We start from the raw sequence: 57,671 nt of genomic DNA on the forward strand, positions 1-57,671 counted from the left end.
CGTAGCCACGCTACAGGCTGGAATGATGTTTCGGTTAAAGAAAACCTTTTGGTTGCAGGCCACGTTATAGGCGAGGCAGCACTGCTTTTCGCTAAAATAGAAGATGAGGCCATACAGGCACAGGTAGATAAACTGGAGGCTACAAAAACAGCTAATGCTGCTGCGAATAAAGTAGCTGCTCCGCAAAAAGACCTGATCCAGTATGATGACTTTGCGAAGATGGACATTCGTACCGGGACTATTTTAGAAGCTGAAAAAATGCCGAAAGCTAATAAGCTGCTTATTCTTAAGGTAGATACGGGCATTGATGTGCGCACCATAGTATCGGGCATTGCCGAAAGCTTTAAGCCGGAAGACATTATTGGCAAACGCGTTACAGTACTGGTTAACCTTGCCCGCGCAACCTGCGTGGTGTAGAAAGCCAGGGTATGATACTTATGACTCAAAGCCCTGACGGCAAACTGGTATTTGTTAACCCGGATACTGAGAGCGTTGATAACGGGGAGATGATTAGTTAGTCAAAGGTCTATAAAGTCATAAAGTCGAAGGAACATAACGCTGTGTAGTGAATAATTCCTGGATTTTTAAATATACAGCCTCCGGAAACGGAGGCTTTTTTATGACTTATTGCGTGTGGCTATTCGCTCCAATTATGTACCTTCATTTACTTATTACAAGGCATGATATTTGATTATCAAGCAATGCCTTTATTTAACTTTTGGCAAAACCGCTATGATCATCAAAAAACTACTTACCGGCCTTATAATCCTTTGCTGCCTGCAAACTGCTTTTAGCCAGGTAGTACTGTCTACCCATAACCTGGAAATGAAAAAATCTGGCATTTACCATGATGCCATGGCCGCACCCGAAGCCAAAAACCACGGCCTGGTGGTTTTTGCCGCTGATAAAGAAACCGTAACTGCCCTGCGCTATACCCGTGTGCTTTATTATAACGACAGTCTTGCTGCACCACGCCCCGGCGTAAACGATTATGATATGCTTGCCGGATACAGCTATGATGAAAACGAACATCCCTCTGCATACTGGGCAAGTGTCGACTTTACTAAAATTGCAGAGCAGCGTTTTAATTTTGATACCGGAGATGTAACCGATTATACGTTTGACATGGTGTATAAAGACGAAAACATCCTGATAACCTTTAGCGGTAGCAATTCGTTTTACATCATTACAAAAGCAAACAAGGGTTCTAAACTGTATGTGTATGTTTTTAACGGGGGTAAATACCTTAAACACGCGTTGGATTTTTCGGGGTATGAATTTAAAAATGCCAAAGATTCACATGCTACCCTTAGCAGCCTTTTAGACGAATATGGCATCCAAAAAATGGAAAATCCTGACTTTAATCCGCTTGCCGTTACTGCAGGAAAGATAAAGCTATACCTTAATGATGGCGCTATACAACTCAGTTTAGACCATAATACCGGGTTTACACAACTTTTTACCATAAGTGGCACAAACTTCTCCATATCTGAAACAAAAGTGCCGCAAAAGGCACTGGAAGACGGCAAATCAAATTCGTTTGTACATAATGATAAGCTGTACCAGGTGGTACTCGACAAAAAAGAACTGTCTTTAACAGCAACCGACCTTGAATCAGGAACAGAATTAAACACCTACAGGGTAAGTGCTGATGAGAACATCGCTTTTAAAAACTCAGACCTGCTGGAACAAACAGACAATAAAGGAGCAAAAATATATAAGAACACCCAGAAGTTTCTGCGCAAAGCGGCATGGGGACTTCCTGCTGTATCTGTATACAAAACTCCCGAAGATGTATTAGTTGTTACCGGTGCTATAAGGCGATCAACTCCTGCAGGAGAGGTTATACTGGGTAGTGTAGCCACCATTGGAATGGTAGCTACAGGTACGGGAGTAGATGGATTCGGGATGTTTAATGACCATACACAGTCTATTTACTTCGAAAGCCTTTTTGACGAAAACTTTACTCATAAACCCTTGCCACAGCAGCGCCTTGCCGCCGATTATATAGGCCGCTATATGTACGAACACCGAAAAGAAATATCTTTCCAGACCGTATTTTCTTATGACTACTACATGGTGCTGGGCTATTATGATATTAAAGCCAAAACGTATGTGCTTGTAAAATTTCAGGACGATTTTGTGCGATAGCCTGCCCTCCGTTTGTCTATTGTGGCGTATCTTTGCAGCTTTAATTTTACACTCTGCACATGCCCGTTAAATTAGACCTCAGCACCTGGCCCCGTAAAGAACATTTTGAATTTTTCAGCGCGTTTGAAGAGCCCTTCTTTGGGGTTGTCGCCGCTGTAGACTGTACAAAAGCTTATGCTACAGCAAAACAAAAAGGAATCCCTTTCTTTTTATATTACCTCCATAAAACACTGGCAGCCGTAAACAGTATAGAGGCTTTCAGGTACCGTAAAAAAGATGGTGATGTTTGGGTTTATGATAGTGTAGATGTATCGTCAACCGTAATGCGCGATGACAATACGTTTGGTTTTTCGTTTATGTCTTACCATGCCGACATAGAAACTTTTGTTGCTGAAGCTAAGATTGAGATTGAACGTGTTCGTAACACTCCCGGGCTTATAACCCGCACGTTTGATATGGATAATATCATCCATTTCTCGGCACTACCCTGGGTAAATTTCACCTCATTATCTCATGCCCGGAGTTATACTTTTCCGGACAGCTGCCCTAAGATATCGATAGGTAAAATGATGATTGCCGAAGATGGCACACGCACCTTTCAGGTATCTGTACACGTGCACCACGGCCTTATGGACGGCTACCACGTAGGCCTGTTTTTTGATGCTTTGCAAAGAGAACTGGATATATAACCTTTAACTCGTAATCCTACCACGAAGGGCACAAAGCTTTTCACGGGTTCACAAAGCTTTATGTAATGATTGCCTTGAATAATAAAAAGGCATAACCTAATCGTTATTTACAATAAGCTTATAGCCTTTGCCGTGGATGCTTACAATTTGTATGGCGGGTTCTGCCTTTAGTTTTTTACGCAGTTTAGATATAAACATATCCAGACTACGGCCCACAATAACACCCTCATCTTCCCACACCTCTTTTTGCAGGCGTTCACGCGGTACCTCAACATTAATGTTAGCCGCAAAGATATCCAGCACCCGGCTTTCTTTTCCGGTCAGGGGTTGGCACTCATCTTTAACAATAAGCTTTTGCAGCCCCGGATAATATTGCACTTTGCCTATCAGCACGCATTCTTTTTTCAAAGACAAGTTATCTGCTGTCTGTTGCTTTTGCTTACCGGAAAAACGTTGCCAGCCCACAAATAAGAAAAGAGGCAGCAGGCCAGCCGCCAGCCAGGCTCTATCTGAACGCTGCCTTAGCTTTACCGATACATAATAACACTTCTCTGGCAATGCACGTCCCAGGCACGGAGGCAGTTCCTTATTTTTTAAGGGCATGGTGTAGGCATACTGTATGGCATTATCACCACAACTATTAACCGTTACCGTATAGTTGTTAGGCAACAGCCCTGCACGTTCTTCAGCCATAGTAATGGCTACCAGCGCGTCGGGTTTAATAGCTATCGGCTTTTCAAAATATATCTCAAATTCATTTTCATAGACCTTTTTTACAGGCAATACTCTCGATGTACTGTCATTGCTGGCCAATAGCAGCTTGTGCCCTATCCGCCGGAGGGAAACAATTTGTTCTGTTTCGGGTACTGTTTTATTACGCCCAGTTACAAAAGCAGAGAGCGAAACCACCGCACAGCCCAGCAGGATGTATACATATTTAACCATGGGTTAAAAATAACAATTTACACCATGCGAATATCGCCGAAATCCAGATTTTACATTTGTTTACAATCATTTTACAGGCTTTTACCTCGCTTGTTTTCAGCCTGCTATAGTTTTGCTGAAAATCAATAAAACGTATGAATAATAAAATTTTTACATCAGCCCCACTTTGGGCAAACGGCATTGTTATTATCAGGGTATTTACCGGGATGCTCATTATTATGTATGGCAAAGAGATTTTTGAGGAAGGTGTAATGAACGATTACACGCACTTTTTAAGCGATGTAGGCTTTCCTGCCCCGGGGTTTATGGCACACTTTGCCAAGGTTACCGAAATTGTGGGTGGCGTAATGCTTATCCTGGGTTTGTTTACACGGCTGGTAACAGTGCCGCTCATGATCATTATGATGGTAGTTATCCGTTATATGGCCGGCGGCAGCTTTTTTAACGGCGGTACGGCTTCAGATTTCTTTTTACTGTTCCTGCTGTTCTTTTTAATGGGGTCTGGTAAATACAGCCTCGACTATCTGCTGTTTGACCGAAAAAAGGCAATCGAAACCGCATAAAAAAGCCACAGATCATACCGGTGCACAAAAACCCCTGTGTGCCTTATGGTATGATCTGCGGAAAAATTAACTGAACTAAAAATAGAATTAACCCTGTTGTAGGTTTAAATAAGGTTTATGATAAAAAGAAAGGTGTTTACAATAACACTCGTCCAAAAAAGATTGAATGTAATTTTTGGAGACAGCTGAGACAACAGTGCCCCATTATAGCTTACGCAAAGTACCACCGCAATAAACAGCTGCACCATTTGTATGGGTGCGTTGCCGTTCATTAAAATTGTCATGGCAGCAAGGCCGCCCACACAGCTTTGTACCATTACACCAAGGGTTGAAAAACCAAGGAATCCGCGTGTATAATTCTGTAAAAAATATTGATAAGTGCTCATAACCAATTGCTTTTAAATTATGAGTCAAAATTACAGCATCACAGCAGCTAATAACATGATATTAATCATGTTAGCACAACTATTTTTGATGTATTTAATTCCTGCCGTTCTCTTGTGGGTAGAGTTCAAATACCGGGTCGCTCTGCCAGTACTCTTTAGTATCGGCATCCATTATGGTAAGTGGCCCTTTAAAGGCAGCACCGGTATCTACATTCCAGATATTGGCTTTTTGTACGGGTACGGTAAGCCCAATGCGTGTTACAGGTGTATGTCCTATAAACACCTCTCTGTAATGGTTAAACCGTTTAGGATACAGCGCATCATCCGGCTTTAGGGCGGGGTTAAGCGCCAGTGCGGTTTCCCACAGGGTACGATCCCAGTAAAACATCCTGGGAAAATACTCATGGTGAATACCATTGATATTGGTAAAGCCCGCGTGTACAAACAGGCGGTTACTATCATCCAGATGGTAATCTTTAAGGCTTTCTAAAAACAGTAAGTGCAGCTGTTTTTTATCTTTATCTAAAGCGGTGTAACGCTCCATTGTAATGCGTCCGCCGTGGTTAAACCACTGTTCGCTATACTGCCCGGTTTGCAGCCATTGCATTAGCAGGTCGTCATGGTTACCACGAATGTACAGGCAGCTGTGTGTAGCTTTCAGGGCAATAAGATAGTCTATCAGTTCAGGGCTCTGGCTCCAGCCGTCTACATAATCGCCTAAAAATATCAGGTGATCCTGGGGTGTTGCCCCGCTGCGTTGCAATATTTGTTCAAGTGCTTTAAGGCTTCCGTGAATGTCGCCAATTACAAGGGTTCTGCCCATAGCAATTTTTTTAAGATGGTGTATTAAGTGCAAACGTAAATTTAGTACTTTGCAGTAAAGTTTTATGCTATACTTTTATTAAAAAACCAAACACATTAAAACCAATTAAAAACCAGCACGTTATGACTAAAAAATTACTATTACTGCTTGGCCTAATTTCATTTTCAGGCTTTGCATCGTTACCTGTAAACATTTATGATGGGGTTTTGGCTAATAGCACTCCTAATGATGTAGCAGCATCCTGCCCAGCCCCCCTAAACCTTGCCGTGACTAATATAACGCTTACCAGTGCTGTACTAAGCTGGACAGACACAGGCATGGCTACTGCCTGGGAAGTTCTTATAGTACCGCAGGGTAGCCCCGCCAGCGGGCCAGGAACACTATCTGTATCAAACCCCTATGTGGTAACAGGCCTTACGCCGGGTACGTGCTATAGTTTCTATGTACGTGCCGTTTGCGATGCCACTACTGCAAGTGCCTACTCAGGGCCTTTTAATTTTTGTATAGAGGAAAATATCCTGAGCGGAATCGTAAGGTATGAGACCAATGGCGATGGTGTATGTAACACACAGGATAACGTATTGCCTTTTGCACAACTGGAGGTGTTCTTTAATAATATTTTTGCCTTTACAACCTATGCCGATGCAAACGGGCGTTATAGAGCAACAATATCTCCGGAACAAACCGTAGTTTCGGTACATCCGGTGCTTCCGGCAGGTTTTCCTGATACAACTGTTCCGGCAACGGAAGTAATATTTACCGGTATGGGCCAGGAACGCTCTATAGGTATTTGCCTGCCGGCTCCTAACGAGATCATTAACGACCTGGCGATAGCGGTAACCCCCATAGGACAGGCGAAACCGGGTTTTGATGCCCAGTATAAAGTAGTTGTAACAAACTTGGGAGCAAATAGCTTTTCTGCTGCTGAGGCAACACTTATTTTTGACACTACCCGCCTTACGCTTGTAAGCGCATCTGTACCATATACTATTACGGGTAATGACATAAGCCTGCAACCCCGGGATATTGCCCCTTTTGGTGTTTTAGAAGCCACGCTTATCTTTAATCTTATGCAACCTCCGGTAAACAACGGAGAAGATATATTATCGTTTCATGGCTATCTGGTTCCGCCCGCCGGAGAGGACACAGATCATCTCGCAAATAATTACGCAACCCTTTTTCAGACCATTGTAAATTCTTACGACCCTAACAACGTGGTGGTAAGCGAAGGCTCGCTGGTACCACTGGAAGAGGAAGCACGAAATGGCAGTTACCTGCATTATACCATCAATTTTCAGAATACCGGTACCGCAGCAGCTACTAATGTACGTATAACCAACACTATCGACGCACTACTTGATGCCGACAGCTTTTTGCCTATTGCGTCGAGCCACACCTATACTGTAACACGAAATGAAAATGCACTGGAATTTAAATTTGATGATATCGACCTGCCGGACAGCACTACCAATGAGCCCGCAAGCCACGGATGGGTATCGTTCAGGGTTAAGCCAAAAGCTACCATTGCAGAGAACGATATTGCTTACAGTACCGCAAACATATTTTTTGATTATAACCCCGCCATTGTAACGAATACCGCCGAGGTAAAATTTTACTCTGTACTGGCCACAGACGGCTTTACATCTAAAAACATACAACTATATCCTAACCCGGTAAACGATGTGCTTAATATAAGCCTGACTGATGGCATCTTACAATCGGTTACGGTATACGACCTTAACGGCAGGCTATGCCTAACGTCTGGTAATGCAGCGGTTATAGATACGCACCAGCTTACCTCTGGGCTTTATATGGCAAAAGTAGTTACCAATAAAGGCACCGGGAATTATAAGTTAATAAAGAGATAATAACAAGGCGGCACGTAAGTGTCGCTTTTAGATTGTAATTATGAAAGCAATAGTTTCCATCTTGTTTCTTTTCAGTTTTTATTACTGCAATAGTCAGGGTATTGATATTAACTTACTAAGTGCTCCCGCAAAAGATGTTTATAAAGAAATTGCACGTATAGAAGCGCATTTGAAAGATAGTAAAACCAATAAAACTATTGAAAGATGGCCTGCGGATATGCTGGCTGAATTGTCTGGGCATAGTGCAAAATTTGTTGATGGCGATTATTTCGGAGCAATTTATGAGGTAAATGAAGAAGACATCACATATTGGAAAGAGTGGTTCAATACGAACCGGGATAAATTTTCATATTATAATGCAGCTGACATCAGTGAGAAAATATTAAAAACATCATCTATAATACAACTGGAATATGAACAGGGTTTGTTCCGCTATTCGGTTTCAGAAAGCGAGATGGAAAGGTATAAGGAAATTTCACTAAAAATGAAAACACCTTAAATTAATTATTAGGGCACACTTGCATGCTCTGGTTAAAAATAAATAACTAGCGGTACCCAGGTGCCGCTTTTTTTATACAATGAATTTTAAAGTAAAAAGCAGGAGGGCAAAAGCGATTACTACAATGAGATGTATGATTGCTGAAGGTTTGTTTGTCTTATCATTGCCTACTTTTACTGCATTATAGATGCAAAGAAACAGGCTGAAAACAGGCAGTAGAAATATAAGCATAATGCCTAAGCCAGGATTGCAGGGCCCTGAAGGGTAGAGATAGGCTAAGTAGTTAATAAGGCCGAAGGCTACCAAATAGAATAACAATGTTTGACCCGTTTTTCGAATGGTTTTATTTTGCAAAATAGTAGTTATCATAAGATCAATTAGTAGCCCTGTTGTACTTCATTTTCCGTAAAATCCGCATTGCCTCTTTAAAAGATACATACACGGCAGGATCTTTAAATGCTTTTAGAAGGGGCTTGGTATCTGCCAGTTTTTGCTTGGCATAGGTAAAGCCGTTCAGGTGGCATATCATCAGGGTACTGGGCAGGTTTTGCAGTTCCTTTTGTTCCCTTTCAGTAAGTTGTGTGCCTTTGTGCAGTTTGCTTATCAGCGCCAGTTGCGCATTATAGATATGGTGCATCATCTTACGATTGTACTGCGGCGGCTCAAACAACAGCTGCGACTCTATTTTGTAATTGCCATTTTCCTGAAAACGGATGCTTACCTGCTCCAGCGGATAATAACTGGTTTTGTCATTCAGCCCCAGTGCTACATATTCGGTAATGCTAAAGGTATCGTCGTTAAAGTCGATACTCACCTCATCTAAGGCAGAATAAAACAGTTTTACCTGCTCGTTTATCAGTTCGATGTCTACACGGCTAAAATACGTGCGCCCTTTTACGGTCTTTTTATGTCCCGCCCAGCACACAATAAACAATTCTTTAAACACCTTGTAACGGGCAGTCATATCTTTATGGCGGTTGTTTATAAAGTCGATAACCCCTTCCAGCGTATGCTCTATACTGTTTCGGGAACCATTCTCTATATCTCCTACAGCAAGTTCATTGGCTGGGTTAGGCGTTACATCGTATCCGTCTACGGGAATTGAATTACTACCCCGGCGAATAAAAATGGCACCTGCGGTTATGGTGTACACGTTCTTTTTAAAGTAAGATGTATGCCCACTCGGGCTTATGGTAACCAGCCCCACCACACGGTCTTTACCCAAATGCGGAAACGGTACGTTTTCATACTGTATGCGGGGAGGGTGAACCAAAAAAGCATTCACAAGATTTTGTATGCGGGAGTCATCGTAGAAGTCGGTTCCTGTAATTTCGTTATCACCATCTTCAACACCTACAACTATATAACTGTTGTTTGTAGGATTACTGTTACTCAGGGCGCAAATATGCTTTACAAACTTGGCCTTACCCTCTTTTGTATGCAGGTTTAGCTGGCGCTTTTTATCATAAAAGCTGCTCTCGTCGTTATGGGCGAGCAGGTTTTTTATGAGTAGGCGTTTGTTTAGCATGAGAGTTTAGAATTTAGATTTCAGAATAAGCTTCACTCAAATCCTGCAATCCTTCAACAATTACTTATTTTGAAACTTCAGCATTTATAAATGCTTCTTTACAAATCTATTAAAATATAAACGCAATTGAAAGCCGTAACAATATCTTAAACTACAAAACTGAGCGGGTATTTTAGTATTTTTGGAAATAATGAAACACTACCACTATATTTTTGCGGGTTCTGGCCTGGCAGCACTCATGACGGTTTATAAAATGGCTGTTTCGGGCAAGTTTGCCGATAAGCACATCCTGGTTATTGACCCAGATACCAAGCAGGCCAACGACCGTACCTGGTGCTACTGGGAAAAAGGCAGTGGTAACTGGGATGCCATTGTACACCGCAAATGGAATACCGCGCTTTTTGCCAATGAGCAATTTAAACGAAAGCTCAACTTTGATGGTTACCAGTACAAAATGGTGCGGGGTAAAGATTTCTACAACTTTGTTTTTGATGAGATTAGTAAGCATCCGAATATTAACATTGTACGCCAGAAAGTTTCTGCTTTTAAAGACCTTGATACCTATGTAGAAGTAAAAGCTGACAACCAGGAATATACCTGCGATACATTTTTCAACAGTATTTATTGCACCGCCCTGCCTGCTGCCCAAAGCAATTATCCGGTATTGCATCAGCATTTTATTGGCTGGCACATAAAGACTGACACACCTGCTTTTGATGCAGCCGTGCCTACATTTATGGATTTCAGCATACCACAGCGTGGCAATACCCGCTTTATGTATGTACTGCCGTTTAGCCCAACTGAGGCCATTGTAGAATACACACTCTTTAGCAAAGACCTGCTTCCGGAAGCAGAATATGAAACTGCAATTAAGGATTATCTGACCGAGAAAGGTATTAGTAGTTACGAAATTGTGGATAAAGAACGCGGCAGCATCCCCATGACGTCTTACAAGTTTTGGGAAAGCAATACCCGGAATATAATAAACATCGGCTCTGCCGGAGGGTGGACAAAAGCCAGCACAGGCTACACTTTTCGCAACAGCGATAAACGCTCCGGACAGCTTATTGATACCTTGCTAAAGGGAACAGATTTTACGATATATCGTAAAAAATCAAAATTCTGGTTCTACGATTTGCTGCTGCTCGACATCCTGGCACGCACGAATGAAAAGGGCAGCAGCATATTTTCGGCAATGTTTCGAAAAGGCGATGCCGCACCCATCTTCAAATTTTTAGATGAGGAAACTTCGCTGGCTGAAGATCTCAGCGTAATTTGGCGTTGCCCGAAAGGATTGTTTATAAAGGCACTGCTGAAAAGATTATTTTAAATTATAAATTTTGAGTTTTAAATTATTGCCATGCGGACTCTGAGGCTAAGCGGCTCAAAAGCCCAGCGGCTGAGTAACTTTAAAAACTTTCAACTTTACAACTTTTGACTTAAATCTATCTGTAATAAAAATTGATACATTTATATTTTTAAATCTAAAATAACTATCTTTGCAGCATCAACTTTAATTAGTATTGTTATGTATCCTGAAGAACTGGTAAGACCAATGCGTGCTGAGCTTTCAGACGCTGGTTTTAAAGAAATATTTAGCGCTGAAGATGTTAAGAACGAAATAACTAAAGAGGGTACTACCCTTGTAGTCGTTAATTCTGTTTGTGGCTGTGCAGCGCGCAACGCCCGTCCGGGTGCAAAAATGAGCCTTGCTAACGGTAAAACACCAGATAACCTTATAACGGTATTTGCAGGTGTAGATAAAGAAGCAGTAGACGAAGCAAGGGGCCTAATGTTCCCTTTCCCTCCGTCATCACCTAGTATGGCACTTTTCAAAAACGGTGAGCTTGTACACATGTTAGAGCGTCACCACATTGAAGGCCGTCCTGCAGATATGATTGCAGAGAACCTTAAAGATGCTTACGACGAGTTTTGCTAAGAAACATTTGTTACAAAAAGATACTTAACCACGCCCTTAGGCGTGGTTTCTTTTTTGTCTTAAAGCCTAAAGTTATAAGGTAATAAAACGTAGGATGCGACCCGGTAATCTTTAAATTTACCAATCTCAAAATATTCAAATCCTCCTTCTCTATGCCTGCATACTAATTATTTTTAGAAATCCGAAAAAAGGTACTACTTTTACGCGAATTTTTAAAAAGGTATGCAAAAAATACTGTCTTACCCTTTATCGGCACTTTTTTACCTGGCTTTTGGCCTGTGTCTTGTCATATTCCACCCCATACAGTGGATATGCTTTAACGTGTTTGGCTACCAGGCACATAAAAAAAGTGTTGATGCCCTTAACTCGCTACTCGTAAAATGCCTGCTAATACTGGGCTCTCCGGTAAAATTCATTGGCCGCGAAAAACTACCTCAAGGGGTGCCTATCATTATTGTGGCAAACCACCAGAGCATGTATGACATACCGCCTATCATTTGGTTTATGCGCAAGGTGCACCCTAAATTCATCAGCAAGAAAGAACTGGGCAAAGGCATTCCAAGCGTATCATATAACCTGCGCCACGGCGGCAACGTGCTTATAGACCGTAAAGACCCTAAACAGGCACTACCTGCCATTATGGGTATTGCTAAATACATACAACAACATAACCGTTCGGCCGTTATATTTCCAGAGGGCACCCGCAGCAAAACCGGTGAGCCTAAGAAGTTTAGTGAAAACGGTCTTAAAATACTATGTAAATTTGCCCCTTCGGCGTATATTGTACCTGTGAGTATAAACAACTCCTGGAAGGTGGTACGCTTTGGGTCGTTCCCTCTGGGGTTGGGCAACCGGTTAACATTTACAATTCAGGAACCTTTTGCAATAAAAAATATTCCTTTTGAAGAAGTAATGACAAGAGCAGAAAATGCAGTAGTACAAGGAATAAAAAATTAAGTAATATCATGTCTATAAAAAACATTCGCCTGGAGGTAATGCAGTTCCTTGAAAAGAACATTGATGCCTTTGTAGAGGAATACCTTATCCCGGTGGAAAAAATATGGCAGCCTACCGATTTGCTGCCCGATTCGCAAAACGAAAGCTTTTTTGAAGAAGTTAAGGAGTTGCGCGAAATAGCCAAAGACCTGCCTTATGATTTTTGGGTAGTGCTTGTAGGCGATACCATTACAGAGGAGGCGCTGCCTACTTATGAGTCCTGGCTTATGGACGTTGAGGGCGTAAACCAGATTGATAACGGCGGTAATGGCTGGAGCAAGTGGGTGCGCAACTGGACGGGTGAAGAAAACCGCCACGGCGATCTTTTAAACAAATACCTGTACCTGAGCGGACGTGTAAACATGCGCGAGGTAGAAATGACTACACAGCACCTTATAAACGACGGTTTTGACATTGGTACAGACCGCGACCCTTATAAAAACTTTGTGTACACAAGTTTTCAGGAGCTGGCTACTTATGTATCGCACAACCGTGTGTCGCAGCTTGCAAAACAGTATGGCGATAAAAAACTAAGCAAAATGTGCCGCCTTGTGGCAGGAGACGAAATGCGCCACCACATGGCTTACAGCGAGTTTGTAAACCGCATTTTTGAAGTAGACCCAAGCGAAATGATGCTGGCGTTTCAGTACATGATGAAGCAAAAAATTGTAATGCCGGCACACTTTCTTCGTGAAAGCGGACAGCACATAAGCACCGCGTTTGAACAGTTTTCTGACTCTGCGCAACGCATAGGCGTTTATACCGCAGCCGATTATGTAGATATTTTGCGCAAGCTTATTGAAAAATGGCAAATTGATAAAAAAACAGGCCTTACGGCAGAAGCCGAGAAAGCCCGCGACTTTCTTATGAAATTACCGGACAGGATGGCGCGCATTAGCGAAAGGCTTGTAATACCACAGGAAAGCCACATTTTTAAATGGGTACAGCCTGCACTTATAAAATAGCACTATCTAAAAGGATAGCACAAAAACGGACAGTAAATTACTTGTCCGTTTTTTTATATAGTATCTTTGCGCAACACACCCCTAACCCCTTAGTGCAAACGTTTGGGATAGTATGAGTGAGGTGTACTAGTGAAGCTAAGGCATTAAACTTCGTTGCGTTAAGCAAAATATAAGTTGAGGCGTTAAAAAAGATTTGCTGTTTGAGCGAAGCGAGTTCAAATCTTTTAGCTGAGGCTTATGTTTTGTAGCATAAGAAGTTAGAGCCTTGAATTTTTGGTTCTTTTGTTTCAAGACAAAAGAACATTAACCGACTGCGGGAGAGTAAATTGAAATAGAAAAAATATTAGACACAAAATAATATGAAAATAGAAATTTGGAGCGACGTTATGTGTCCATTCTGCTACATCGGCAAACGCAGGTTTGAAGTAGCAATGGCACAGTTTGGCAAAGGCCAGGATATAGAAATAGAATGGAAGAGCTTTTTACTAAATCCTGAAATGCAGACTGACCCGTCTAAGAACATTCACCAGTTTTTGTCTGAACATAAAGGCATATCTGTAGAAGAAGCTAAAAGCATGAACGACCAGGTAGCCCACATGGCAGCTAACTCAGGCTTAAAGTTTGATTTTGACAAAGCCATCCCGGCTAATAGTTTTAATGCCCACCGTTTTTTACACTACACCAAAATATACGGCAAGCAAAACGAAGCTGAGGAACTGCTTTTTAAAGCCTACTTTACTGAAGGTAAAAATATAGATGATGCCAATACCCTAACCGAAATGGCCGTTACCCTGGGTCTTGATACGGAAGAACTGGCTAAAGACATGAGCAGCGATGCATTCTTTCAGGATGTAGTAATGGATGTACAGGAAGCCCGCGAAATAGGCGTGCGTGGTGTACCGTTCTTTGTGTTCGACCGCAAGTATGCTGTATCGGGAGCACAGGAAATAGAAGTATTTACCCAAACCCTCGAAAAATCTTTTGAAGAATGGGAAGCTGCTGCAAAACCTGTAAAACTTGACATTATAGAAGGTGACAGCTGCGGTGTAGACGGTAATTGCTAATAAGCCCCCCAATAAAAAGTTTGATATTAAATTTTACCACAAAGTCCACTAAGATTTTCACCAGGTGCACAATGAGATAACCGCCTTTGGCGGAAGACACAAAGCTTTGTGTTCCTTGCATAGCTGCAATATACATCTCTCTAGCTTAGTGCTCGCCGTGAAAATCTTAGTGGACTTTGTGGTAAAAATTTTAGGTAATATAAACATCGGTCTTACAGACATTATTTATCCCTATTTGAGACATTCTGACTTTCGACTTTAAAAACGTTAAGACTTACTTACTGTCTTTAATAATCAAAACCGGTATCTGTACTTTATGCCTCACGGCATCAACCGTAGTACCAAACACCAGGTCTTTAAACAGGCTATGCCCGTGTGCGCCCAATATCAGTATATCAAAAGTACCGTTATCATTAACCACTTTTGGAATCTGTTTTTTAGGGCTGCCAAAGCTTAGCTTGGTGGCAATGGTGTAGCCACTCTCTTCCAGGCTTTGCTTATAACGGGTAAGGTACTCCATATCAGTACTGGTTTCATAATCTTCAGCCAGGTCCCCATGTAGCATGGCACCCACCGTTTCTACAATATGTATCAGCGTATAACGTGCTTCCTTACCGCCCAGTTGTATCGCGCTGGAGAGTGTTTTTTCGTCTGTACGGCTAAAATCGAGTGCCACGGCTATATTACGGTACATCTGCTTTTCAGGCAGGTCTTTTATTGCCGCAGGTGTAAGGTGGGGCACAATACTGGCTACTGCCCTACCCTTAAGCACAAACGGCTCTATGGTAATGTACAACAGTAATACGGCAGCTAATACAGCTAACGGCACTACAAACACCCAGATATAAATAGGGTTGTCAGAATTTACGACCCACCCGTGTATCTCATCGTAGACCAGTTTCGCATTTAGAGACACTATGGTAAGCGCAATGGCCCACGCCCCTATCTTGGTCGCGATGCCTATCGTAAACTCCTTCATGCGGCTCCTATCGCTTACAAAGTGTATCAGCGGTATTACAGCAAAGCCCAGTTGCAGGCTCAGCACCACCTGGCTTAGTACCAAAAGGTCGCCTGTAGAATCTTCGCCAAAATAAAGTATAGTAATAAAAGCGGGGGCAATGGCAATAACACGTGTTACAATACGCCTTACCCACGGCTGTATGCGCAGGCTCAGGTAGCCCTCCATAACAATTTGCCCGGCAAGCGTACCCGTTATAGTACTGCTTTGCCCTGCGGCAATAAGTGCCAGTGCAAAAAGTATCGCTGCCCAGTTACCCAGCATAGGTTCCAGCAGTTTATGCGCATCCTGAATGTCAGCTACCTCATGCAGGCCATTCGTAAAGAACGTCGCAGCTGCGAGAATAAGTATGGCAGCATTCACAAAAAAGGCAAGGTTAAGCGCAATGATCGAGTCGATAAAATTATAGCGTATGGCCTGCTTAATGCCTTTAAAGCTGCGGTCAAACTTACGCGTTTGTACCAATGATGAGTGCAGGTACAAGTTATGTGGCATTACCGTAGCACCTATAATACCTATGGCTATGTATAATGCAGCGGTGTTAGGGATAGAAGGTACAAGACCTTTTACCACTTCTGCTCCATCGGGGTTTGCAAAAAACATTTCTGCCAGAAACGAAAGACCTATGATACTGATAAGCCCTATGATAAAGGCTTCCATCTTTTTGATACCCTTGTTCATAAGAAACAGCAGCAAGAAGGTATCAAACATGGTAATACCCACACCCCACAGCAGTGGCAGCTTAAAGAGCAAATTAAGCCCTATTGCCATACCCAGCACCTCAGCAAGGTCGCAGGCGGCAATAGCCACTTCGGCAAAGCCGTAGAGAATGTAGTTGATCCATTTTGGATACGTTTCACGCGATGCCTGTGCCAGGTCGCGACGGGTAACAATACCCAGGCGGGCACTCAGGCTTTGCAGCAACAGCGCCATAAGGTTACTCATAAGCAGTACCCAAAGCAAACTGTAGCCAAACTGGCTGCCCCCGGCAATATCTGTAGCCCAGTTACCAGGATCCATATAGCCCACACTTATCATGTATGCGGGACCAAAGAAAGCGAGTATTTTTTTCCAGCCTGTAGCGTTTTCACCTACCGATACCGACTCGTGCACCTCTTCAAGCGAATGGGAGTTTTTGTGTTCCATAGGCAACTATTAAACGGGTTTTACAAAAAGGTTAGCCGCTATTTTATGAGACACGGTAAGTGCCCTGTCTTTAATGCGGATACTGATGGAATGGTCAAAATCTTCGCGCCCTGTCACTTCTATAGAAGAGCCTAGGGCGATTTGTTGTTTGTCTAAGTATTGCAGGAACGGTGCCGAACTATCCTTTACGCCTACGCATATAACAGTTTTGCCCGGTACAATTTCAGATAACAGTTTTTTATCAATAGCTACTACATTACCATCACGGTCAGGTATTGGGTCGCCGTGCGGGTCTTCGCTCGGATAACCAAGAAATTCGTCAAGGCGGTTAATAAGCTTGTCAGATTTTATATGCTCCAGCTGTTCGGCCACGTCGTGTACTTCATCCCAACTGAAATTAAGGGTATCTACAAGAAATACCTCCCAAAGGCGGTGTTTGCGCACAATCATCAATGCTGCACGGGTTCCGGCATCGGTAAGCAATACTCCCTGGTATTTTTTATATTCGGCAAGGCCTTTGTCAGCCAGTTTTTGCACCATATCGGTAACCGACGATGGTTTGCTTTCCATAGCGCCGGCAATAGCATTAGTGCTTACACCTTTTTCAGAAGTTTGCGAAAGGTGGTAAATTACCTTTAGGTAATTCTCTTCAGAATGTGTCATTTACAAGATCAATAACAACAAATGTACTAAAAAGAATGATTGCTTAAAAATAATTTTTAGCCTTAACTAAATTTTAAGTGCCCGCAAAAAAAACAGCCCTAAAGCTGTTTGTCTTTTATCTCGCGAATGTCTTCATTTGGTATCCAGCCTACACTGTCGTCGGCCAGTTTTATCTTCTTCCAGTTGTCTACGGTTTCGAGTACGTTTACCTTGGTTCCTTCATGCAACACAAAGGCATCCTGGGCTGCTGTTCTTGGCTCTGCCTTTACAGTTACTACCTCCGGATACACAATGGCGTAGTTTTCTTTTTCTTTTTGCGATTTTACATATACTGCCGATATTACACTTACCACAATCCCAAAAAGCGCCACGAACATGCCCACAAAAAAGATGCGTTTTAGCAGCGTAGTGCCCGCCAGATAATATCCTAAAAACAGCAGCAGAAAAAATACAGCAAATGATACCGCTACCCATGCCCATGTATTATAATGGTACGCACCTGTTGCGTTATAAAGCATTTTAGAAAAGCCCACCCTTGGCGTGGACTTGATATCGTCTATGGTCATTTTTTGGGCGAATGCCAGGTTAACCTCAGCATCCTTATTACCGGGATCCAGCAAAAGCGATTTCTCAAAGTTGTAAATGGCAGGTGCTGTCTTATCCATTTTATAATAGGCATTGCCAAGGTTAAAATACACCTCCGCCGATTCTTTACCTTGTTTCAGGATGCCTTCATACTGCGCAGCCGCACCGGCATAATCGCCTTTTTTGTACAGCGCATTACCCTGCTCAAAATTTTGGGCAAAGGCAATCTGTGCTATAAAAAATACTATGTATGCTAAATTTTTCATTTGAACTATATCTTCACAAGACTGTCCCAAACTGCTTTTATAAGCATTTTGTCATCCTGACGAAGGAAGGATCTCTAGTATCAAATAACTGAGATTCTTCACTCCATTGCATTACGTTCAGAATGACAATTTTGAGACAGCCTAATCGCTATCTTAATACTTTGTACTCACTACTCTAATTAACTACGACATTTGCTTTTCCAGGCTCGTTACCACACTCACGGCGCTTTCATAATCCTGTTGCATGGCGGTACCTGATGCCGGGGCATAACGTGCAAACTCGCAGCTATCCATAATACGGGTAAAATCGTTTACCGTTTCCTGGGTGGCATTGCGCGAAAGCAGCAACTCATTAATATTTTCGCGGCTCAGTTCGCTGGTTTCAATACGCAGCTTGGCTTTAAGAAAGTTGTGCAACGCTTTTTCAAGCGCAAGGTAAAACGGCTCCTTGTTGCCCAGTTGCTTTTTAGCTTCGCCAAGGTATTTCTTAGCCAGTTTACTGTTTGTACGTATCTTGTTGCCTTCCACATCACTGTCGTAAGCCTCTTTTTTCTTTTTAACCAATACAATAAGCGGTATGCACAGGAACGGCGCAAACAGCAGCGTATAGAATAGCGTTGACCCAAAAAAGTCTTCGCTTCCTGTTTTTCTTAATGATGTTCCCGTTGCTATATAGCGAAACTGCTCGCCCGGACTAAGCTTTTCTTTTCCGCCGGCCGGCTTGTTCTCGGCAGTGGCAGCGCTTGCCGGAACATTAAGCACATCGATCATGATGTCTTTACTGGTTACCGTTTTATACTTGCCCGAAGCCAGGTCAAACCACGAGAATGAAAGCCCTTTTACAGGATACTTACCCTTAGCATTTGGCACCAGCGTATATACATCGCTTATGCTGCCATTCATGCCTGTAAGCGGGGTTTTTACATCTTCCTTATGCTCTGGGTCATACATTTCTAATGCTGACGGCACTACCGGTTTTGGCAGGCTGAAGAGTTTAAGATTGCCTTTTCCGCTTACACTTACCGTAAGCTGTATCGATTCGCCGTTAGTAATGGTAGTTTTACTTGGCGTAACTTTAAAGTCGAAATTACCCACTGCACCACTAAAGTCATCCGGCTTACCGGCTTCCGGCAATGGCTTTACATTAATGTACTTCCTGCCCGATGAAGCTGTGGTTTTTGCTTCTTTTAAACCCATACGGCCAAAGAAATCCCTGCGCCCATCCGGTATCTGCACGTTAAGTTCTTCTACAAGAGGCTCAAGCTCCAGCCTTCCGCTTTTTTGCGGGTACAGCACAGCACGGCGCAACACCACCATACGATATGGCTTACCATTATAAGTAGCGTTCTCAACCTTCATATTACGGGGGTCTACAGGCTCTATCTGGCTCCAGAAGTCGTTGTATTTAGGGCTTTCTTTTTCGCCGAAAGACACCACGCTGCTATTAGGGCTTACATAAAGCTTATACACAACATTAACAGGCTGATTTACATAAATGTTTGTATTTTGTATTTCTGCTACAATATGAATACCATCGTTAGGATTGGTCGTAACAGGTTCAGGTTCCTGCGGCTGATTTTGACCGAATGGGTCAAACGGATCGTAACGGTGCGGTTGTTGCTGCGGATTAGGATTAGCCACAGCATCGCCCACCGTAATTTTTACAGGAGATGTTTTATAAACGGTTCCTGCAATTTCTATGGTAGCCTGCCCCACGGTAAAAGTACCCTTAGCAGTTGGTGTAAGCACATAAGTGTAGCTTTTGCTAAAGCTGCGCACCCCATTTATCCAGGAATTGCTGATGCTTTGTCCCGGCCCGCTGACTTTAAAGCCCTGAAATGTGGGCGGTACAAAGTTATCACCGTCCTGGTTCATCCTGAATTCTAAGCGCAGGTTCTCATTCACACCTATTTTGGTGCGGCTGGGTACTGCCTTAAACTCTACCTGCGCCTGCAGGCCTTGTAGCATTAAAAAGAATATTATCGCTAAATACTTTCTCATTGTTTCAATTTACGTAACCTGAATCAATATTCATTTATCCAAATTAGTAGCCCGTGGGCAATTTTTGTTACCAGTCTTTTTCAGCACGTCTTGGCTGGCCTTTCACTTGTTTTGCATTTACCTTATCCTGAACCTTTTTCTCTTCGTTGTTCATGGCATCAAGCAGGCGGTCCATCTGGTCTTTGTTAGGGCTGCCACCTTGTGGCTTGGCATCGGCATTATCTTTCTTGTCTTTGCCGTCGCCGTCTTTCTTATCCTTATTGTCGCCCTTATCTTTGTTATTATCTTCTTTATCCTTGCCTTTGTCTTTGTCCTGATCCTTTTTATCCTTACCATCGCCTTTATTAGGATCCTGGTTTTTATTGTCCTTATTCTGGTCTTTATTTTTGTCCTTGTTATCTTTATTGTCGTTCTTTTGCGGCGGCGGTGGCGGATTTTTCTGCAACATATCCTTAGCCAGCGCATAGTTGTAACGCGTTTCTTCGTCGGCAGGGTTATTGCGCAGCGCATTTTTGTAAGCCTCTACCGCTTCCTGGTAATTTTTAAGCTGCATCATAGCATTGCCAAGGTTATGGAATGCCTTGTGCTTTTCGGGCTTACTCTTTGCATTTTGTATTGCCCTTGAGTAGGCTACGAGCGATTCTCCCGGTTTCTTTTGCCTGTAAATGGCATTGCCCAGGTTATAAGACGAAACTGCCTTACCCGGCTCATTACTACCCGATATGCGGTACTGCTCTTCGGCAGCTGCGTAGTCTTTATCGTCAAAATCTTTATTGCCCTGCGGGAGGTTCTTATCTTTTACCGGTTTATTTTCCTGCGAAAAAGCCAGTAAGGCACCCAGCATAAGGCATACCGTAAATACTTTTTTCATTATTCTTTTTCGTTAAACAGGTTAAGTCGTGTTATCCACGATGTTTTGCGATCCAGCATAAACACATCAAGGAACAGCAGTAAAAATGCCGAACCTAAAAACCACTGAAACTGCGATTCATACAACGCCACTTCTTTCGATTCAAATTCCTTTTTCTCGATATTATCCAGCGCTTTTTTTACGTATTCGCTAACCTCTTTAGTGGTACCGCCATATACATAACCACCTTTAGTGCGCTGTGCAATGGTTTTAAGCGCATCGGGATACAGCTTTGTAATAACCGTTTCGCCCTGTTGGTCTTTTTTATATTCCTGTATGCGTCCGTTTACTTTTATCGGGATAGGGCCACCCTTCTCAGTACCCACACCTACAGTAATTAGTTTAATACCTTTTTTCTGCGCTTCTGCCGCCGCCTCTTCACTGCCTTCGCCGTGGTCTTCACCATCAGAAACCAGTATTACGAGCTTGCTCGTTTGCGGATCATCAAAATAGGTAGAAGCCAGCTCCAGCGCATCGCTTATGGCAGTACCCTGGCTCGAAACCATATCGGTATTCATGTTTTGAAGAAACATCTTCGCTACGCTATAATCTGTAGTTATCGGCAGTACAGGATATGCGCTGCCGGCATAACCAATGATGCCTATCCTGTCGGTACCTAAACTATTAATGATTTGCGACACGATCTGCTTGGCTTTATCGAGCCTGCTTGGAGCTACATCTTCGGCAAGCATACTTTTACTAACGTCTATGGCAAACACAATATCCACACCCTCACGTTTTACGGTTTCGGTACGGGTACCTATTTTTGGGTTTACCAATGCCAGTATAACACCGGCAAGGCCAAGTGCCACAACCGCCAGTTTAAGGGCAGGCTTAAACACAGAGCTTTGCGCACTAAGTTTACGCACCAGTTCAGGATTGCCAAATTCGCGCTGTTTTTTACGTTTCCACCATAAATTAAAGAGAAACAGCAGCACCAGCAGTGGTATTACCGCCAGGATGTATAAATATTTTGGTTCGTCTAACTCGTACATAATTATATAAAGCTTCTGTAAAGTGTTTTACGCGCTACGGCCTCAGCAAGCAACAACCCTAAGGCTGCCCATACCCACGGGCGGAATTTTTCGTCGTAATTATAAAACTTCTGTTCTTCTATCTCAGTCTTTTCCAGTTTATTGATCTGGTCGTAAATGGATTTCAGTTTGCTGTTACTTGTAGCCCTAAAATACGTACCATCAGTCTTCTTGGCAATCTCTTTCATCAGGTTTTCGTCAATCTCCACCGGCATCATCTGGTAGTTAAAGCTGCCATCCGGGTTTATAGAGTACGGAAACAACGCTTTACCATTTGTACCCAGGCCAATGGTGTACACTTTAATGCCATACTCCTTAGCCATATCTGCCGCCATACGCGGGTCTATAAAACCAGAATTGTTTACACCATCGGTAAGCAATATAATAATACGGCTCTTGGCTTTACTCTCCTTAAGGCGGTTAATTGCTGTGGCAAGGCCTACACCTATACCGGTACCATCCTGTAGCACTCCGGCATCATACTTAATCGACTTTATGGCCTGCTTTACCAGTTCTTTATCGCTGGTAACGGGTGCTTTGGTATAACTCTCTGCGGCATATACCACAAGGCCTATACGGTCGTTAGGGCGGTTGTCTACAAAATCTTCTGCTACGTTCTTAAGTGCTTCAAGGCGGTTTGGCTTAAGATCTTTTGCAAGCATACTGCCCGAAACGTCTACTGCCATAACTATGTCTATACCTTGCGTGGTGCGGGTTTTACTATCTACATCTACACTGCGCGGGCGGGCAAGTGCCACAATAATAAAGCCCAGCGCCAGCAGCCTGAAGGCAAACAATACCGGTTTTAATTTGCCCAGTAATGATGGTGTTGCCTTAAACCCGTTTACCGAACTGATGGTAAGCGATGCGGTTTGTTTTTTGCGCTTCCAGATATACCAGCCAATAGCCAGCGGAAGCAGCGCGAACAGCCAAAAGAAACCGGGATTTAAAAAAGTTACTTCTTTCATATTATTGGTTCTGTTCCTGCTCCTTTTCCTGTTCTTGGTTTTGGGTCAGGTTTCTTAATTCTATCGAGTTCTTTACACGTTCCAGCAGTTGCGGTGCATATTCGTCGCCTTCGGTATATCCTATGGTTACCTGCTGCACGCCCTGCTGCTGCTTAAACAGAAATACCTCATAATACATGCGTTTTATTTGCTTGCTTACCGGGTGCGGGTAGCTCATGGTACCGTATACACGAAGGCCTGTAATGCCCTGCTGGGTATTAAACTCTTCTGTTTTTATAAGGATGTCTTTAGCACCCTGCGATTCCCATACCTTAATAACGCCTTCGCTAAGCTGGTTAAGGTCTACCTCGGTTTGCTTCTTATAGCTAAGTGTTGATACCGCCACGCTGAAGTCGCTGAACAATGCGCCTTCCATAAAAATCGACATTTCCTGGAACACCGCCATTGATTCTTTTGGCATAATGGTGGCCGGGTCTACGCGTTTCATAACCTCAGGTGTTTCTATAGTTACACCCGGAAAGCCATACTCGCTTTTTACCCACTGGCCTTCTAAAAGGTCTTTGGTAGAGGTGCCGTAAAGCGCCCTTTTTACCATGCCTACACCAAAGAAGATTGAGAAACCTAACAGGATAACTACTACACCGCCTATTGATGACCAGATTATGGTGCGCCTGCGTTTCTTTTCTTTGCGCCTGCGCTGCTCTTCCAGCCACATTTGGGTATGCAGTTCGTCTTCGTCTTTTTCTTCGGGAATACTGCGGTCTATAACCACAATGGTTTTTTCGATACGGTTACGGTCTTCGGCAATTTCAAATTCAAGCGGCTTGCTCTTGGCAAACTTTACCATATCTGCATTGCGCAGTACGCGTTCCAGCTGCTCAAAGGTTTCGGGCTTAAGTGCCATTTTACGGCGCATGGTAGCATTTCGCATGGCTTCTATAAGCTCTCCTGTTGTACTTTCCATCGCCGGTATGTGTATTGCTTCTTCAATATACAAACGGGCAATGTCGGCCAGTTCACTATAATATTCCTTAACCTCGCCACGTTGCAGCATCTCTTTCTTTTCAAGGTTTTGAAGCTGCTGCGTAGCCTTTTCTATAGGCGATATAAGTTTTTCTTCTTCTTTTTTAACCGGTTTTTTACGGTTCTTAAAATACCACCAGGCACCAAAACCTGCACCGGCAAGCAGTACTGTGCCCAGTATCCAGTACCAAATGCTGTAGTCTGACTTTGCTTCAGCTATAGGCTTAATGTCGTATAGCTTGTGCTTAAGGGTATCAACCTTTATATTGTTTACCTCCAGCAAAAGCGAATCGGTCTTTATAATTTTTTTATTGATAACAACCGGAAGGCTGGGCACTACATAGCGTCCGGAATCAAACTGGGTAAGTCCGTATTTTTTTACCAGCTCATAAAGCGCGCCATTGCGCACGGTATCTACCGGATAGGATTCGAGTACTTCGAGCTGCCCAAAGTTTTTCCCCTCAGGAAAGTTCACCCTGTCTTTAGGACCCACGGTGGCCTTTAGCGTAAAGTTTGCCTGCGCGCCAATTTTTATTTTGGTCGAATCAAGGCTGGCCTTCACCGTGTTTTGCTGCCCAAAAACGGCAACACCCATAAAAAGGGCCAGCAGGGCATATAGTTGTTTAAAGGTCATTGCTTTCATGTTTTAACCGGCTTATGCACGGCTTTTAAAATAGCCCAGCAGTTTGGTTACATACGATTCGTCTGTGCGGGTACTTACAGCGCCGGCCCCGCAGCGGCTAAAGGTATCTTTAAAGTACTTAACCTTATCCTGATAATATTTTTCATACTCAAGGCGCACCTTTTTAGAGCCGGTATTTACCAGCAGGGTTTCGCCTGTTTCGGCGTCGGCCATTTGTACCATACCCAGGTCAGGCATTTTTTCTTCGCGGGCATCAAACACGCGCACTCCTGTAATATCGTGCTTTTTTGCGGCTATCTTGAGCGTATGCTCGTAATCGGCTGCCATAAAATCGGATATCAGGAACACAATGGCACGTTTTTTAATAACACCCGATAAAAATTTAAGCGCCTGCCCCACATCAGTCTTTTTGCTTTTTGGCTGAAACTCGATCAGTTCGCGGATGATGCGCAACACGTGGCTCTTACCTTTTTTTGGCGGAATAAAAAGCTCTATCTGGTCTGAAAAAAGGATAAGTCCTATCTTGTCGTTATTCTGCGTGGCCGAAAAAGCCATGGTAGCAGCGATCTCTGTAACAATATCGCGCTTAAAGGCGTTTTGCGTACCAAATGCTTCAGACCCACTCACGTCGGCCAGGAGCATCATGGTAAGTTCGCGCTCTTCTTCAAAAACCTTAATGTACGGCTCGTTGTAGCGGGCGGTAACATTCCAGTCGATACTGCGCACATCATCGCCAAACTGGTACTGTCGTACCTCGCTAAACGTCATACCACGCCCCTTGAAAGACGAGTGGTACTCTCCCGAAAATATGTGGTTACTAAGCCGCTTGGTCTTGATCTCGATCTTGCGGACTTTTTTTAATATCTCTTTTGTATCCATGAATGTTGTTGAAAGTTTGAATGTTGAAAGTTGTAAAGTTTAGTATTACCTACTAACCCATTAACACTCTGTTACAATACCGAAAGTTTATAAGCTGTTGTCGGCAACTTTTAAACTTTATAACTTTAAACTTTAAAACTCATTTACGGCACTTCTATCTCATTCACGATCTTGTTAATGATATCGATCGAAGTAATGTTTTCTGCCTCTGCCTCATAAGTAATGCCTATACGGTGGCGCAGTACATCGTGCACTACAGCGCGAACGTCTTCCGGTATTACATAGCCCCTGCGCTTGATAAATGCATAACATTTTGCAGCGGTGGCAAGATTGATACTACCCCTTGGCGATGAGCCAAAGCTAATAAGCGGCTTAAGGTTAGCCAGCTTGTATTTCTCCGGGTAACGGGTAGCAAATATGATATCAAGAATGTATTTTTCTATTTTCTCGTCCATGTATACCTCGCGAACAGCATTCTGTGCACGCAGTATCTGGTCGATAGAAACTACCTGGTTTACTTTTTCGAAAGCACCTTTAAGGTTAGCCCTTATTACCAGGCGCTCGTCTTCAATTTTTGGGTAGTCAATAACGGCCTTAAGCATAAAACGGTCTACCTGCGCTTCCGGTAACGGGTAGGTACCTTCCTGCTCTACCGGGTTCATGGTTGCCATAACCAGGAACGGTTTTTCCAGCTTAAAGGTTGTTTCTCCTATGGTAACCTGCTTTTCCTGCATGGCTTCAAGCAGTGCAGACTGCACTTTTGCCGGGGCACGGTTTATCTCATCTGCCAGTACAAAGTTGGCAAAGATGGGACCTTTCTTTATTGTAAATTCGTTTTCTTTAATGTTGTAGATCATGGTACCCACCACGTCTGCAGGTAGTAAGTCCGGTGTAAACTGTATACGGCTAAAGCTGCCGTGTACTGCCTGGCTAAGGGTATTAATGGCAAGGGTTTTTGCAAGCCCCGGAACACCCTCCAGTAAAATGTGCCCCTGGCCTAAAAGGCCTATAAGCAGGCGCTCTATCATATATTTCTGGCCTACGATAACCTTGTTCATTTCCATGACCAGCAGGTCTACAAAAGCACTTTCGCGCTCTATTTTTTCGTTTATCGCCCTTATGTCTAAAGCGGCAGTATTTTCTTCCATATCGCTGTTTGTTTTAGAAGTGTGAATTTAACAAGCTTTTTTGATACCACAAATTCATTGCCGAATTTATTCATTTAAGCCCGTTTGCATTGTTAATGCGTTGTTAACGGGTTTTATAGTTGATTTATTTTGCAGTAAATCAATAAATTAATCCATATAGCAAATGTTAAAGTGTAGCACACTGGCTTCCAGTAACTTTAATCCCCAATTTTTTTTCAATCGGTGTAGTGGCAGCATTCTTACAAACCTACGGTTTTAAATATAGTAATTGATACTTTGCAGGTAATGATACTGTAAAATGCGACAAACACGCATAAAGTAGTACATAATTGCTAAACTTTTAAGCACCGCCTTAGTCTATAATGAGGGTATTTACATATTTTTGCGCTGAACCAACAATTATTTGCCATCCAATGAAAAAAATTTTATTCTTACTTGCTCTTCTTAACCTTAACAGCATCAGCGCACAGGATTTATGCGGAACCGATGCCAGGCACCGGCAACTGCTTGCTACCGATGCTGTATATGCAAAACGTGTAAAAGACTTTGACTCGAAACCCCATACCATTAAAAAGCGCAGCACATCTGCCACTCCCACATATGTAATACCTGTGGTAGTGCATGTAATGCACAAGGGAGAAGATATAGGCACAGGCACCAATATAAGCGATGCCGTTGTAAGAGACCAGATAAAGAGGATGAACCTCGTGTACCGTAACAAAAACGGAGGCCAGGGGGTAGATACCAAAATTGAATTTGCCCTTGCCGTGCGCAATCCGCATGGCGGTTGTACAAACGGAATTGACCGGATAGACATGACCTCGGATGCACTATATATGGATAGTGGGGTTGCATACCAAAGCGGAATAGGTATATCAGACGCTGTGCTAAAAAACAGATACTACTGGGATACAAACCAGTACTACAATATTTGGGTCGTATCAGAATTTGACAATGGGACCTCTACTTATGCCGGATATGCTTACTATGCCAGCACACACGGGCGCTTTAATGACGGGGCAGTTATACTGGCTTCAGAAATTATAAATCCATCAAGCGTTACAGTAGAACATGAGCTGGGCCACGCACTGAATTTATACCATACTTTTGAAGGAGATACTAATGGCACCCGCTGCCCGGATGAAGCAAACGGCTGCGGAAACGGAGCAGGAGACTGCTGTGCAGATACCGCGCCGCACATACGCTTTACTAACTGTTTTACAATAACGGATAATAGCTGCTCGCCAGGAAATAACGATTTTAGTTACACCCACAACTACATGACTTACAGCAGTGTAAATGGTTGCCAGGATATGTTTACCATGGACCAGAAAGAGCGCATGATAAGTGCCCTTACAGACGTGAGGGGTTCGCTGCTGGCAGAAAACGGCAATATGAGCCTTGTACCGCCAATGGTTTCATCGCCAGACTTTACTGTTAGTCCTTCTGTCGCGTGCCAGGCAGGCCAAACTGTACAGCTACGGGATTTAAGCAGCTGTATTCCAAATACTTTTATGGATGAAAGCCAATGGCCGGGCATTACCTTTAACTGGACCATTTCAAACCAAAATAACACATATACGCTATCAGGGCAAAACAAAGAATTTGTGCTTCCTGAGGCAGGCACATACACTGTTACCTTAACTGTAACTACACCCGAAGGTAGCGCGGTAGCGCATCGTGAACAGGCCATTATTGTAGCTGCATCGGCACCGCCGGCAGCGTGCACGCCTATTGCTGTACAGTCCGGCAGGTTTGGTTATACCATTAACAAGGTAACCTTTAACAGCATAGACAACAACACATCCGGGCAAATTAATGATAACTACCAGGACTTTGCCTGTACCCACAGTACAGTAGTTACTCCAGGAACTACGTATCCGCTTATACTGTCTGTGCGCAGCGGCAACCAGTATCCTGAAATCTTCCGCGTTTACATAGATTATAATAATAATGGCATATTTGAGGAGACAGAACTTATTGCCGCAGGCAGCAACCCGGCCACTACTAATAATATGTATATTACCGATATTACCATACCACAAACCGCAGTACAAAACACTCTTTTAAGAATGCGTGTAATTGGTGAGGCTCAGGAGTTAACAGCTTCTGAATTAAACTGCAGTTCGGCTTTTTTGGTAGGCGATATTGAAGATTATGGCGTATATATTGACGGAAACCTGGGTACTGAGCATGTTCAAAAAAGCAACTTTAACGTGTACCCTAACCCGGTTACAAATATTCTTTCTGTAAAAGGCAATACGGTTATAAACAACGCTAAGCTATATAATATGCTGGGGCAATTAGTTATTGAAAAACAACTGAACAGTGCAGATGCAGCCCTGGATGTTTCGGCACTAAACAACGGTGCTTACCTGTTACAAATAACATCGGGCGATAAAACACAAACCTCTAAAATCATAAAACAATAATGTCAGTAACACTTTCTCCCATTATTGCGGGAGCCATGAACTGGGGCGAATGGCAGGCAAAATTTAGCCCTGTTCAAATGGCCGCCATTATAAACGACTGCATAAGCTATGGCATTACCACTTTTGACCATGCTGATATTTACGGAGGTTATACCACCGAGGCCGATTTTGGCAAGGGCTTTGCGCAAAGCGGCGTAAACAGGGAGGATATACAGCTGATAAGCAAATGCGGCATACAGCATACCCTGGGCAATCGTGAGAATAAGGTAAAACATTACAATTACAGCAAAGAGTACATTATTTGGAGTGCAGAGAACTCTCTGAGATTTCTACAGACAGATTACCTTGATGTACTGCTCCTGCACAGGCCAAGCCCACTAATGCAACCAGATGAGATTGCCGAAGCTGTAGAGAAACTAAAAAACGAAGGCAAGATAAAAGCTTTTGGCCTGAGTAACTTTACCAACTCTCAAACCGACCTTATAAGCAGCCGTACCGAGGTATTTTGTAACCAGGTAGAATTTAGCGCCACGCACATTGACGCAATGCTCGACGGCAGCTTTGACTATATGCAGGTACATAACATAAAGCCACTGGCATGGAGCCCTGTAGGCAGTGTGTTTAAAGAAAACAATGATCAAACCGCAAGGCTGCGTAAGCTACTTGTAGAATTTGAAGAAAAATACAACGCCACTGCCGATGTGATACTCCTGGCATGGATACTACAACACCCTGCGGGCATTATACCGATATCAGGGTCTTGTAACACCACAAGGCTTAAGAACCAGGCAAAAGCTACTGAAATTAAACTGGAACTTATGGACTGGTTTGCCATCTGGACGGAGAGCGCAGGGCATAAGGTACCGTAGTTTGTTATAAAGTTGAAAGTTCTAATGTTAGAAAGTTCTACCCGAAACATTATTGCTTTTGACATACAGGCTCAACTAACATTATAACTTTTAAACATTCAACATTACAACTGAATATGAAAAAAACAGCATTAATAACAGGGGCTACCAGTGGCATAGGCAGGGCTACAGCACGCCTGCTGGCACAAAATAATTTCAGGCTGGTTATTTGCGGCCGCCGCGAAGACCGCCTTGCAGAACTTCAGGATGAGTTTTCGGCTCTTACACAAGTACAGACATTAAACTTTGATGTGCGTAAAAAGAAGGACGTTGCTAAAGCCATAGCATCGTTACCGGCAGATTTCCTTACCATAGACGTACTGATAAATAATGCCGGTAATGCCCACGGCCTTGACCCAATAGAAAACGGCGATGTAGACGACTGGGATGCCATGATAGACATTAACGTAAAGGGGCTGCTGTATGTTAGCAAGGCCATTATACCGGGTATGGTTGAGCGAAAAAGCGGCCACATCATTAACATAGGCTCTATAGCTGGAAAAGAGGTGTATGCAAACGGAAACGTATACTGTGCCTCTAAGCACGCGGTAGACGCCATTAACCAGGGTATGCGTATGGACCTGAACCAATATGGCATTCGCGTAGGCGCCATTAACCCCGGTATGGTAGATACCGAGTTTAGCGAAGTGCGATTTAAAGGCGACAGCCAGCGTGCCGAAAGCGTGTATCAGGGGCTTGAGCCATTACATGCCGAAGACATTGCAGACATTATACACTTTGTGGTAACACGCCCGTATCATGTAAACATTGCCGACCTGCTGGTATTGCCTACAGCGCAGGCCAGTGCCACTATTGTCAACAAGAAAGTATAAACAATTTATGCTATAATGAAAAAGCCCGCCTGAAAATTTCAGGCGGGCTTTGCTTTTTATTTTTGGTCAATTACCAAATCTTAACCCTCTTATCCGGGGCTACATATATTTTATCGCCCGGTTTAATGCTAAAGGCATCATAAAAGGCATCAACATTTTGCAATGGTACAAAAGCCCTGTACATGCCCGGGCTGTGCGGATCTGTCTTAACCTGGTTTTTAATGGCTTCGTCCCTCATTTTTGTACGCCATATTGTGGCCCATGAAATAAAGAAGCGCTGCTCTGGTGTATAGCCATCTATAAGGCCCGGGTTACCGTGCTCTTTAAGATACAGCTGAAGTCCGTCATAAGCGGCATTAACACCACCAAGGTCGCCAATGTTTTCGCCCAGTGTAAATTTACCGTCTACATAAATGCCCGGTAGTGGCTGTAGTGCGCTGTATTCAGAAGCTAGTGCGCCACCAAGGCCGGTAAATTGCTTAAGGTCTTCTTCGCTCCACCAGTCTACAAGGTTACCGTTAGCATCATAACGTGCACCGCTATCATCAAAACCGTGAGAAATTTCGTGGCCTATAACAGCACCTATACCACCATAGTTAACGGCCTCATCAGCACGGTAATCATAGAATGGTGGCTGCAGGATAGCCGCAGGAAACACAATTTCGTTATACGACGGGTTAAAGTAAGCATTTACAATTTGCGGCGCCATGCCCCACTCGGTCTTATCTACCGGTTTGTTCAGCTTTTCAATATCCTGCTGGTGGTCCCATTTAGAAAGCGCAGTCATATTGTTAAAGTAGCTTCCGCCTTTCTCAGGAGCCGTAATTGTTAGCGCAGAGTAGTCTTTCCATTTATCAGGATAGCCTATTTTTACAGTAAGCTTGTTTAGTTTGTTTACCGCAGCCTGTTTTGTAGATGTAGCCATCCACGGCAGGCGGTTAATGCGGTTTTCAAAAGCACGCATTACATTTTTAATCATTGCCTCTGCCTTAGCTTTAGCTTCCGGCGGGAATTTCTTGGCAACATACAGTTTACCAAGCGCTTCGCCCACAGTACCATTTATGGTTTGAAGGGCATTTTTATCACGCTTTTCTTCTTTAAGGGCACCCCTTAATGTTTTACCATAAAACTCCCAGTTAGCCGTTTCGATACCGGTAGAAAGCTTACCGGCAGATTTGCGCAGTAGCGACCATTTAAGGTAATCTTTCCACTCAGCAACGTTCTTTTGTTTAAGGATTGCCTCTACAGCCTCCATATATTTTGGCTGGCTTACCACAATCGTGGCAGGCGCACCTACACCTATACCTTTCAGGTAAGCTGCCCAGTTGATAGATGGCGCAAGCTTTTGCAGCTCAGCAACCGTCATTGGGTTATAGGTAACACGGTCATCGCGCAGGGCTACTCTGTCCAGTTGTGGCTGTGCAAGCGATGTTTCGAACGCAAGTACATTTTTTGCCGCTACCGCAGCAGTCTTATCATCATAACCAATATACTTAAGCATTTTGGCTACGTGCTTTTCATATAAGGCACGTTTTTCTTTAGAGTCGGCATCTTCAGAGACATAGTAATCCCTGTCCGGAAGCCCAAGCCTGCCTGTACCCAGGTAAATTACATTCTTGTTACTGTCTTTAGCATCGGCACCTATGTAGATACCGAAGAACCCAAGGCCGCCTTCGTTCTCCATTTCGGTAAGCAAAGCCTGAAGGCTCTTTACATCCTTAACGGCGTCAATTTTTTTAAGGTACAGCTGTAACGGTGCAACACCTGCCTTATTGCGCGATACGGTATCCATGATGGCACGGTACAGGTTAGCAGCCTTGCCCTGGTCGCTGCTTGCAGCTAGGGTTTTATTGGCAGCAGCCTCTTTTAGTATGGCAAGTGCATCATTATTAGTGTTTTCGCGAAGCTCATCAAAACTACCCCAGCGCGTTTTATCGGCAGGAATCTCGGTAGCATCTACCCATTTGCCATTAACGTACCTGAAGAAGTCATCGCCCGGCTTAACTGACTTGTCCATATATTGCAGGCTGATACCCGGCTTTTGCTGGGCCACCGCAGATTGTGCATTGCAAAGGGCTCCGGCTGCAAGCGCTACCGTTGCGAATTTTGCAGTAAATCGTAGTTTCATTTGTTTTTAATTTAAAACTTTGAATACAAATATATACTTTTTTGGTTTATGGTAATTCGGTTATACGGTAATTTGGTTTTTGGTTATACGGCTGCAATCAAATTACCATATAACCGAATTATCAAATCGACTTTCTTCCCTACCTTTGCAAAAATTATTTTACAATGCTTGCCTTCTTAAAAAAATACAGGGTATTTATCAGCGTATTCATCATCCTGTCAGCCATTATACTTACACTGTTCAACATAGCGCTTTCGCCAAGAAAAACACTTAAGATATACAGTCCTGCCGATGTAAACCCAGAACTGGCAGACAGTACCGTGCAGGCCATTGCGCACCACCATAAAATAGCGCCGTTTAGCTTTACCAACCAAAACGGCAAAACCGTTACCCAAAACGATTATAAGGGAAAGATATATGTAGCCGACTTCTTTTTTACCACCTGTAAAACCATTTGCCCCATAATGACAAATAATATGGGCTGGCTACAGGACCACATAAAAACAATGCCCGATGTTGCATTGCTTTCACACTCGGTTACCCCTGACATTGACAGCGTACCCGTACTACGCGCCTATGCCGACCTTAAAGGTGCCATTGACGGCAAGTGGAATATGGTAACAGGCGATAAAAAAGACATTTATTACCTGGCCCGTAAAAGCTACCTGGCAGTAAAAACCGGCAGCAACACCGAGATGTATGATATGGTACATACAGAGAATTTTATACTGGTAGACAAAAAAGGCCGCATACGCGGATTTTATGACGGTACCAACCTGGACAAGCCTACAGACGACGGTACTAAAAATGTAACACAATTGCTCGAAGACATTAAATGGCTGAGGGAAAATGAGTAATAAGTGAGGGTTTCTTAAATAGAGTTTTTGCCACACAGCTTTGTGATCTTCCGCCGAAGGCGGTTTACATGGTGAACCTTGTGAAAATCATGGTGCCCTTAGTGGTAAAAACATTTTGAAATAAGCGCCATGCTCAAAATTAATATGGTAGTAAGAGGTTCAGTTCTTTTTTGAATTTTGGATAATTACTAAATTTTTATGTTTACTTTTGTAATCTAAACTTATTCTAAATAAGAATTGAAAACAAATCTTTCATTACTCAAAAAAGGCCAAAAAGCCGTCATAACCGAATTTAATGTGGATGCCATTCCGCTAAAATTACTGGAGATGGGCTGTCTGCCGGGTAATGAAGTGCAACTGTTACAGATAGCCCCACTGGGCGACCCCATTTACATTAACGTAAACGACAGCCACGTGAGCATCCGTAAGGAAACCGCTGCCGAAATAGGGGTTATAATAATAACCGAATGACTTTTTAATGGCCGGCCAAACGATAAAGATAGCCCTTATAGGCAACCCCAACGTAGGTAAAACCTCTGTTTTTAACCAGCTTACAGGCCTTAACCAGCAGGTGGGCAACTACCCTGGTATTACTGTAGAACGCAAGGCCGGCACCTGCAAACTGCCCGATGGCAGCAAAGGGCTTGTACTCGACCTGCCCGGCACCTATAGCCTTAATGCCAGCTCTATGGATGAGAACGTGGTTATAGAGCTGCTGATGAACAAAAATGATAAGGATTATCCTGATGTGGCCGTAGTGGTCACCGAAGTAGAAAACCTTAAGCGTAACCTGCTACTATTTACCCAGATAAAAGACCTTGAAATACCTACCATACTGGTTATTAACATGGCCGACAGGATGGAGAAAAAAGGCATAGCGCTGGATATCCCCTATCTGGAACAACACCTCAACACCCGAATTGCTTTAGTAAGCAGCCGTAAGAACCAGGGTATTGACCATTTAAAAGACCTTATTGTAAGCTATAACGGATTAAGCACCCAACCGTGCCTTAACGCCAGCAGCATAGACCCGGACTATTTTAACAGCCTCAGAAAGATATTCCCAAGCCAGCTATTGTATAAACTCTGGCTGGTAATAACACAGGATACCAACTTTGGTATTATTGATATTAAAGAGCTTCAGGGCACATCATTCACCAAAACAAAACCGGAGCTAAAACGCCTGCAACAAAAGGAAACCATAAAGCGCTACCAGTTTATAAACGACACGCTTAAGGTAGGCCAAACGATAGATGCAGATAAGGCAAACGACCTTCGGGCAAAGCTGGACCGTGTGCTTACCCACCGTGTTTTTGGTTACGTGATATTCATGGCAATACTAATGCTTATCTTCCAGAGCATCTTCTCGTGGTCAAGCGTACCTATGGATTTGATAGATGAAGGTTTTGCATGGCTTTCTGCCTATACCGCTGAGCATATGGCGCCCGGCAAGCTGACCGACCTTATCGTGCAGGGCATTATTCCCGGCATAGGTGGTGTAGTAATCTTTATACCGCAAATTGCTTTCTTATTCCTCTTTATCTCGATACTTGAAGAAAGTGGCTACATGAGCCGTGTGGTTTTCCTTATGGATAAGATCATGAAACGCTTTGGGCTAAACGGCAAGAGCGTAGTGCCCCTAATATCGGGTACTGCCTGCGCCATACCGGCCATTATGTCGGCGCGAAATATAGAGAACTGGCGCGAACGCCTTATTACCATATTAGTTACCCCTTTTACTACCTGTAGTGCAAGGCTTCCGGTCTATACCATACTGATATCGCTTATAATACCGGACAGGTATGTGCTGGGTATTTTTAACCTGCAGGGGCTTACCCTCATGGCATTGTATTTGCTCGGGTTTGGTGGTGCACTGCTTGCCGCATGGATATTAAACAAGGTACTGAAGCTAAAGCATAAAAGCTTTTTTGTGGCAGAAATGCCCAATTATAAAATGCCGCTGTTTAAAAACGTAGGCATTACCGTGATCGAAAAAACCAAAGCCTTTGTAATGGGTGCAGGTAAAATAATCCTGGCACTATCGGTTATTATATGGTTCCTTGGTTCGCATGGGCCGGGCGATGATTTTAAAAATGCCGAAGAAATAGTAAAAGCCGACGCGCAGCAACGCGGCATCAGCCCTGAGGAGTGGGATGAAATGACGGCCTCTTATCAACTGGAGCACTCGTACATCGGCATAGCCGGTAAGGCAATAGAGCCTGTTATACGCCCACTGGGTTACGACTGGAAAATAGGTGTAGCCATAGTATCATCATTCGCGGCACGCGAGGTGTTTGTGGGTACACTGGCCACAATATATAACATAGGCGGTAACGATGCCGAAGACGAAACCACGATTAGACAGCGTATGGCTGCCGAGATAGATCCGCAAACAGGCGAAAAGGTATTTAACTTTGCATCGGGCATATCGTTACTGTTGTTTTATGCCTTTGCAATGCAGTGCATTAGTACATTGGCTATTGTTAAGAAAGAAACAAACTCGTGGATGTGGCCAACGATACAGCTTGTAGGCATGAGCGGTTTTGCCTATGCTGTAGCATTATTGGCATATCAATTGCTTAAATAAAAGTATTATGGTACAGGATATTATAGCATATGCACTGGTAATTACAGCCGTGGCATTTTTGGTTAAGAAATTTTTCTTTAAAAAGAAAAAAGCCGGCTGTGGTGATGACTGCGGATGCCATTGAGTTAAAAACAATCAATAATACAGATCTTTAGCAACGCGATACGTGTTTGTATGCGCCTCTATTATTATTTTAATATCAGGGCTGTAGCCGCCACCCATGCTGCATTGCACCGGAATATTTAGCTTGTTACAAAGCTGTAACACAACCTCATCCCGCTGTTTGCAGCCGGAAACAGAGCATCCCAGTTTACCTAGCTTGTCAGTCGATAAGATGTCTACCCCACTAAGGTAAAAGATAAAATCAGGCTTTTGTGTATCTATAAGTTTAGGTAAAATTTCACGCAAAATATTTAGATATTCATCATCTCCGGTATCATCAGGCAGTGCAATATCAAGGCCTGATGTTTCTTTTTTAAACGGGTAGTTGGTTTTGCCGTGCATAGAAAAGGTAAATACCGCATTGTCCCCTGTAAAAATCTCTGCCGTACCGTTGCCCTGGTGCACATCAAGGTCTACAATCAAAATCTTTTTAGCCAGGTTGTTATTGATAAGGTACTGTGTGGCAATGGCCTGGTCATTAAGCAGGCAAAATGCTTCGCCATGAGTGCTGTAGGCATGATGGGTGCCGCCCGCAATGTTAAAAGCAATACCGGTTTGCAGGGCTTTCTCTGCCCCCAGTATCGTTCCCTGTGCTATACGTAATTCCCTCTCTACCAGCGCCGCTGAAAGCGGGAAGCCCGTTTTCCGTGCTGCACGCGGGTCGAGCGTAAGGTTAAGTAAATCATTTACATAGTCTTTTTTATGCACCGCAAGCACATGCGACATATCAGGCATTCCCGGTTCAAAGAAATCTGCCTGCGCTGCTATACCTTCCAGCAGCAATTGTTGTGGTAGCAGCTCATACTTAAGCATTGGGAAACGGTGTCCTTCCGGTAGCGGATGTTTGTATATTGGATGATAGGCTATGGGGAACATGAAAGCAGTTTTGAGCAAAGATAAATTTTTATCTCCACCCTAAACCTTTTAATACAGGCATACATATTCTCCCCAATGTTATCTAATTAAGCTTAGTGTTAAAACGTTAATTTTTCTGTGTATCTTTCAGCCACTTTTTAAGGTAGCACCAACAATTGACTTTTATTTGATAGCTAATTGTTTATTATCGGTTGAAACCATCAGTAAACATTTACAAATAAACGACCAATATATGGAGGGTATTTTTTCATCATTTATGCTCAGGGAGGTTAGAAGGGGCTTACTGCATTTTGGCAAGATTGAGGTAATGCTCGAAGCGAATACAGGAACTGGTCTTAAGATTCTCGCAGATAATAGTAGCGCTCCATACGGAGAATTACAGCTTGAAAACTTACCTGACAAATGCTACGCTGCATTAGAAACAGCTATTACTTATGGTTTAACTTATGCTTATAATAACCTTAAAGAACATAAAGGACTTACAGTACATTTAAGAGGAATCGGGTATAGTAACCTGGATACAACACCTACTATTTTAGCATACGTTGCCATGCGGGTAATTATTGATAAAATCGAACATGAACTCAGTGAAGCACATTTAAAATCTTTAGAAGAATTGGTTTTTCAATGCTGGGAATATAGTTACTTGGCGCAACCTGATTTTGACAGATGTACAATTATGGCTGAAAGATTACCCTCAAGATACAAAACTGTAGGTAATCCAACTAAAGACCTTCTAATTAAAACATCTAAAATGAGCATCTTCAAAAAAATATCCGCCCTTTTTTCATCTGATAAAAATAATAGTTCTGATCAACTTAAAAAACTGGAGCAACTCGCTATTCCGTTATTGCGTGAAGCCACTAAAATTGAGGTACTGTCTGCAAGCCGGCCACCGGCAGACTCTACCCTGATTTCACACTTTGGCGGGCAACCCTACTTTGAGGCGGGTGCACAATGGCCGCAATCAGAAAGTGGCAGGCCTATGGAGTTTATCTTTCAGGTATTTAATGACGGTAGCTTAGCGCTGCCACCATCAATAAAATTAATTCAGTTTTTCTACGACCTTGATGCTTTTCCCTATGAAACGGACGACGACGGTTGGGTTGTGAAAATTTATAGGTCAATTGATACCACAGCACAAATTAAGATACCACAGCCTTATAGTGATATACCGGTTAAGTATTGCGAAGTACATTTTTCGCCTGTATCATCATTGCCCGACTGGGAAGGTCTTGATGTTTATGGCCCTGAAATAGCTGAACTTGCAGAAATTATTAACGACGACGAACCCTGGGAGGCTTATGATGCCGTAGTGCAAAAGCTAACGGGCAGTTCTGATTATCGTAGCCAGCTGGGTGGTTACCCTAACTGGGTGCAGGGCGAGAGCACACCTGAGAATAAAAAGGGCGCAAATGTAAAACTGCTGTTCCAGATTGATTCAGAAGAGAATGCCGGGCTTATGTGGGGCGACGTAGGGCTGGTATATGTCTTTTATGATGAAGCCGAAGACCGCCTTTGGTTTGAACTGCAATGCCATTAAAATTTTTGCGTTTATAATGTAAATCAACTTTAAAACCAATCATATGAAAAAACATCTTTGTTTGTTCCTGCTGTTAGCAGCGACTGCTTTTGCACAAACACCTAAACAAAACGGCGAACTTACTGCCGAAGGTATGTCTAGCATTAAAGTAAAGCCCGACGTTGTAAAACTAACGATAAGCGTGAGCAAGCTAAACGACTCTGAAAAAAATGCACTTAAGGAACTCAATGAGGAAGTAGCTAAACTGGAAGGCTTCTTTACAAAAGCAGGTCTGCCAAAAGAGAACATAAAAATTGCGGGGTATAATATTAATGATAATTACCGGGATGAAAAAGACAAAAAAGTGTACCAGGCTAATAACAGCCTTAACATAGAGATTAAACTGGACAACAGAGTACTTGATGCACTTTACGGCGAATTGAATACCGGAAATTATAAAGATGTTTCGCTTGATTACGAAACTTCGCTATCTGGAGAACTACAAAAAAAAGTACGTGCAAATTTGTTAGATAAAGCTATAGCGGATGCCAGGCAAAAAGCAGATGCTATTGCAAAATCATTAGAAGTTAAAATTTTGGGTATTAAGCATGTCTCTAAATATGGGCGCGATATTGTAGCAATGGCAAATGAGGTAAAATACCAGCCACTAGCAGCTGCATCTATGCAGGTAGAGGCACCACGGCCTGCTACTGTTTTTGCAAAATATGAAGTACAGGAAATAGAGGAGACAGAGCAAATTACCATTATTTATGAAATAGGGAAGTAAACTTTGTAGAGCATCACGTTAATATTAACCTCTCCTTAACCATCTGCAGGTGTTTACAAGCAAATTGGTTTTTGTATATTTACTAAACCGCTTTTTACCACGGAGAACACGAAGTTTTTCACAGGGGACACAAAACTGCACGGTCTCGGAACCAAAAATATCCATACAGCTTTGTGTTCTCTAAACTACGACGTAGTTCCCTCTTAGTGCACCTAGTGAAATCCTTTGTGTGCTTAGTGGTAAAATAAACCCTTGTGGTGAATAAAAAGAAGAAGAAAACAATGCAGGCAGAAATAAACAAAGTAGAACTTCGCAACCTGAGGGTTGAAGATTATAAAGAGCTGCGGCTCTCAATGCAGCATGCCTATACCGGCAGCGATATGGATATGGATGAGCCCTATTGGGGGCTGAGCGACATTAAGCGCCTGCTTAAAATATTTCCTGAAGGGCAGTTGGTAGTACTGGTAGATGGTAAGGTAGTGGGCAGTGCCCTGAGCCTTGTTGTAGACCTTAAAAAGGCTACGGCAAACCATACCTACGAAAAAATTACGGGCAACTATAGTTTTGACACCCACGATTATGAGGGTGAGGTACTATATGGCATTGATGTGTTTATAGATCCCGCTTACCGCGGCTTGCGACTGGGCAGGCGCCTGTATGACGCCCGTAAGGAACTGTGCGAGCAGCTTAACCTTAAGAGCATTATATTCGCCGGGCGTATGCCGCACTTTAATGAACATGCCGACGAAATTACCCCTAAGGAGTATATTGATAAAGTACGCCAAAAAGAGATATTCGACCCGGTACTGGCGTTTCAGCTCAGTAACGATTTTCACGTTATCAAAATCATGCGCAATTACCTGGAGGGCGACAAAGACAGCCAGGACTATGCCGTACTGATGGAGTGGAACAATATTTATTATGAAAAAGAGCCTAAGCTCATCAATGCCCGTAAGAGCGTAATACGCTTGGGCTTAGTGCAGTGGCAAATGCGCCCGCTGGCAAATGTAGAGGCACTTTTTGAGCAGGCTGAATTTTTTATCGATGCCGTTTCGGGCTATGGGTCAGATTTTGCCTTGTTTCCTGAACTGTTTGTGGCTCCGCTCATGGCCGATTTTAACCACCTTAGCGAGGCCGATGCCATTCGCGAAATTGCCCGCTATGCAGAGCCTATCCGCAAGCGTTTCCAGGAAATGGCTATTTCATATAACATCAATATCATTACCGGCAGTATGCCGTGGGTAGAAGATGGTGTGCTGTATAACGTAGGCTTTCTTTGTAAGCGCGACGGTACCAGCGAAATGTACACCAAGCTGCACATTACCCCAAATGAGGTAAATTACTGGGGCATGAAGGGCGGTACCGAAATTCGTACTTTTGATACCGACTGTGGTAAAATAGGCATCGTAATTTGTTATGATGTAGAGTTTCCTGAATTATCGCGCCTGCTGGCAGATGATGGTATGGAGATACTCTTTGTACCTTTTCTTACCGATACCCAAAACGGTTATACCCGGGTGCGCCATTGTGCGCAGGCACGCGCCATAGAAAATGAGTGCTATGTAGCCATAGCAGGCTGTGTGGGCAATCTTCCGGGGGTAAACAACATGGACATCCAGTATGCGCAAACGGCGGTGTTTACGCCTTCAGATTTTAGTTTCCCGAGTAATGGCATTAAGGCAGAGGCTACACCAAACACCGAGATGACCATTATTGTAGACGTAGACCTAGACCTGCTGCGCGAGTTACATGAATTTGGCAGTGTGCGCATTCTTAAAGACCGCCGCCAGGATTTGTATAAGCTCAAAAAAACGGCACTGGCACAAAGGCCGGAACAAAAGTCTGATCCGGGTTTGAACACAACTGAACAGGAAAATGATAAAACCACTGAGGTAAAGGCTATTCGCCAAACGGATGATACAACCATGAAGGCTGCTGCTGCAAAACCACCAAGGGCAAGTACTGCGCGCGCTGTCAAGGCTACCGAGCCAAAACCCACTACCCGAAGATCATCTAAGTAAGAGAAAAGGTTATATAAAAATGCTATGCAAATTTCAGTTTTAGGATGCGGATGGCTGGGGTTACCCCTTGCCGAAAAGCTTACAGATAATTATGCAGTAAAAGGCTCTGTAACCTCCCCAGAAAAAGTCGCCGTACTACAATCTAAAGGTATAGTGCCTTACATAATCGACCTTAACATACCAGATGCCGCAGTAATAGCTGATTTTTTAAGCGGGAGCGATGTGCTGATTATTACCATTCCGCCAAAGGTTAAAGCCGAAGGCGGCTTGCCTTATCCTGATAAGGTAGCGCAATTGCTGCCTTTTATTAAAGGTGCAGGCATTAAAAAAGTACTTTTTACCAGTAGCATCTCGGTCTATGCAGATGATGAGACGATTCCGCAGATTGATGAAACAACTACTCCAAATCCGGATACCGAAAGTGGCAAACAGGTTTTAGCTGCTGAAGTTGTATTACAAAGCTGCAATGATTTTGAAACAAGTGTGTTGCGTTTGGGAGGATTGATTGGGGCAGAGCGGCATCCTATATATCATCTTGCAGGGAAAAGCGGACTTGCTAATCCTGATGCCCCTACTAACCTTGCCAGTCTTGATACTGTACTTACTGCAATGCTGTATGTACTAAGGCATAATCTGTGGGGTATAACAGCACTGGTTGTTAACCCTGAACATCCTGCAAGAGCATTGTTTTACACCGCCGAAGCTAAAAGGCTAAATCTGCCCTTACCGCAATTTAACCACGACTTGCCTTCAAAGGGTAAGTTAATACTGGGAAGTAAATGCTAATAACATAAAAAATACCCGCAGGCATAAACCATACGGGCAGTTAACAAAATATAATTGGGGGGATGCTCTATATAAAACCCTGTGTACGGGCTTCGTGTATCAGGTCTTCATCATTACCTTCTATTTCTAACAGGCGCTTTATCTTGTATTTACGCTTTTCTATGGCACTTTCACTAAGCGGTATGTAATTGCTTAGGTTTTTGTTCTTAATGCCTTTAGCTAAAAGCAAAATAATGCGCACGTCTATGTCTTCCAGCACTATGCCTTTTTTGCGCCGTTTAAGATAGTTAGATATGGCCTGGCTGTAAAAGGTATTGCCGTTAAGCACCTCCTTAAAAGCCTGGGCAAGCTCTTCAGTACTGCAATCGCTTTTATTTATAAAACCTTCCGGATCTATAGTGTTTAAAATACTGCCAATGATGTCGATTTCTTTGTGCATGGTCATTAAAATGATCTTGCAGTCAGGCATGGTTTCCCTTACCAGCCTGGCAAGGTCTGCCCCGGTGTGCAGCTGTTGGTCTTCATACTGGGGTATGCTGTAATCTATGAGTGCAATATCAAAAGGCTTGTGATGGTTGGCCGATATCACTTTATAGCCTGTTTTGCAATCTCTGGCCTTTACAAACTTCAGTTCGCCGTGGTTATGGTCAAGGTTTTGGAACATGTAATGGTAACCTTCCAATACCACAACGTGATCGTCTATAGCAAGCACGTGTAATTTTGGATTCAAAATGGGGGGCGTTTATAATTGGTGGGACAAAATTAAATTTTAAATGAATATCTAAGTTACGGATTTCCCGTAATTATGCCCCTAAAATTAATTTTTTAAAGCGAGAATAAACAGGTTTTTAATCTGAAATTTAACAATTTATATATCAAAATTACCACTTTATAACGTTGTAGTTATATCAAATTTAAAACGAAAGGATTTATGCCTTTTTGCTAAGCTAAATTTTCCCACCAACGGGCAAATTTTGCGGGTCCGTCAAAGTAAACTTTCTCGCCAATCATGGGTGTTAATATGGGCATTGCTTCTTTTTCGGCAGCTGCGGTAACACGTTTTATGGGTTCGTCCCAGTCGTGTAAGGCAAGCGAAAATTTAGCCCAGTGCACAGGCATCAATTTACGTACACGCAATTGTTTGGCGGCGGTAATAACCTCCTCCGGCATCATGTGTATGTATTTCCAGGCAGGATTATATTGCCCGCATTCCAGCAGGGCGAGGTCAAAAGGCCCATACTGGTTTCCTATTTCTTCAAAGTGTGAGTCAAAGCCGGTATCGCCTCCCAAAAAGAATTTGTGTAAAGGTGTTTTAAGCACCGCCGATATCCACAGGGTTTTATTGCGTTTAAGGTCGCGGCCGCTAAAGTGCCTGCCCGGGGTGGCAGTAAAGTTAAAGCCATCGTCAAAGCTTACAGACTCGTACCAGTCAAGCTCTGTGATTTTTGCAGGATCATAACCCCAAAATTCCAAATGACAGCCCACACCCAGGCCGGTAATTACACGCTTCACCTTTGGCAATAACGCCGTTACAGTTTTATAATCAAGGTGATCCCAGTGGTCGTGAGATATAAAGAGGTAATCAATATCAGGCATATCGGCAGCGTTGTAAGCATCACTGCCTGCAAATGCTTTAGTACCGTTTACGGGAGAGGCCTTTCCGCTAAAAACAGGATCAGCCAATATGGTTTTGCCATCTGTCTGGATAAAGTAAGAAGAATGCCCAAACCATATCAGCACATTTTCTTTGGGCAATAGCCCTTTAAGGTCATTTTTTACGGTGGGCAGTGGCCTGGCAGGCTTACTTCGTTTACTTTTATCAAAAAAGAAACGGTACATTATTTTACCAAACGATTCGCCTTCGGCAAGCTGCGGCGTGTTGCTTAGGTTTTCAAAAGCTTTTAATTGCGCATTGTAGTTAGGAGATGCCTGTACTTTTCTAAGTCTTTCATCTTGTGGTTTATCGCCAAATTTTGGCTGCTTAAAAAACACAAAAACGGCAAGCAGGCACATTGCCACTATGGTAAGGGTTATCATTGAACGATATTTTCATTCAAAAATACTAAAAAAGAAATGAGGGCTGTTACAGTATACTACGCTAAAGTGAATTTTAGAGCGTTATTTGGCTATTTCAAGGGTCACGGTAAGCTTACCCTGGTTCTTGTTGTCAGAAATCTCCATAAAAGCTTTTTTGCTCAGGTCAATGTCATAGCCTTTTGTAAAAGGACCACGGTCGTTAACGGTTACAATAACCGATTTTCCATTAGCATTATTAGTAACTTTTAGTTTAGTACCAAAGGGTAGTTTTTTGTGTGCGGCAGTAAGTTTGCTGTTACTGAATTTTTCGCCGCTGGCGGTTTGTTTACCGTTAAACTTATCGGCATAATAGGTGGCTACTGCTTTTTTTTCAAATGTGGTGTACGATGCATTTTTAGAGCTGCCACAACCGGCCAGCACAATAAGCATCAGTAATAAAAAAGCCGCTTTTTTTGCCATATTATGCTTTCTCGATAATTTCTATTTTAACTTTAAAACTGCCAGAGCCTTTATTAGAAGCTATTTCCATAAAGGCCTTTTTAGTAAGGTCTATCTCCAGTTTCTTGCTGTAAGGGCCACGGTCGTTTACCTTAACGTCTACAAACTTTCCGTTTTTTTCGTTGGTAACGCGCAGCATGGTGCCCAGTGGCAACCTCATGTGTGCAGCAGTATATTTTGTATTGTGAAAACGTTCGCCGCTTGTGGTTTTGCGTCCGTTAAACTTATCTGCGTAATATGTAGCCATACAACTGGCTTTGTATACCGTAAGTTTAGATGACGAAGCTTCTTTAACTTCTTCATCTTTGCAGGCTACCTCTGTAGTATCGGCCGCCTTTAATTCAGTTTTTGTTGTAGTTTCATCTGTAGCAGCGGGGCTGCCCGACGAAAAGCCTGTTAATATAAATAATAACACTGCTGTACTGAAAATGATAATACTATTCTTCATAGATAATATAATTTTTGTCCGTTAGGTTTAACAATTAACATGCCAATGAACGCTAAGGCCGTTTAAAGGCCAATTTTACCGGTTAGCTTAACCAGGCGCTCCACGGGATCCTGCTTAATAGCAGCACAAGCCCAATGGCATACATAATGGCGATTTTTTTAAATTTCGCCTCGCTCGTTTCAGCTTTTTTGTGTTTTGACCAACCTATGGTTATCAGTACAATAGCAATGATATTTACAAGCGGGTGTTCTACAAGATAAAGCCTTAAAGTACTATCTTTCATGGCAGCGCCCATACCACCTGCCTTAGCGGCATCAAGGTAAGGCGACAGGAAATACATAATCATCCCAAGCAAAAACTGTACGTGTGTAAAAATGAGTGCGATGAGCGCTATGGTACGGTCGTTCTTACCAAAAGGTTTTTTTCTCGAAAGCCCCACAACGGAGTTTAAAACCGCTAGTAAAAGGAAAATCAATACGCCGTAAGCCCAATATGAATGCAGCTCTTTAATGTCTGGGTACATAGTTTTTATAATTGTTCAGGATAGCAAATATAGGCAATACATGTAATAAAAACTGCACGAAAACTATGTTAAGGTATTAAAAATGAGTTTTTTAGAAGCATTCTAAATAACAATACAGCTAACAGTCAGCGTTTTACAAGGATAAAATAACAACGCCACATGCAATACTGCATATGGCGTTATAATGATTGTTTATAATTTTTAAACAGGATACTGTAATTAAAAATGCAATTGATTACTGCTACTATTCATAACCCATCTTCTGCCTTACACGGGCAAGTACACTATCGGCCTGAGTACCGGCTTTAGCGGCCCCTATTTTTAAAAGAGCATCAACCTCTTGCAGGTTTGCCATATAGTAGGCATATTTTTCTCTCACGTTTTTAAACTTTTCGCATATAAGTTCAAAGAGTGCAGTCTTGGCATGGCCATAGCCATAATTGCCCGCAAGATATTTTTCGCGAAGGGCCTCGGTTTGTTCCGGTGTGGCAAGTAGCTTGTAAATAGCAAACACATTATCAGTATCCGGATTTTTAGGATCCTCTAGCGGAGTACTGTCGGTTTGTATTGCCATTACCTGCTTTTTTAATGCCTTGTCATCCTGGAATATGTTGATAAAGTTATTACGGCTCTTACTCATTTTTTCGCCATCAGTACCGGGAACAATTTTTGTTTCCTCGCTGCTAATACCTTCAGGCAATACAAATGTTTCACCCATCTGGTGGTTAAAGCGGCTGGCTACATCACGCGTTATTTCTATATGTTGCATCTGGTCTTTACCCACAGGTACAAACTCAGCATCATATAATAAAATGTCGGCCGCCATAAGCATAGGGTAGGTAAACAACCCGGCATTAACATCTTCAAGCCTGTCGGCTTTATCTTTAAACGAATGCGCAAGCGTTAACCTCTGGAAAGGGAAAAAGCAGCTCAGGTACCAGCTTAGCTCTGCTGTTTGTGGTACATCGCTCTGGCGATAAAATACAACCTTATTAATATCAAGTCCGCACGCAAGCCAGGTAGCTGCAACACTATAGGTGTTTTCACGAAGGGTTTTACCATCCTTTATCTGCGTGGCAGAGTGTAGGTCAGCTATAAATAAAAACGATTCGTTTTCCGGTTTATTTGCCATTTCTATGGCCGGAAGTATTGCTCCTAAAAGGTTGCCCAGGTGGGGCGTGCCGGTACTTTGTACGCCGGTTAATATTTTTGCCATTGCTTAAAATGAATTTTGCACAAAGGTAACGGTTTTGTTATAAAATCTCAGCCGAATTACTACATTTGGATTATATGAAAGCCCTTAAATACATTTTCTGGACGGTGTACCGCATTTGGTTCTATATACTCATGGCCATACCCATTATTATATTATCGCCTTTTCTTATACTTACACTATCCTGGGATAAAACCTACCCGCTGTTTTTTATCATGGCACGTGGCTGGGCACGATTTATTTTGTTTGGCATGGGTTTTTGGACAACCATAAAACGCGAGCAGGATTTTGAACCCGGCAAGAGCTACATGCTTGTAGCCAACCATACCAGTATGAGCGACGTGATGCTGATGCTGGCCATTTGCCCCAACCCGTTTGTGTTTGTAGGCAAGAAAGAGTTAGCTAAAATTCCCATCTTTGGGTTCTTTTATAAGCGCAGCTGCATACTGGTAGACCGCAACAGCAGCAAAAGCCGCTTTGAGGTATTCCAGAGGGCGCAGGCGCGACTAAGCCAGGGGCTGAGCATTTGCATATTCCCCGAAGGCGGTGTACCCGATGATGAGACTGTATTGCTTGATGAATTTAAAGACGGTGCTTTTCGACTGGCTATAGACCACCATATTCCCATCGTACCTATGACGTTTGCCGATAATAAAAAACGTTTTTCATTCAGCTTTTTTAGCGGAAGCCCCGGCAGGATGCGTGCAAAAGTGCATCCTTTTATTGCTACCGAAGGCCTTACGCAGGAGGATAAAAAGGAATTGAAAGATAAGACTAGGGAGGTAATTTATGAGCAGTTGGTGAAATTTGGGAGGGAATAAATTTTAAACCTGAAAGGTTATAAATACAAGTATTGAAATATTTTACCGGAAAAATTTCGCCCTGATCCTTGGCCTTACATTTAAAGTCAGTATCACATACTCTAAAGGCTTACACCTGTAAAACATTGAAAATAAACATCTACGAATTTCAGGATATACATTTGGCTTTTAACCAAAAAATAAAAGCGCCCTTTAACCAAAGGCGCTTTTAAACTTAACTACTTAGGCTAACCAACAAGCCTAAAAACTAAAACTAATGCCAGAATACAGGCCTATAAAATATGGCTTAAAGTTGCCTGCATCCCTGCTAAAGGTATTGACCTGGTATTTAAATGTAGGTTCAAAGCTTGCTTCAAAAGCCCTGAAAAACCTGTATTTAAAACCCACGCCGACGTTAGTACTAAAATGTATATTATTCAGGTTAGCTGCTTCGCCCACACTAGTGCTCAGCCCCTGTGTACTTACCACGCTTACATTATTCTGGTTCAGGAACAGGGTACTAACCCCACCAATAAGTTCTATACCAAACTTTTTATTAATAACCGCATACGACATTTCTATCGGTACTTCAAGATAGCCTGTGCGTTGCACCATCGATCCGTTGTAGGTATCTGCTGTAGATACAAACGCCGCATCTGGTGTGCTTGCCTGGCCCTCAATTTTATCGTGTACCACAATATTAGCATTTCTGGCCTGTGGTAAAATGTTGTTAGTAGACCCGCCTAAGGACGCGTAAAACTGCACATCCTGAGTGGCATAATTAAGATTTACAGTATTGATACCGCTACGCAACTTAAGCCTGCTTGTAACAGCATAGTTTACACCTACACCCATACTCAGGTCGTTATTAAAACTTTTTGAATTAGAGGCAAACTGCCCGTCTATAGGCGAACCCTGAGACAGTGAGTTGTAGAATACCGGAGCCACCTGTGGCTTTATGTTCCACTTGGGTGTGTTATTTTCGGCTACCTGCTCTTCTTTCTTACCCTCCTCTTTTTCGCGCAATAATTTTTCCAGTTCGTTTTCTTTTACCGGTTTTACGGTATCAACAACTGCTACAGCCTGCTCAACAGGTGTATCCTTTTCTATAACAGGCACATTGGTATTTACCCCACCTGATATTTTTTTTTTGGCAGGAGTATTATTATCCTGAAGGCTATTTTTACCTGATACACTATTTTGGGCAACAGTGGTATTTTGATTTTGGGATACGCCTAAAATCGAATTTGCTTTGCCCGATACCGTGCCATTGTTACCTACTGCACTTTTATCATTCTCTCTATTTTTTACAGTGCCACTGCCTGCTGCAACAGCATCGTTTCTCTTACCATAAATATCAACAGAGATATTACGGCTATTGTTTTTGGTTTTATTCTTATCTGTGCTATTGCCCCTACGCCTGTTGCCTTTTGCAGCATCTGCCTCTGCAACGGCATCATTTGTTGTACTTACCGGGTTATCATTAATATTTTGTTTTGCACTATTATTTTTTGAACCCGCTTTTGTGTTTGCCTTACGGGATGCCCCTGCTACAGCATTATCATTATCACTATTATCAAAACCATTACGCTTAGCGCCGGGAGTTGCACCTGTAGTATCATTACCATAAACAGAATGCTTGCCTCCATTCGTGTTATTATTTTTATCCGCATCTACAATTGCGCCGTTACTATCTGCCGGACGAACAATTCCTTTTTCAAATCCGGGACCGGCAGGTGCTATTTTATCAGACGGTAAGCCACCGGGCTGTAAAACAGGTTTAGCCCCATGCTCTATAACCACGCCGTTTTTACCGGAATCTACACCCTTAAGGTAAGGCCACGAAATAAACAGCCCCACCAGCAGTACGGCTGCAACACCACCCAGCCTAAACCAGAGCGGAATAACGCGGCGTTTCTTTTTTTGCTGCAGGGCATCATGTATGTTCTCCCAAACATACTCCGGTGGTGCAGTTTCAAAATCTTTGAACTGCTCCTGGAAAAGCCTGTCTATGTTTTTCTTTTCACTCATTTTGCATTCGGTAATCTCTTGCCCTGGTGGGTTTCGATCTTTTCTTTAAGTATCATCCTTGCACGGGCAAGGTTAGATTTAGAGGTGCCATCTGTAATACCCAGCATCTCTGCAATTTCTTTGTGCGAATACCCATCGGTTACATACAGGTTAAACACCATGCGGTACCTGTCTGGTAATTCCTGGATTATCTTTACCAAAAACTCCATCGATATGTCGTCTGCCTCAATCTCTACATCAGCCTGATCGGGCATGTTTTCGCTTACGAGGTCAAAGATACCCTGGGTACGGTATTTTTGCAAAACGTTGTTTACCATTACCCTTTTTGCCCAACCCTCAAATGAACCCTGAAAACGGTATTGGCCTATTTTATCAAACAGGATCAGGAAACCATCCTGAAGGTTATCTTCGGCATCGACCCGGCTACGGCTGTACTTTAAGCACACCGCAAAAAGCTTTGGGGCCAGCAGGCGATAGAGTTGCTCCTGGGCCTTAATGCTGTTAGCCTGGCAATCTTTTATGATTTGATCTAACCCCAATCGTTCTGCTGTTAATATTATGGCCCTACGGGCACCGTTACTTCAATAAACTGATCCTGGCCATATGTGTCCTGGCTCTTGTAAAACTTAAATGTATAGTGGTCTACTGCCTCAAACGGGCACTGAAAATTAAACGTTGCCACATCTGAAGCCGTGCTTTGCACCGGGTTACATTGTGTATTTGCCAAAACTATGTTTTGTATGGCTATGGTAATAGTATTGCCACTACGGGTTGCATAAAAACCGTTATCAAAATGACAATCGTCCGGGCGTTTATAGTAAATGGTAAATGGGTACGACTGTCCGCGCTTAAAATAAGCGGGAATCGATACACTATCTGCAGCCACAAAGTCAATATCGAAATTTACTTTGGGGTCGTTGTCTAACGAGCAGGACGCAAGCATAAGGGCCATCGTCAAACTCCCGGCAAACAACATTAAAAATCTCTTCATAAAACGTTTGTAATAAAATCTTTATCTCCTTATTGCTGTAGATGCAAAAAACTGCTTTGGGTTGCGTACAGCACTTATAAAAATACAATAAAAAAACCCGGAACAATCCGGGTCTTAAGTTTTTAGTCCATATTTTCTTTAATGGCCTCCTTTATTTTCAGTTCCACCTCATCGGCCAGTTCAGGATTGTCTTTAATCAATGCCTTAACAGCATCGCGCCCCTGCCCCAGTTTGGTATCGCCGTAGCTAAACCATGAACCCGATTTCTTGATGATCTCAAACTCTACTGCAAGATCCAGTATTTCGCCTGTTTTACTAACACCCTCGCCATACATAATGTCGAATTCGGCGGTTTTAAAAGGCGGCGCAACCTTGTTCTTTACTATTTTTACCTTGGTGCGGTTACCTATTACATTGTCGCCATCTTTTATTTGCGATGACTTACGGATGTCAAGCCTTACCGAAGCATAAAACTTAAGTGCATTACCACCCGTGGTCGTTTCAGGATTCCCAAACATAACACCAATTTTTTCACGAAGCTGGTTGATAAAGAATACCGTACAGTTGGTTTTGCTTATGGTACCTGTAAGCTTACGAAGCGCCTGGCTCATAAGGCGGGCATGAAGACCCATTTTAGAGTCGCCCATTTCTCCTTCAATTTCGCTCTTAGGTGTAAGTGCAGCAACCGAGTCGATAACCACAATATCTATAGCGCCAGAGCGTATAAGGTTCTCAGCAATTTCAAGTGCCTGCTCACCGTTATCAGGCTGCGATATGATAAGGTTTTCTATATCTACATTAAGCTTTTGGGCATAACCGCGGTCAAAAGCGTGCTCAGCATCAATAAAAGCAGCAATACCACCGGCCTTTTGCGCCTCAGCAATAGCGTGCAGTGTAAGAGTGGTTTTACCCGAAGATTCCGGTCCGTATATCTCTATGATCCTGCCACGTGGGTAACCGTTTACCCCAAGAGCAAGGTCTATACCAAGTGATCCTGATGGTATGGCCTCTACCTCTTCTACAGCGCGGTCGCCCAGTTTCATTACGGTACCTTTGCCATAGGCTTTATCTAATTTATCCAGCGTAAGCTGTAATGCTTTTAATTTAGCTTCTTTTTCTCCACTCATGGTGCTTTGTGTATTTTGAGTAAAAGTAATTCCTTTTATTTGATATTGCAATATTAAGAAAATAATCTTAATTAAGAAAATATTTTCTTTTAAATTTTTTATTGCACTATTTTTTTGCTAAAACGTTTTAGTTTATATATTTGTTCAAAATATTCAAAATGAAACTAAAATTTGTTCTAACAGCATTTCTTGTAATGGTTATTTCGTTAAGCGTAAATGCTCAGAATTCATTTGAACTGCTTTCGCCGGACAAAGCTGTTAAAGTATCTATTACCATTAAAGATAAGATATATTACACTTTATCTCACGGTGGTAACAAGCTAACAGATAAGAATACTTTATCGCTCTCACTCAAAGATGAAGTACTCGGAAATAACCCCAGGCTGAAAGACAGTAAGAAAGGCTCAGTTTCAAAACTTATCAAGCCTTTAGTGCCCTTAAAATATTCCTCGGTACCTAACAACTATAACTACCTGACTCTAAATTTTAAGAACAAGTTTAGTGTAGAGTTTCGTGCGTTTAATGATGGCGTGGCGTACAGGTTTATTACATCTAAGAAAAATGACATTGAAGTAGTTGATGAAGAATTTAAACTTGCCATTCCTGACGATTATCTATTGCATTTACAAGCTACCGGAGGGTTTAAAACTGCTTATGAAGAGAAGTATGCAACCACCGAAGCTAAAGACTGGAGAAATGCAGATAATATGTCTACGCTGCCGTTTTTAATTGACACAAGAAAGGGATACAAATTACTTGTAAGCGAATCTGACCTTAGTGATTATCCATGTATGTTTCTGGGAGGCAACAATAACGGGGTTGTTTCTAAATTTCCAAAGGCGCCTCTTACTTTCGGTCCCGATGGCGACCGTAGCCTGAAAATTACAAATGAGGCTACCTATATAGCAAAAACTAAGGGTACACGCACATTTCCGTGGCGTTATTTTGTAATATCAAAAGAGGATAAACAACTGCTGGAGAATTGTATGACCCTTAAACTTGCACCCCAAAGCAGCGCAGACGATTACTCATGGGTAAAGCCGGGACAGGCAAGCTGGGAATGGTGGAATGATGCTGCTCCCTATGGCCCGGATGTAAATTTTGTATCTGGCTATAATCTTGACACGTACAAGTATTACATAGATTTTGCTTCAAAATTTGGGGTAAAATATATAATAATGGATGAGGGATGGGCAAAAACAACCATTGACCCTTACACGCCTAACCCTGAAGTTGACGTGAAGGAAATTATAAGATATGGAAAAGAAAAAAATGTAGGGGTTATCCTCTGGCTTACGTGGCTTACCGTACAAAACAATATGGACGTTTTTGCAACGTTTGAAAAATGGGGCGTAAAGGGCGTTAAAATCGACTTTATGGAACGAAGTGATCAGGTAATGGTTAACTTTTATGAAAATGTGGCGCGCGAAGCAGCAAAGCACAAACAGCTTATAGATTTTCATGGTGCGTTTAAACCTGCGGGGCTGGAATACAAATACCCGAATGTAATATCATACGAAGGTGTGAGGGGCATGGAGCAAATGGAATTTTGCCCGCCCGATAACAGCCTCTTCATTCCTTTCATACGGAATGCTGTAGGCCCTATGGATTATACTCCCGGAGCTATGATAAGCATGCAACCGGAAGTGTATAAAGCAGCAAGGCCTAACGCTGCCGGTGTGGGCACAAGAGCCTACCAACTTGCCTTGTTTGTAGTTTTTGAAAGCGGACTACAAATGCTGGCAGATAACCCGACATTATATTACAGAAATGAAGACTGCACTAAGTTTATAACGAGCGTGCCTACCACTTGGGATGAGACCCATATAATCGAAGCAAATGTAGGAGAGGTAGCTATTGTTGCAAAGCGTAACCAAAACAAATGGTTTATAGGCGGTATTACCAATGGCCATAAAACGTCGAGGGAGTTTGCCATAAATTTTGACTTTATCGAAAAAGGCAAAACCTACACAATGACCTATTTTGAAGACGGCATTAATGCTAACCGCCAGGCAATGGACTACAGAAAGAAAACCATCACGGTACATTACGGTGATACAATAAATATCGCCATGGCAAAAAATGGTGGATGGGCAGCAATATTAGAATAATGCCCTAATTGTAATTATTTTTTCACCACCTCAAACAACAACTCCGGCTCATTGGTAGTAATGTACTCTACTTTTTGGCTGATAAGGTTTTCCATTTCGGCACGGTCGTTCACAGTCCAGGCATTTACGGTAAGGCCAAGTTTATGTGCTTCGGCAATCCAGTTAGGGTGCTCTTTGTAAACACTAAAGTGGTAATCTAATCCGGTATAGCCGGCAGCTTTAAGTTCGGCGGGGGGTTTGTTGCCTTCCAGATATTGTATTTTGGCTTTTTTGTCCAGCTCATGTATGCGCTTGCCTACTTCATAACTAAAGCAAATGTACTCTACCCATTTGGTTGCCTTTAGCTTTTGTACCATTGCTACGGCGGCGCTAGTAACTTCAAGGGCACGTTCAGGGCTTATCCGGCTGGTCTTGATTTCCAGTATCAGCTTGGTCTTTTTCTGTTTCATGCCTGCTGCAAGGTAAGCCTCCAGCGTGGGGATGCTCTCGCCGTTAGGGTGCTTTTTAGTCAGCAGTTCAGCATAAGTACTTTTTTCAATATCGAGTCCGTAAAAGTCATGGTCATGGTTTACTACCAGAATATCATCTTTGGTAAGGTGCACGTCGAACTCAGCACCGTGGCAGCCTTCTTCAATAGCTTTGTTTAACGATGCAATAGAGTTTTCGGGCAGGCCGTTGGTTTTCCAGGCACCACGGTGGGCTACCACAATATTTTTATTAAACTGTGCTACAGCGGTAAGGGTAAACAGTAAGGCAAGACTTAAGGAAAGGATATGTTTTTTCATGGGTTTACGACTTGGGTTTTGTGGCTGCAAAGATAATCATTAAGTTACAATGGTATATTATATAAGGGTTAAGGCCATTTAGGAATGTCTACAGTGTATAATTTTTCAACGCTTTTCTAAGTTTATGCACCATTCGCAGTCGTAACTTTTCAGGTTGAATTATTTGTAGCGAATCGCCAAATCCTAACAGCAATCTTTCCAGCTCATAGTTAATCTGTACGCAGATTTTAAAAACCGTCCCTCCCTCCTTTTCTTCCACTACAACTTGCGAATGATGAAAGGGCTTGGTTTTTACATAGGGCGCGTTAGATTTTTCTACAAAAAAAATTATATTCCTGCCCCTTTGCCTTTCTGAAACCGTTACTCCTATAACCTCCCTGAAAAAATTATCAGGATCTATCTTTTTATCGTTATAAACTTCATCTTCTAAAACGTCTATTTCCTGCATCCTGTCTAAGGCAAGGTTTATGATCTTTCCCTCTTTCACACCAAATAAAAACCATCTGTTATTATATTCTTTCAAAAATTGTGGATGAATGGTGAACGATGAAAAATCTTTTGCCGAAAAGCTACGGTAATTAATATTCAAAACCCTTTTATTCAAAATACTCTGATACAGTATATCTATAAACTCCAGTCCTTTTAACTGATCATTTTTATCAAGATGAATAATAGATTTCTCCTGGACTGAATGTATTGAGTTTTCTAATTTTTGTAGAACCCCATTCATTTCAGAAAACATCGAAAAATCTTTAAACTGTTTCAGTATCTGTATAGCATTATTCATTGTTTTCAGGTCGTTTTCATTGACCGATATATTATGAATACTGTATTCAGGATCGCTGTAACGGTAGTATTTTTTCTCATATACTTCAATAGGCGCCTCATAGCCAAATTTTTCGCTGCGCATATTCTGTAAATCTGCCTGTATAGTCCTTTTACTAATGTAGGCTTCTTTGCCTTCAAACTCAAATAAGGCTTCAGAACACTCGTTTATAAGATCGTCAAGCGTATACTTTTTAAATTTATTGCTAAGGCATTTATCCAGTATCTTATAGCGTATCAGGGCATTTTTATTTGAAGACATTATTTTTTTTCATAAAACTACAAAAAAACATTTATCTGCGCAGATACATTGCGCACTTGGTATATTTCTTTGCATCAGTAAAATAATAAAGACCATGAAAACAATTACCGGAACTGAATTAATTGCTTTAGGTTACAAACCCGGAAAATGGTTTGCCGAAGCATTAGCACACATTAATGAAAACAATTTAAGCGAAGACGAAATGAGCATATACCTGGAACAATTCAGGCTGCCCGAACCGTTGCCGCTTCACGCTGAGCCAACAGAATTTATAATAAACATAAGAGCCGAACATGAAAGTGAAGTGGACAACGTAGAGAAGGTAATCAATACAATGAATACCCTTATGAAAACACCAACTTTAGTTGCCGGTGCCATAATGCCCGATGCGTGCCCTACCGGTCCGGAAGGCCATATTCCTGTGGGTGGTGTTGTAGTGGCAAAAAACGCAATACATCCGGGGTTTCACAGCGCAGATATTTGCTGCTCTGTAATGCTGACCGATTTTGGTAAAGCCAATCCTAAAACCGTTTTAGATACAGCGCAGGCCATCACTCATTTTGGTTACGGTGGCAGGCCAAGGGGGGAGCAGATGCCAATGTCTGACGAATTAATGGACGCGTTTAGGAAGAACTTCTTCCTGAACGATGAAAAACTAATAAGCACCGCCCGTTCCCACATGGGTACTCAGGGAGATGGTAACCACTTCCTGTTTATAGGGATTTCTAAGAATACCGGCAACACCATGTTAGTTACCCATCACGGGTCAAGAGCTCCTGGTGCCGTGTTATATGATAAGGGAATGAAGGTTGCAAACCGTTTCAGGATAGAGCTATCTCCCGATACCCTTAAAGAAAATGCCTGGATTCCGTTTGAAACCGAAGAAGGCCAGAAATACTGGGAGGCATTACAGTTAATAAGGGCATGGACAAAGGAAAACCATGAGTCTATTCATAACGCTGTTTTACAAAAATTAAATATCGAAAAACAGGACAGGTACTGGAACGAACATAACTTTGTATTTAGGGATGGTGATTTATTTTACCACGCAAAAGGGGCAACTCCGCTAGACGATAAATTTTTGCCGGATATTACAGGACCGAGGTTAATTCCCCTGAATATGGCAGAGCCTGTATTGATTGTTCAGGGAACAACAAACGGCAGAAATTTAGGTTTTGCCCCTCACGGAGCAGGGAGGAACTACAGCAGGACGTTCCATAAAAAATCTCTTGCCCATAAAACGGTTGACGAGATTTTTGCCGAAGAAACCCAGGGATTAGACATAAGGTTTTTTAGCAACGAAATTGATATTTCTGAACTGCCAAGTGCCTACAAAAGTGCTAAAAATGTAAGGACACAAATTGAAGAATACGGGCTTTGCGAAGTGCTGGACGAAGTGATGCCTTACGGATGTATTATGG

At 42.7% G+C, this 57,671-nt stretch carries 52 protein-coding genes and 1 pseudogene (2 of these 53 only partly in view); 25 read left to right on the forward strand and 28 right to left on the reverse strand.

What is annotated here, in order from left to right:
- From metG to DYH63_RS17440, 3 genes and pseudogenes are all read left to right on the forward strand, one after another.
- Positions 1–518 (forward strand): annotated as a pseudogene (gene metG, locus DYH63_RS17430) (methionine--tRNA ligase) (it extends 1,644 nt beyond the left edge of the window).
- Between the two features lie 214 nt (positions 519–732).
- Positions 733–2,151 (forward strand): hypothetical protein, encoded by a 1,419-nt coding sequence (locus DYH63_RS17435; protein WP_116790015.1) that lies wholly within the window; start codon positions 733–735, stop codon positions 2,149–2,151.
- A 59-nt stretch (positions 2,152–2,210) separates the two neighbouring features.
- Positions 2,211–2,840, forward strand: a complete 630-nt coding sequence (locus DYH63_RS17440; RefSeq protein ID WP_116790016.1) for a chloramphenicol acetyltransferase — start codon at positions 2,211–2,213, stop codon at positions 2,838–2,840.
- A gap of 96 nt (positions 2,841–2,936) precedes the next feature.
- Here DYH63_RS17440 and DYH63_RS17445 read toward each other — a convergent pair whose 3' ends face one another.
- Positions 2,937–3,785, reverse strand: a complete 849-nt coding sequence (locus tag DYH63_RS17445; RefSeq protein WP_116790017.1) for a winged helix-turn-helix domain-containing protein — start codon at positions 3,783–3,785, stop codon at positions 2,937–2,939.
- Positions 3,786–3,919: 134 nt separating this feature from the next.
- Here DYH63_RS17445 and DYH63_RS17450 point away from each other — a divergent pair, with 134 nt between their 5' ends.
- Positions 3,920–4,348 (forward strand): DoxX family protein, encoded by a 429-nt coding sequence (locus tag DYH63_RS17450; protein ID WP_116790018.1) that lies wholly within the window; start codon positions 3,920–3,922, stop codon positions 4,346–4,348.
- Positions 4,349–4,452: 104 nt separating this feature from the next.
- Here DYH63_RS17450 and DYH63_RS17455 read toward each other — a convergent pair whose 3' ends face one another.
- Entirely contained in the window at positions 4,453–4,734 is a 282-nt protein-coding gene (locus DYH63_RS17455; protein WP_116790019.1) for a hypothetical protein, read from the reverse strand.
- 94 nt (positions 4,735–4,828) lie between these two features.
- A complete protein-coding gene (locus tag DYH63_RS17460; protein WP_116790020.1) occupies positions 4,829–5,557 on the reverse strand; it encodes a metallophosphoesterase family protein in 729 nt (242 codons plus the stop codon).
- A 122-nt stretch (positions 5,558–5,679) separates the two neighbouring features.
- On the opposite strand from DYH63_RS17460, the gene DYH63_RS17465 reads away from it, so the two are divergent.
- Complete coding sequence (locus DYH63_RS17465) at positions 5,680–7,425, forward strand: DUF7619 domain-containing protein (protein ID WP_116790021.1); 1,746 nt, start codon at positions 5,680–5,682, stop codon at positions 7,423–7,425.
- Positions 7,426–7,465: 40 nt separating this feature from the next.
- The gene (locus DYH63_RS17470; RefSeq protein WP_116790022.1) at positions 7,466–7,924 is read left to right on the forward strand and encodes a hypothetical protein; all 459 of its coding nucleotides are present in this window, start codon (positions 7,466–7,468) and stop codon (positions 7,922–7,924) included.
- Between the two features lie 373 nt (positions 7,925–8,297).
- Here the strand turns inward: DYH63_RS17470 and DYH63_RS17480 are convergent, their stop codons facing one another.
- Positions 8,298–9,452 carry an ATP-binding protein gene (locus DYH63_RS17480; RefSeq protein WP_116790024.1) on the reverse strand — a complete coding sequence of 385 codons (1,155 nt, stop codon included), beginning with the start codon at positions 9,450–9,452 and terminating at the stop codon, positions 8,298–8,300.
- A 190-nt stretch (positions 9,453–9,642) separates the two neighbouring features.
- On the opposite strand from DYH63_RS17480, the gene DYH63_RS17485 reads away from it, so the two are divergent.
- The 5 genes from DYH63_RS17485 to DYH63_RS17505 all read left to right on the forward strand — a co-directional run bounded on the left by DYH63_RS17485 (position 9,643) and on the right by DYH63_RS17505 (position 14,416).
- Entirely contained in the window at positions 9,643–10,782 is a 1,140-nt protein-coding gene (locus DYH63_RS17485) for a lycopene cyclase family protein (protein WP_116790025.1), read from the forward strand.
- Positions 10,783–10,980: 198 nt separating this feature from the next.
- Positions 10,981–11,391, forward strand: coding sequence for a BrxA/BrxB family bacilliredoxin (locus DYH63_RS17490; protein ID WP_116790026.1), 411 nt, complete (start codon positions 10,981–10,983; stop codon positions 11,389–11,391).
- 222 nt (positions 11,392–11,613) lie between these two features.
- On the forward strand, positions 11,614–12,348 hold the full coding sequence (locus DYH63_RS17495) for a lysophospholipid acyltransferase family protein (RefSeq protein ID WP_116790027.1): 735 nt from the start codon (positions 11,614–11,616) through the stop codon (positions 12,346–12,348).
- An 8-nt stretch (positions 12,349–12,356) separates the two neighbouring features.
- A complete protein-coding gene (locus DYH63_RS17500) occupies positions 12,357–13,352 on the forward strand; it encodes an acyl-ACP desaturase (protein WP_116790028.1) in 996 nt (331 codons plus the stop codon).
- Positions 13,353–13,711: 359 nt separating this feature from the next.
- Positions 13,712–14,416, forward strand: a complete 705-nt coding sequence (locus DYH63_RS17505) for a DsbA family oxidoreductase (protein ID WP_116790029.1) — start codon at positions 13,712–13,714, stop codon at positions 14,414–14,416.
- A gap of 274 nt (positions 14,417–14,690) precedes the next feature.
- Here DYH63_RS17505 and DYH63_RS17510 read toward each other — a convergent pair whose 3' ends face one another.
- The 10 genes from DYH63_RS17510 to DYH63_RS17555 all read right to left on the reverse strand — a co-directional run bounded on the left by DYH63_RS17510 (position 14,691) and on the right by DYH63_RS17555 (position 26,700).
- Complete coding sequence (locus DYH63_RS17510) at positions 14,691–16,580, reverse strand: Nramp family divalent metal transporter (protein ID WP_116790030.1); 1,890 nt, start codon at positions 16,578–16,580, stop codon at positions 14,691–14,693.
- Positions 16,581–16,589: 9 nt separating this feature from the next.
- On the reverse strand, positions 16,590–17,243 hold the full coding sequence (locus tag DYH63_RS17515; protein WP_116790031.1) for a metal-dependent transcriptional regulator: 654 nt from the start codon (positions 17,241–17,243) through the stop codon (positions 16,590–16,592).
- A gap of 98 nt (positions 17,244–17,341) precedes the next feature.
- On the reverse strand, positions 17,342–18,094 hold the full coding sequence (locus DYH63_RS17520) for a tetratricopeptide repeat protein (protein ID WP_116790032.1): 753 nt from the start codon (positions 18,092–18,094) through the stop codon (positions 17,342–17,344).
- A 183-nt stretch (positions 18,095–18,277) separates the two neighbouring features.
- On the reverse strand, positions 18,278–20,095 hold the full coding sequence (locus DYH63_RS17525; protein WP_116790033.1) for a BatD family protein: 1,818 nt from the start codon (positions 20,093–20,095) through the stop codon (positions 18,278–18,280).
- A gap of 67 nt (positions 20,096–20,162) precedes the next feature.
- Positions 20,163–20,966 (reverse strand): tetratricopeptide repeat protein, encoded by an 804-nt coding sequence (locus DYH63_RS17530; RefSeq protein WP_116790034.1) that lies wholly within the window; start codon positions 20,964–20,966, stop codon positions 20,163–20,165.
- Positions 20,966–22,000, reverse strand: coding sequence for a VWA domain-containing protein (locus DYH63_RS17535; RefSeq protein ID WP_116790035.1), 1,035 nt, complete (start codon positions 21,998–22,000; stop codon positions 20,966–20,968). The genes DYH63_RS17530 and DYH63_RS17535 overlap by 1 nt, the downstream gene beginning before the upstream one ends.
- 2 nt (positions 22,001–22,002) lie before the next feature.
- On the reverse strand, positions 22,003–23,007 hold the full coding sequence (locus DYH63_RS17540) for a vWA domain-containing protein (protein ID WP_116790036.1): 1,005 nt from the start codon (positions 23,005–23,007) through the stop codon (positions 22,003–22,005).
- A gap of 1 nt (position 23,008) precedes the next feature.
- A complete protein-coding gene (locus DYH63_RS17545) occupies positions 23,009–24,673 on the reverse strand; it encodes a hypothetical protein (protein ID WP_240409027.1) in 1,665 nt (554 codons plus the stop codon).
- Positions 24,674–24,685: 12 nt separating this feature from the next.
- On the reverse strand, positions 24,686–25,552 hold the full coding sequence (locus DYH63_RS17550; RefSeq protein WP_116790037.1) for a DUF58 domain-containing protein: 867 nt from the start codon (positions 25,550–25,552) through the stop codon (positions 24,686–24,688).
- Positions 25,553–25,695: 143 nt separating this feature from the next.
- Positions 25,696–26,700, reverse strand: a complete 1,005-nt coding sequence (locus DYH63_RS17555; RefSeq protein ID WP_116790038.1) for an AAA family ATPase — start codon at positions 26,698–26,700, stop codon at positions 25,696–25,698.
- 413 nt (positions 26,701–27,113) lie between these two features.
- On the opposite strand from DYH63_RS17555, the gene DYH63_RS17560 reads away from it, so the two are divergent.
- The 3 genes from DYH63_RS17560 to DYH63_RS17570 all read left to right on the forward strand — a co-directional run bounded on the left by DYH63_RS17560 (position 27,114) and on the right by DYH63_RS17570 (position 30,873).
- Positions 27,114–29,132 (forward strand): zinc-dependent metalloprotease, encoded by a 2,019-nt coding sequence (locus DYH63_RS17560; protein ID WP_162927080.1) that lies wholly within the window; start codon positions 27,114–27,116, stop codon positions 29,130–29,132.
- Complete coding sequence (locus tag DYH63_RS17565; protein WP_205528262.1) at positions 29,132–30,001, forward strand: aldo/keto reductase; 870 nt, start codon at positions 29,132–29,134, stop codon at positions 29,999–30,001. Before DYH63_RS17560 ends, DYH63_RS17565 begins: the two co-directional genes overlap by 1 nt.
- Before the next feature lie 116 nt (positions 30,002–30,117).
- On the forward strand, positions 30,118–30,873 hold the full coding sequence (locus tag DYH63_RS17570; protein ID WP_116790041.1) for an SDR family NAD(P)-dependent oxidoreductase: 756 nt from the start codon (positions 30,118–30,120) through the stop codon (positions 30,871–30,873).
- A gap of 70 nt (positions 30,874–30,943) precedes the next feature.
- On the opposite strand, the gene DYH63_RS17575 is transcribed toward DYH63_RS17570, so the two are convergent.
- Positions 30,944–33,001, reverse strand: coding sequence for a M13 family metallopeptidase (locus DYH63_RS17575; RefSeq protein WP_116790042.1), 2,058 nt, complete (start codon positions 32,999–33,001; stop codon positions 30,944–30,946).
- A 164-nt stretch (positions 33,002–33,165) separates the two neighbouring features.
- On the opposite strand from DYH63_RS17575, the gene DYH63_RS17580 reads away from it, so the two are divergent.
- From DYH63_RS17580 to DYH63_RS17595, 4 genes are all read left to right on the forward strand, one after another.
- On the forward strand, positions 33,166–33,858 hold the full coding sequence (locus DYH63_RS17580) for an SCO family protein (RefSeq protein ID WP_116790043.1): 693 nt from the start codon (positions 33,166–33,168) through the stop codon (positions 33,856–33,858).
- Between the two features lie 237 nt (positions 33,859–34,095).
- A complete protein-coding gene (locus DYH63_RS17585) occupies positions 34,096–34,329 on the forward strand; it encodes a FeoA family protein (protein ID WP_116790044.1) in 234 nt (77 codons plus the stop codon).
- A 7-nt stretch (positions 34,330–34,336) separates the two neighbouring features.
- Positions 34,337–36,445 carry a ferrous iron transport protein B gene (feoB, locus tag DYH63_RS17590; RefSeq protein WP_116790045.1) on the forward strand — a complete coding sequence of 703 codons (2,109 nt, stop codon included), beginning with the start codon at positions 34,337–34,339 and terminating at the stop codon, positions 36,443–36,445.
- A 7-nt stretch (positions 36,446–36,452) separates the two neighbouring features.
- Complete coding sequence (locus tag DYH63_RS17595; protein ID WP_116790046.1) at positions 36,453–36,569, forward strand: FeoB-associated Cys-rich membrane protein; 117 nt, start codon at positions 36,453–36,455, stop codon at positions 36,567–36,569.
- 11 nt (positions 36,570–36,580) lie between these two features.
- On the opposite strand, the gene DYH63_RS17600 is transcribed toward DYH63_RS17595, so the two are convergent.
- On the reverse strand, positions 36,581–37,483 hold the full coding sequence (locus tag DYH63_RS17600; protein ID WP_116790047.1) for a histone deacetylase family protein: 903 nt from the start codon (positions 37,481–37,483) through the stop codon (positions 36,581–36,583).
- A 232-nt stretch (positions 37,484–37,715) separates the two neighbouring features.
- On the opposite strand from DYH63_RS17600, the gene DYH63_RS21655 reads away from it, so the two are divergent.
- From DYH63_RS21655 to DYH63_RS17620, 4 genes are all read left to right on the forward strand, one after another.
- A complete protein-coding gene (locus DYH63_RS21655) occupies positions 37,716–39,026 on the forward strand; it encodes a DUF1963 domain-containing protein (protein ID WP_240409028.1) in 1,311 nt (436 codons plus the stop codon).
- A gap of 43 nt (positions 39,027–39,069) precedes the next feature.
- Positions 39,070–39,792: an SIMPL domain-containing protein gene (locus tag DYH63_RS17610; RefSeq protein ID WP_116790048.1), complete on the forward strand. Its 723-nt coding sequence runs from the start codon at positions 39,070–39,072 to the stop codon at positions 39,790–39,792.
- A 281-nt stretch (positions 39,793–40,073) separates the two neighbouring features.
- A complete protein-coding gene (locus DYH63_RS17615; RefSeq protein ID WP_116790876.1) occupies positions 40,074–41,813 on the forward strand; it encodes a carbon-nitrogen hydrolase family protein in 1,740 nt (579 codons plus the stop codon).
- 24 nt (positions 41,814–41,837) lie between these two features.
- Positions 41,838–42,599, forward strand: coding sequence for an NAD(P)H-binding protein (locus DYH63_RS17620; protein ID WP_116790049.1), 762 nt, complete (start codon positions 41,838–41,840; stop codon positions 42,597–42,599).
- A 67-nt stretch (positions 42,600–42,666) separates the two neighbouring features.
- Here DYH63_RS17620 and DYH63_RS17625 read toward each other — a convergent pair whose 3' ends face one another.
- The 6 genes from DYH63_RS17625 to trpS form a co-directional block, all read right to left on the reverse strand.
- A complete protein-coding gene (locus tag DYH63_RS17625) occupies positions 42,667–43,329 on the reverse strand; it encodes a response regulator (protein ID WP_162927081.1) in 663 nt (220 codons plus the stop codon).
- Between the two features lie 212 nt (positions 43,330–43,541).
- Positions 43,542–44,636 (reverse strand): MBL fold metallo-hydrolase, encoded by a 1,095-nt coding sequence (locus tag DYH63_RS17630; protein ID WP_116790051.1) that lies wholly within the window; start codon positions 44,634–44,636, stop codon positions 43,542–43,544.
- 81 nt (positions 44,637–44,717) lie between these two features.
- On the reverse strand, positions 44,718–45,095 hold the full coding sequence (locus DYH63_RS17635; protein WP_116790052.1) for a septal ring lytic transglycosylase RlpA family protein: 378 nt from the start codon (positions 45,093–45,095) through the stop codon (positions 44,718–44,720).
- Position 45,096: 1 nt separating this feature from the next.
- Positions 45,097–45,582, reverse strand: a complete 486-nt coding sequence (locus tag DYH63_RS17640; RefSeq protein ID WP_116790053.1) for a septal ring lytic transglycosylase RlpA family protein — start codon at positions 45,580–45,582, stop codon at positions 45,097–45,099.
- Positions 45,583–45,664: 82 nt separating this feature from the next.
- Positions 45,665–46,105, reverse strand: a complete 441-nt coding sequence (locus DYH63_RS17645; RefSeq protein WP_116790054.1) for a hypothetical protein — start codon at positions 46,103–46,105, stop codon at positions 45,665–45,667.
- Positions 46,106–46,349: 244 nt separating this feature from the next.
- Complete coding sequence (gene trpS, locus DYH63_RS17650) at positions 46,350–47,321, reverse strand: tryptophan--tRNA ligase (protein WP_116790055.1); 972 nt, start codon at positions 47,319–47,321, stop codon at positions 46,350–46,352.
- Between the two features lie 74 nt (positions 47,322–47,395).
- On the opposite strand from trpS, the gene DYH63_RS17655 reads away from it, so the two are divergent.
- Complete coding sequence (locus DYH63_RS17655; protein WP_116790056.1) at positions 47,396–48,139, forward strand: lysophospholipid acyltransferase family protein; 744 nt, start codon at positions 47,396–47,398, stop codon at positions 48,137–48,139.
- A gap of 240 nt (positions 48,140–48,379) precedes the next feature.
- Here the strand turns inward: DYH63_RS17655 and DYH63_RS17660 are convergent, their stop codons facing one another.
- The 4 genes from DYH63_RS17660 to recA form a co-directional block, all read right to left on the reverse strand.
- Entirely contained in the window at positions 48,380–50,149 is a 1,770-nt protein-coding gene (locus tag DYH63_RS17660; RefSeq protein ID WP_116790057.1) for an outer membrane beta-barrel protein, read from the reverse strand.
- Positions 50,146–50,688, reverse strand: coding sequence for an RNA polymerase sigma factor (locus tag DYH63_RS17665; protein ID WP_116790058.1), 543 nt, complete (start codon positions 50,686–50,688; stop codon positions 50,146–50,148). The genes DYH63_RS17660 and DYH63_RS17665 overlap by 4 nt, the downstream gene beginning before the upstream one ends.
- A gap of 17 nt (positions 50,689–50,705) precedes the next feature.
- Positions 50,706–51,140, reverse strand: a complete 435-nt coding sequence (locus DYH63_RS17670; protein WP_162927082.1) for a hypothetical protein — start codon at positions 51,138–51,140, stop codon at positions 50,706–50,708.
- Positions 51,141–51,262: 122 nt separating this feature from the next.
- Positions 51,263–52,267: a recombinase RecA gene (gene recA, locus DYH63_RS17675; RefSeq protein ID WP_116790060.1), complete on the reverse strand. Its 1,005-nt coding sequence runs from the start codon at positions 52,265–52,267 to the stop codon at positions 51,263–51,265.
- A 158-nt stretch (positions 52,268–52,425) separates the two neighbouring features.
- On the opposite strand from recA, the gene DYH63_RS17680 reads away from it, so the two are divergent.
- A complete protein-coding gene (locus DYH63_RS17680; RefSeq protein ID WP_116790061.1) occupies positions 52,426–54,378 on the forward strand; it encodes a glycoside hydrolase family 97 protein in 1,953 nt (650 codons plus the stop codon).
- A gap of 14 nt (positions 54,379–54,392) precedes the next feature.
- On the opposite strand, the gene DYH63_RS17685 is transcribed toward DYH63_RS17680, so the two are convergent.
- Both DYH63_RS17685 and DYH63_RS17690 read right to left on the reverse strand, forming a co-directional pair.
- The gene (locus DYH63_RS17685) at positions 54,393–55,163 is read right to left on the reverse strand and encodes a glycerophosphodiester phosphodiesterase (protein WP_116790062.1); all 771 of its coding nucleotides are present in this window, start codon (positions 55,161–55,163) and stop codon (positions 54,393–54,395) included.
- 88 nt (positions 55,164–55,251) lie between these two features.
- Entirely contained in the window at positions 55,252–56,250 is a 999-nt protein-coding gene (locus DYH63_RS17690) for a helix-turn-helix transcriptional regulator (RefSeq protein WP_116790063.1), read from the reverse strand.
- A gap of 94 nt (positions 56,251–56,344) precedes the next feature.
- Here DYH63_RS17690 and DYH63_RS17695 point away from each other — a divergent pair, with 94 nt between their 5' ends.
- On the forward strand, positions 56,345–57,671 hold the 5' portion of the coding sequence (locus DYH63_RS17695) for an RtcB family protein (protein WP_116790064.1). 62 nt of this gene lie beyond the right edge of the window; the window shows 1,327 of its 1,389 coding nt (coding positions 1–1,327); the start codon lies at positions 56,345–56,347; its stop codon lies off the right edge, out of view.

It is taken from the genome of Flavobacterium psychrotrophum, from assembly GCF_003403075.1.
Lineage (GTDB): Bacteria > Bacteroidota > Bacteroidia > Flavobacteriales > Flavobacteriaceae > Flavobacterium > Flavobacterium psychrotrophum.

Excerpts from the sequence above, each read along its gene's own strand:
- DYH63_RS17435 (WP_116790015.1), top strand. The coding sequence starts at position 733 with ATGATCATCAAAAAACTACTTACCGGCCTTATAATCCTTTGCTGCCTG.
- DYH63_RS17440 (WP_116790016.1), top strand. The coding sequence starts at position 2,211 with ATGCCCGTTAAATTAGACCTCAGCACCTGGCCCCGTAAAGAACATTTT.
- DYH63_RS17445 (WP_116790017.1), bottom strand. The coding sequence starts at position 3,785 with ATGGTTAAATATGTATACATCCTGCTGGGCTGTGCGGTGGTTTCGCTC.
- DYH63_RS17450 (WP_116790018.1), top strand. The coding sequence starts at position 3,920 with ATGAATAATAAAATTTTTACATCAGCCCCACTTTGGGCAAACGGCATT.
- DYH63_RS17455 (WP_116790019.1), bottom strand. The coding sequence starts at position 4,734 with ATGAGCACTTATCAATATTTTTTACAGAATTATACACGCGGATTCCTT.
- DYH63_RS17460 (WP_116790020.1), bottom strand. The coding sequence starts at position 5,557 with ATGGGCAGAACCCTTGTAATTGGCGACATTCACGGAAGCCTTAAAGCA.
- DYH63_RS17465 (WP_116790021.1), top strand. The coding sequence starts at position 5,680 with ATGACTAAAAAATTACTATTACTGCTTGGCCTAATTTCATTTTCAGGC.
- DYH63_RS17470 (WP_116790022.1), top strand. The coding sequence starts at position 7,466 with ATGAAAGCAATAGTTTCCATCTTGTTTCTTTTCAGTTTTTATTACTGC.
- DYH63_RS17480 (WP_116790024.1), bottom strand. The coding sequence starts at position 9,452 with ATGCTAAACAAACGCCTACTCATAAAAAACCTGCTCGCCCATAACGAC.
- DYH63_RS17485 (WP_116790025.1), top strand. The coding sequence starts at position 9,643 with ATGAAACACTACCACTATATTTTTGCGGGTTCTGGCCTGGCAGCACTC.
- DYH63_RS17490 (WP_116790026.1), top strand. The coding sequence starts at position 10,981 with ATGTATCCTGAAGAACTGGTAAGACCAATGCGTGCTGAGCTTTCAGAC.
- DYH63_RS17495 (WP_116790027.1), top strand. The coding sequence starts at position 11,614 with ATGCAAAAAATACTGTCTTACCCTTTATCGGCACTTTTTTACCTGGCT.
- DYH63_RS17500 (WP_116790028.1), top strand. The coding sequence starts at position 12,357 with ATGTCTATAAAAAACATTCGCCTGGAGGTAATGCAGTTCCTTGAAAAG.
- DYH63_RS17505 (WP_116790029.1), top strand. The coding sequence starts at position 13,712 with ATGAAAATAGAAATTTGGAGCGACGTTATGTGTCCATTCTGCTACATC.
- DYH63_RS17510 (WP_116790030.1), bottom strand. The coding sequence starts at position 16,580 with ATGGAACACAAAAACTCCCATTCGCTTGAAGAGGTGCACGAGTCGGTA.
- DYH63_RS17515 (WP_116790031.1), bottom strand. The coding sequence starts at position 17,243 with ATGACACATTCTGAAGAGAATTACCTAAAGGTAATTTACCACCTTTCG.
- DYH63_RS17520 (WP_116790032.1), bottom strand. The coding sequence starts at position 18,094 with ATGAAAAATTTAGCATACATAGTATTTTTTATAGCACAGATTGCCTTT.
- DYH63_RS17525 (WP_116790033.1), bottom strand. The coding sequence starts at position 20,095 with ATGAGAAAGTATTTAGCGATAATATTCTTTTTAATGCTACAAGGCCTG.
- DYH63_RS17530 (WP_116790034.1), bottom strand. The coding sequence starts at position 20,966 with ATGAAAAAAGTATTTACGGTATGCCTTATGCTGGGTGCCTTACTGGCT.
- DYH63_RS17535 (WP_116790035.1), bottom strand. The coding sequence starts at position 22,000 with ATGTACGAGTTAGACGAACCAAAATATTTATACATCCTGGCGGTAATA.
- DYH63_RS17540 (WP_116790036.1), bottom strand. The coding sequence starts at position 23,007 with ATGAAAGAAGTAACTTTTTTAAATCCCGGTTTCTTTTGGCTGTTCGCG.
- DYH63_RS17545 (WP_240409027.1), bottom strand. The coding sequence starts at position 24,673 with ATGAAAGCAATGACCTTTAAACAACTATATGCCCTGCTGGCCCTTTTT.
- DYH63_RS17550 (WP_116790037.1), bottom strand. The coding sequence starts at position 25,552 with ATGGATACAAAAGAGATATTAAAAAAAGTCCGCAAGATCGAGATCAAG.
- DYH63_RS17555 (WP_116790038.1), bottom strand. The coding sequence starts at position 26,700 with ATGGAAGAAAATACTGCCGCTTTAGACATAAGGGCGATAAACGAAAAA.
- DYH63_RS17560 (WP_162927080.1), top strand. The coding sequence starts at position 27,114 with ATGAAAAAAATTTTATTCTTACTTGCTCTTCTTAACCTTAACAGCATC.
- DYH63_RS17565 (WP_205528262.1), top strand. The coding sequence starts at position 29,132 with ATGTCAGTAACACTTTCTCCCATTATTGCGGGAGCCATGAACTGGGGC.
- DYH63_RS17570 (WP_116790041.1), top strand. The coding sequence starts at position 30,118 with ATGAAAAAAACAGCATTAATAACAGGGGCTACCAGTGGCATAGGCAGG.
- DYH63_RS17575 (WP_116790042.1), bottom strand. The coding sequence starts at position 33,001 with ATGAAACTACGATTTACTGCAAAATTCGCAACGGTAGCGCTTGCAGCC.
- DYH63_RS17580 (WP_116790043.1), top strand. The coding sequence starts at position 33,166 with ATGCTTGCCTTCTTAAAAAAATACAGGGTATTTATCAGCGTATTCATC.
- feoB (WP_116790045.1), top strand. The coding sequence starts at position 34,337 with ATGGCCGGCCAAACGATAAAGATAGCCCTTATAGGCAACCCCAACGTA.
- DYH63_RS17595 (WP_116790046.1), top strand. The coding sequence starts at position 36,453 with ATGGTACAGGATATTATAGCATATGCACTGGTAATTACAGCCGTGGCA.
- DYH63_RS17600 (WP_116790047.1), bottom strand. The coding sequence starts at position 37,483 with ATGTTCCCCATAGCCTATCATCCAATATACAAACATCCGCTACCGGAA.
- DYH63_RS21655 (WP_240409028.1), top strand. The coding sequence starts at position 37,716 with ATGGAGGGTATTTTTTCATCATTTATGCTCAGGGAGGTTAGAAGGGGC.
- DYH63_RS17610 (WP_116790048.1), top strand. The coding sequence starts at position 39,070 with ATGAAAAAACATCTTTGTTTGTTCCTGCTGTTAGCAGCGACTGCTTTT.
- DYH63_RS17615 (WP_116790876.1), top strand. The coding sequence starts at position 40,074 with ATGCAGGCAGAAATAAACAAAGTAGAACTTCGCAACCTGAGGGTTGAA.
- DYH63_RS17620 (WP_116790049.1), top strand. The coding sequence starts at position 41,838 with ATGCAAATTTCAGTTTTAGGATGCGGATGGCTGGGGTTACCCCTTGCC.
- DYH63_RS17630 (WP_116790051.1), bottom strand. The coding sequence starts at position 44,636 with ATGATAACCCTTACCATAGTGGCAATGTGCCTGCTTGCCGTTTTTGTG.
- DYH63_RS17635 (WP_116790052.1), bottom strand. The coding sequence starts at position 45,095 with ATGGCAAAAAAAGCGGCTTTTTTATTACTGATGCTTATTGTGCTGGCC.
- DYH63_RS17640 (WP_116790053.1), bottom strand. The coding sequence starts at position 45,582 with ATGAAGAATAGTATTATCATTTTCAGTACAGCAGTGTTATTATTTATA.
- DYH63_RS17645 (WP_116790054.1), bottom strand. The coding sequence starts at position 46,105 with ATGTACCCAGACATTAAAGAGCTGCATTCATATTGGGCTTACGGCGTA.
- trpS (WP_116790055.1), bottom strand. The coding sequence starts at position 47,321 with ATGGCAAAAATATTAACCGGCGTACAAAGTACCGGCACGCCCCACCTG.
- DYH63_RS17655 (WP_116790056.1), top strand. The coding sequence starts at position 47,396 with ATGAAAGCCCTTAAATACATTTTCTGGACGGTGTACCGCATTTGGTTC.
- DYH63_RS17660 (WP_116790057.1), bottom strand. The coding sequence starts at position 50,149 with ATGAGTGAAAAGAAAAACATAGACAGGCTTTTCCAGGAGCAGTTCAAA.
- DYH63_RS17670 (WP_162927082.1), bottom strand. The coding sequence starts at position 51,140 with ATGAAGAGATTTTTAATGTTGTTTGCCGGGAGTTTGACGATGGCCCTT.
- recA (WP_116790060.1), bottom strand. The coding sequence starts at position 52,267 with ATGAGTGGAGAAAAAGAAGCTAAATTAAAAGCATTACAGCTTACGCTG.
- DYH63_RS17680 (WP_116790061.1), top strand. The coding sequence starts at position 52,426 with ATGAAACTAAAATTTGTTCTAACAGCATTTCTTGTAATGGTTATTTCG.
- DYH63_RS17685 (WP_116790062.1), bottom strand. The coding sequence starts at position 55,163 with ATGAAAAAACATATCCTTTCCTTAAGTCTTGCCTTACTGTTTACCCTT.
- DYH63_RS17690 (WP_116790063.1), bottom strand. The coding sequence starts at position 56,250 with ATGTCTTCAAATAAAAATGCCCTGATACGCTATAAGATACTGGATAAA.